Origin of the sequence: Clostridium sp. 'deep sea' (assembly GCF_014931565.1) — a bacterium.
Taxonomy (GTDB): Bacteria; Bacillota; UBA994; order PWPR01; family PWPR01.
The window spans coordinates 288,356-346,026 of the sequence record NZ_CP063353.1 but is presented as its reverse complement, the minus strand read 5'-3'; the positions used below and the strand labels follow the sequence as shown (position 1 = coordinate 346,026).

60 protein-coding genes and 1 other annotated feature (2 of these 61 running past the window's edge) are annotated in these 57,671 nt (G+C 30.9%); of the genes, 11 read left to right on the top strand and 49 right to left on the bottom strand.

The genetic code is table 11. The annotated features are described in order from the left end of the window. Window positions 1–897, top strand: partial view of an MATE family efflux transporter gene (locus tag IMX26_RS01640; RefSeq protein ID WP_195159984.1) — the 3' portion only. It extends 489 nt beyond the left edge of the window; the window shows 897 of its 1,386 coding nt (coding positions 490–1,386); the start codon falls outside the window, past its left edge; its stop codon occupies window positions 895–897. A 421-nt stretch (window positions 898–1,318) separates the two neighbouring features. Here the strand turns inward: IMX26_RS01640 and IMX26_RS01635 are convergent, their stop codons facing one another. The 4 genes from IMX26_RS01635 to IMX26_RS01620 all read right to left on the bottom strand — a co-directional run bounded on the left by IMX26_RS01635 (window position 1,319) and on the right by IMX26_RS01620 (window position 5,724). Beyond that, window positions 1,319–3,220: a DUF2207 domain-containing protein gene (locus tag IMX26_RS01635; protein ID WP_195159983.1), complete on the bottom strand. Its 1,902-nt coding sequence runs from the start codon at window positions 3,218–3,220 to the stop codon at window positions 1,319–1,321. Between the two features lie 12 nt (window positions 3,221–3,232). Further along, window positions 3,233–3,781 (bottom strand): LemA family protein, encoded by a 549-nt coding sequence (locus IMX26_RS01630; protein WP_243259287.1) that lies wholly within the window; start codon window positions 3,779–3,781, stop codon window positions 3,233–3,235. Between the two features lie 18 nt (window positions 3,782–3,799). After that, window positions 3,800–4,525, bottom strand: a complete 726-nt coding sequence (locus tag IMX26_RS01625) for a hypothetical protein (protein ID WP_195159982.1) — start codon at window positions 4,523–4,525, stop codon at window positions 3,800–3,802. 242 nt (window positions 4,526–4,767) lie between these two features. Then, on the bottom strand, window positions 4,768–5,724 hold the full coding sequence (locus IMX26_RS01620; RefSeq protein ID WP_195159981.1) for an L-threonine 3-dehydrogenase: 957 nt from the start codon (window positions 5,722–5,724) through the stop codon (window positions 4,768–4,770). 258 nt (window positions 5,725–5,982) lie between these two features. On the opposite strand from IMX26_RS01620, the gene IMX26_RS01615 reads away from it, so the two are divergent. After that, the gene (locus IMX26_RS01615; protein ID WP_195159980.1) at window positions 5,983–7,719 is read left to right on the top strand and encodes an FAD-dependent oxidoreductase; all 1,737 of its coding nucleotides are present in this window, start codon (window positions 5,983–5,985) and stop codon (window positions 7,717–7,719) included. A gap of 65 nt (window positions 7,720–7,784) precedes the next feature. After that, window positions 7,785–7,988, top strand: a binding site (T-box leader). A 38-nt stretch (window positions 7,989–8,026) separates the two neighbouring features. After that, window positions 8,027–9,265, top strand: coding sequence for a tyrosine--tRNA ligase (gene tyrS / locus IMX26_RS01610; protein WP_195159979.1), 1,239 nt, complete (start codon window positions 8,027–8,029; stop codon window positions 9,263–9,265). Between the two features lie 50 nt (window positions 9,266–9,315). On the opposite strand, the gene IMX26_RS01605 is transcribed toward tyrS, so the two are convergent. Together IMX26_RS01605 and aroC are read right to left on the bottom strand one after the other, a co-directional pair. Then, window positions 9,316–9,624: a hypothetical protein gene (locus IMX26_RS01605; RefSeq protein ID WP_195159978.1), complete on the bottom strand. Its 309-nt coding sequence runs from the start codon at window positions 9,622–9,624 to the stop codon at window positions 9,316–9,318. 276 nt (window positions 9,625–9,900) lie between these two features. Beyond that, entirely contained in the window at window positions 9,901–10,974 is a 1,074-nt protein-coding gene (gene aroC, locus IMX26_RS01600) for a chorismate synthase (RefSeq protein WP_195159977.1), read from the bottom strand. A 144-nt stretch (window positions 10,975–11,118) separates the two neighbouring features. On the opposite strand from aroC, the gene IMX26_RS01595 reads away from it, so the two are divergent. The 3 genes from IMX26_RS01595 to lgt all read left to right on the top strand — a co-directional run bounded on the left by IMX26_RS01595 (window position 11,119) and on the right by lgt (window position 14,748). After that, entirely contained in the window at window positions 11,119–11,823 is a 705-nt protein-coding gene (locus IMX26_RS01595) for an epoxyqueuosine reductase (RefSeq protein WP_195159976.1), read from the top strand. A 15-nt stretch (window positions 11,824–11,838) separates the two neighbouring features. Further along, window positions 11,839–13,623 carry a M3 family oligoendopeptidase gene (locus IMX26_RS01590; protein ID WP_195159975.1) on the top strand — a complete coding sequence of 595 codons (1,785 nt, stop codon included), beginning with the start codon at window positions 11,839–11,841 and terminating at the stop codon, window positions 13,621–13,623. Between the two features lie 387 nt (window positions 13,624–14,010). Further along, entirely contained in the window at window positions 14,011–14,748 is a 738-nt protein-coding gene (gene lgt, locus IMX26_RS01585; protein ID WP_195161307.1) for a prolipoprotein diacylglyceryl transferase, read from the top strand. Between the two features lie 105 nt (window positions 14,749–14,853). Here lgt and IMX26_RS01580 read toward each other — a convergent pair whose 3' ends face one another. The 14 genes from IMX26_RS01580 to IMX26_RS01515 all read right to left on the bottom strand — a co-directional run bounded on the left by IMX26_RS01580 (window position 14,854) and on the right by IMX26_RS01515 (window position 25,339). Next, window positions 14,854–16,350: a hypothetical protein gene (locus IMX26_RS01580; RefSeq protein WP_195159974.1), complete on the bottom strand. Its 1,497-nt coding sequence runs from the start codon at window positions 16,348–16,350 to the stop codon at window positions 14,854–14,856. An 84-nt stretch (window positions 16,351–16,434) separates the two neighbouring features. Continuing rightward, window positions 16,435–17,619 carry a PLP-dependent aminotransferase family protein gene (locus IMX26_RS01575; protein ID WP_195159973.1) on the bottom strand — a complete coding sequence of 395 codons (1,185 nt, stop codon included), beginning with the start codon at window positions 17,617–17,619 and terminating at the stop codon, window positions 16,435–16,437. 126 nt (window positions 17,620–17,745) lie between these two features. Further along, complete coding sequence (locus IMX26_RS01570) at window positions 17,746–19,242, bottom strand: hypothetical protein (RefSeq protein ID WP_195159972.1); 1,497 nt, start codon at window positions 19,240–19,242, stop codon at window positions 17,746–17,748. A 207-nt stretch (window positions 19,243–19,449) separates the two neighbouring features. Next, window positions 19,450–20,940 carry a hypothetical protein gene (locus IMX26_RS01565; RefSeq protein WP_195159971.1) on the bottom strand — a complete coding sequence of 497 codons (1,491 nt, stop codon included), beginning with the start codon at window positions 20,938–20,940 and terminating at the stop codon, window positions 19,450–19,452. Between the two features lie 187 nt (window positions 20,941–21,127). Next, entirely contained in the window at window positions 21,128–21,997 is an 870-nt protein-coding gene (locus IMX26_RS01560; protein ID WP_195159970.1) for a cation diffusion facilitator family transporter, read from the bottom strand. A gap of 117 nt (window positions 21,998–22,114) precedes the next feature. Beyond that, the gene (locus IMX26_RS01555; protein ID WP_195159969.1) at window positions 22,115–22,426 is read right to left on the bottom strand and encodes a hypothetical protein; all 312 of its coding nucleotides are present in this window, start codon (window positions 22,424–22,426) and stop codon (window positions 22,115–22,117) included. A gap of 6 nt (window positions 22,427–22,432) precedes the next feature. Continuing rightward, window positions 22,433–22,960 carry a hypothetical protein gene (locus tag IMX26_RS01550; protein WP_195159968.1) on the bottom strand — a complete coding sequence of 176 codons (528 nt, stop codon included), beginning with the start codon at window positions 22,958–22,960 and terminating at the stop codon, window positions 22,433–22,435. A gap of 92 nt (window positions 22,961–23,052) precedes the next feature. Further along, window positions 23,053–23,337: a hypothetical protein gene (locus tag IMX26_RS01545; protein WP_195159967.1), complete on the bottom strand. Its 285-nt coding sequence runs from the start codon at window positions 23,335–23,337 to the stop codon at window positions 23,053–23,055. Between the two features lie 68 nt (window positions 23,338–23,405). Continuing rightward, the gene (locus IMX26_RS01540; protein ID WP_195159966.1) at window positions 23,406–23,618 is read right to left on the bottom strand and encodes a hypothetical protein; all 213 of its coding nucleotides are present in this window, start codon (window positions 23,616–23,618) and stop codon (window positions 23,406–23,408) included. Between the two features lie 156 nt (window positions 23,619–23,774). Next, on the bottom strand, window positions 23,775–23,978 hold the full coding sequence (locus tag IMX26_RS01535) for a hypothetical protein (protein ID WP_195161451.1): 204 nt from the start codon (window positions 23,976–23,978) through the stop codon (window positions 23,775–23,777). Window positions 23,979–24,146: 168 nt separating this feature from the next. After that, a complete protein-coding gene (locus IMX26_RS01530) occupies window positions 24,147–24,461 on the bottom strand; it encodes a hypothetical protein (protein ID WP_195159965.1) in 315 nt (104 codons plus the stop codon). A gap of 26 nt (window positions 24,462–24,487) precedes the next feature. Next, window positions 24,488–24,787 carry a hypothetical protein gene (locus IMX26_RS01525; protein WP_195159964.1) on the bottom strand — a complete coding sequence of 100 codons (300 nt, stop codon included), beginning with the start codon at window positions 24,785–24,787 and terminating at the stop codon, window positions 24,488–24,490. 16 nt (window positions 24,788–24,803) lie between these two features. Further along, on the bottom strand, window positions 24,804–24,998 hold the full coding sequence (locus IMX26_RS01520; protein ID WP_195159963.1) for a hypothetical protein: 195 nt from the start codon (window positions 24,996–24,998) through the stop codon (window positions 24,804–24,806). 92 nt (window positions 24,999–25,090) lie between these two features. Beyond that, window positions 25,091–25,339, bottom strand: a complete 249-nt coding sequence (locus IMX26_RS01515; RefSeq protein WP_195159962.1) for a hypothetical protein — start codon at window positions 25,337–25,339, stop codon at window positions 25,091–25,093. A 116-nt stretch (window positions 25,340–25,455) separates the two neighbouring features. On the opposite strand from IMX26_RS01515, the gene IMX26_RS01510 reads away from it, so the two are divergent. Next, the gene (locus IMX26_RS01510) at window positions 25,456–26,295 is read left to right on the top strand and encodes a deoxyribonuclease IV (protein WP_195159961.1); all 840 of its coding nucleotides are present in this window, start codon (window positions 25,456–25,458) and stop codon (window positions 26,293–26,295) included. Between the two features lie 50 nt (window positions 26,296–26,345). Here the strand turns inward: IMX26_RS01510 and IMX26_RS01505 are convergent, their stop codons facing one another. The 13 genes from IMX26_RS01505 to IMX26_RS01450 all read right to left on the bottom strand — a co-directional run bounded on the left by IMX26_RS01505 (window position 26,346) and on the right by IMX26_RS01450 (window position 39,613). Further along, window positions 26,346–26,975: an Abortive infection protein AbiEi gene (locus IMX26_RS01505; RefSeq protein ID WP_195159960.1), complete on the bottom strand. Its 630-nt coding sequence runs from the start codon at window positions 26,973–26,975 to the stop codon at window positions 26,346–26,348. Window positions 26,976–27,396: 421 nt separating this feature from the next. Further along, window positions 27,397–27,588, bottom strand: coding sequence for a DUF6440 family protein (locus tag IMX26_RS01500; RefSeq protein ID WP_195159959.1), 192 nt, complete (start codon window positions 27,586–27,588; stop codon window positions 27,397–27,399). Between the two features lie 869 nt (window positions 27,589–28,457). After that, window positions 28,458–29,753, bottom strand: coding sequence for a metallopeptidase TldD-related protein (locus tag IMX26_RS01495; RefSeq protein WP_195159958.1), 1,296 nt, complete (start codon window positions 29,751–29,753; stop codon window positions 28,458–28,460). 1 nt (window position 29,754) lies between these two features. Next, the gene (locus IMX26_RS17745) at window positions 29,755–30,645 is read right to left on the bottom strand and encodes a TldD/PmbA family protein (RefSeq protein ID WP_243259285.1); all 891 of its coding nucleotides are present in this window, start codon (window positions 30,643–30,645) and stop codon (window positions 29,755–29,757) included. 123 nt (window positions 30,646–30,768) lie between these two features. Then, a complete protein-coding gene (locus IMX26_RS17740; RefSeq protein WP_243259283.1) occupies window positions 30,769–31,131 on the bottom strand; it encodes a DNA gyrase modulator in 363 nt (120 codons plus the stop codon). Between the two features lie 121 nt (window positions 31,132–31,252). Beyond that, window positions 31,253–32,548 (bottom strand): TldD/PmbA family protein, encoded by a 1,296-nt coding sequence (locus tag IMX26_RS01485; RefSeq protein WP_195159957.1) that lies wholly within the window; start codon window positions 32,546–32,548, stop codon window positions 31,253–31,255. A gap of 1 nt (window position 32,549) precedes the next feature. Continuing rightward, window positions 32,550–33,926, bottom strand: coding sequence for a TldD/PmbA family protein (locus IMX26_RS01480; RefSeq protein WP_195159956.1), 1,377 nt, complete (start codon window positions 33,924–33,926; stop codon window positions 32,550–32,552). Between the two features lie 102 nt (window positions 33,927–34,028). Next, window positions 34,029–34,883, bottom strand: a complete 855-nt coding sequence (speB, locus tag IMX26_RS01475; RefSeq protein WP_195159955.1) for an agmatinase — start codon at window positions 34,881–34,883, stop codon at window positions 34,029–34,031. Beyond that, entirely contained in the window at window positions 34,876–35,724 is an 849-nt protein-coding gene (gene speE, locus IMX26_RS01470) for a polyamine aminopropyltransferase (protein ID WP_195159954.1), read from the bottom strand. The genes speB and speE overlap by 8 nt, the downstream gene beginning before the upstream one ends. After that, complete coding sequence (locus IMX26_RS01465) at window positions 35,699–37,189, bottom strand: aminotransferase class I/II-fold pyridoxal phosphate-dependent enzyme (RefSeq protein WP_195159953.1); 1,491 nt, start codon at window positions 37,187–37,189, stop codon at window positions 35,699–35,701. The genes speE and IMX26_RS01465 overlap by 26 nt, the downstream gene beginning before the upstream one ends. A 2-nt stretch (window positions 37,190–37,191) precedes the next feature. Beyond that, window positions 37,192–37,965 (bottom strand): adenosylmethionine decarboxylase, encoded by a 774-nt coding sequence (speD, locus tag IMX26_RS01460; protein ID WP_195159952.1) that lies wholly within the window; start codon window positions 37,963–37,965, stop codon window positions 37,192–37,194. A gap of 26 nt (window positions 37,966–37,991) precedes the next feature. Continuing rightward, entirely contained in the window at window positions 37,992–38,300 is a 309-nt protein-coding gene (locus tag IMX26_RS01455) for an MGMT family protein (RefSeq protein WP_195159951.1), read from the bottom strand. Window positions 38,301–38,305: 5 nt separating this feature from the next. Continuing rightward, entirely contained in the window at window positions 38,306–39,613 is a 1,308-nt protein-coding gene (locus tag IMX26_RS01450; RefSeq protein ID WP_195159950.1) for an ectonucleotide pyrophosphatase/phosphodiesterase, read from the bottom strand. Window positions 39,614–39,748: 135 nt separating this feature from the next. Here IMX26_RS01450 and IMX26_RS01445 point away from each other — a divergent pair, with 135 nt between their 5' ends. Next, window positions 39,749–39,898: a hypothetical protein gene (locus IMX26_RS01445; protein ID WP_195159949.1), complete on the top strand. Its 150-nt coding sequence runs from the start codon at window positions 39,749–39,751 to the stop codon at window positions 39,896–39,898. A 44-nt stretch (window positions 39,899–39,942) separates the two neighbouring features. On the opposite strand, the gene IMX26_RS01440 is transcribed toward IMX26_RS01445, so the two are convergent. The 10 genes from IMX26_RS01440 to IMX26_RS01395 form a co-directional block, all read right to left on the bottom strand. After that, a complete protein-coding gene (locus IMX26_RS01440) occupies window positions 39,943–40,389 on the bottom strand; it encodes a hypothetical protein (RefSeq protein WP_195159948.1) in 447 nt (148 codons plus the stop codon). Further along, entirely contained in the window at window positions 40,386–41,153 is a 768-nt protein-coding gene (locus IMX26_RS01435) for an exodeoxyribonuclease III (RefSeq protein WP_195159947.1), read from the bottom strand. The genes IMX26_RS01440 and IMX26_RS01435 overlap by 4 nt, the downstream gene beginning before the upstream one ends. Before the next feature lie 182 nt (window positions 41,154–41,335). Then, the gene (locus tag IMX26_RS01430) at window positions 41,336–42,127 is read right to left on the bottom strand and encodes an MBL fold metallo-hydrolase (protein ID WP_195159946.1); all 792 of its coding nucleotides are present in this window, start codon (window positions 42,125–42,127) and stop codon (window positions 41,336–41,338) included. A gap of 14 nt (window positions 42,128–42,141) precedes the next feature. Further along, window positions 42,142–42,975, bottom strand: coding sequence for an endonuclease VIII (locus tag IMX26_RS01425; protein WP_243259282.1), 834 nt, complete (start codon window positions 42,973–42,975; stop codon window positions 42,142–42,144). 8 nt (window positions 42,976–42,983) lie between these two features. Then, window positions 42,984–44,186: an MFS transporter gene (locus tag IMX26_RS01420; protein ID WP_195159944.1), complete on the bottom strand. Its 1,203-nt coding sequence runs from the start codon at window positions 44,184–44,186 to the stop codon at window positions 42,984–42,986. A gap of 144 nt (window positions 44,187–44,330) precedes the next feature. Further along, window positions 44,331–45,218 carry an AraC family transcriptional regulator gene (locus tag IMX26_RS01415; protein ID WP_195159943.1) on the bottom strand — a complete coding sequence of 296 codons (888 nt, stop codon included), beginning with the start codon at window positions 45,216–45,218 and terminating at the stop codon, window positions 44,331–44,333. A 68-nt stretch (window positions 45,219–45,286) separates the two neighbouring features. Then, a complete protein-coding gene (gltA, locus tag IMX26_RS01410; protein WP_195159942.1) occupies window positions 45,287–46,666 on the bottom strand; it encodes an NADPH-dependent glutamate synthase in 1,380 nt (459 codons plus the stop codon). Then, window positions 46,653–47,492: a sulfide/dihydroorotate dehydrogenase-like FAD/NAD-binding protein gene (locus tag IMX26_RS01405; protein ID WP_195159941.1), complete on the bottom strand. Its 840-nt coding sequence runs from the start codon at window positions 47,490–47,492 to the stop codon at window positions 46,653–46,655. The genes gltA and IMX26_RS01405 overlap by 14 nt, the downstream gene beginning before the upstream one ends. A 145-nt stretch (window positions 47,493–47,637) precedes the next feature. Beyond that, entirely contained in the window at window positions 47,638–48,843 is a 1,206-nt protein-coding gene (locus IMX26_RS01400; protein WP_195159940.1) for an aspartate kinase, read from the bottom strand. A 136-nt stretch (window positions 48,844–48,979) separates the two neighbouring features. Next, entirely contained in the window at window positions 48,980–50,167 is a 1,188-nt protein-coding gene (locus IMX26_RS01395) for a crosslink repair DNA glycosylase YcaQ family protein (RefSeq protein WP_195159939.1), read from the bottom strand. Between the two features lie 91 nt (window positions 50,168–50,258). On the opposite strand from IMX26_RS01395, the gene IMX26_RS01390 reads away from it, so the two are divergent. From IMX26_RS01390 to IMX26_RS01380, 3 genes are all read left to right on the top strand, one after another. Then, window positions 50,259–50,960 (top strand): DinB family protein, encoded by a 702-nt coding sequence (locus IMX26_RS01390; protein ID WP_195159938.1) that lies wholly within the window; start codon window positions 50,259–50,261, stop codon window positions 50,958–50,960. A 69-nt stretch (window positions 50,961–51,029) separates the two neighbouring features. Beyond that, complete coding sequence (locus tag IMX26_RS01385; RefSeq protein ID WP_195159937.1) at window positions 51,030–51,200, top strand: (2Fe-2S)-binding protein; 171 nt, start codon at window positions 51,030–51,032, stop codon at window positions 51,198–51,200. Window positions 51,201–51,452: 252 nt separating this feature from the next. Then, entirely contained in the window at window positions 51,453–52,829 is a 1,377-nt protein-coding gene (locus tag IMX26_RS01380) for a sodium:alanine symporter family protein (RefSeq protein WP_195159936.1), read from the top strand. A 107-nt stretch (window positions 52,830–52,936) separates the two neighbouring features. Here IMX26_RS01380 and IMX26_RS01375 read toward each other — a convergent pair whose 3' ends face one another. The 6 genes from IMX26_RS01375 to cls form a co-directional block, all read right to left on the bottom strand. Then, on the bottom strand, window positions 52,937–53,758 hold the full coding sequence (locus IMX26_RS01375; protein ID WP_195159935.1) for an aminoglycoside phosphotransferase family protein: 822 nt from the start codon (window positions 53,756–53,758) through the stop codon (window positions 52,937–52,939). A gap of 176 nt (window positions 53,759–53,934) precedes the next feature. Next, a complete protein-coding gene (locus tag IMX26_RS01370; protein ID WP_347707885.1) occupies window positions 53,935–54,276 on the bottom strand; it encodes a metal-sensing transcriptional repressor in 342 nt (113 codons plus the stop codon). A 143-nt stretch (window positions 54,277–54,419) separates the two neighbouring features. Continuing rightward, window positions 54,420–55,853, bottom strand: coding sequence for a sensor domain-containing diguanylate cyclase (locus IMX26_RS01365; RefSeq protein ID WP_195159934.1), 1,434 nt, complete (start codon window positions 55,851–55,853; stop codon window positions 54,420–54,422). 107 nt (window positions 55,854–55,960) lie between these two features. After that, window positions 55,961–56,602 carry a helix-turn-helix transcriptional regulator gene (locus IMX26_RS01360; protein ID WP_195159933.1) on the bottom strand — a complete coding sequence of 214 codons (642 nt, stop codon included), beginning with the start codon at window positions 56,600–56,602 and terminating at the stop codon, window positions 55,961–55,963. Window positions 56,603–57,067: 465 nt separating this feature from the next. Beyond that, window positions 57,068–57,466, bottom strand: coding sequence for a CoA-binding protein (locus IMX26_RS01355; RefSeq protein WP_195159932.1), 399 nt, complete (start codon window positions 57,464–57,466; stop codon window positions 57,068–57,070). Window positions 57,467–57,477: 11 nt separating this feature from the next. Continuing rightward, window positions 57,478–57,671, bottom strand: partial view of a cardiolipin synthase gene (gene cls / locus IMX26_RS01350; protein WP_195159931.1) — the end only. The gene runs 1,360 nt beyond the window's last position; 194 of the gene's 1,554 nt are visible here — the last part of the coding sequence; the start codon falls outside the window, past its right edge; its stop codon occupies window positions 57,478–57,480.

Below are 57,671 nucleotides of genomic sequence, written 5' to 3'. Positions count from 1 at the left end.
ACTGGTATATTAAGAGGCTGTGGAGACACCCTTACTGCAATGAAAGTAAATGTTTGCGTTAATTTAATTAATATAGGATTTAATTATCTTTTAATTTTTGGCAAATTTGGTTTTCCTAACTTAGGCACAGCAGGAGCAGGTGCAGCAACTATGATAGCCAGATTTATAGGCGCCTTTGTCATGCTTTGGGTTCTTTTTAAAGGAAAAGCTGGAGTTAAGCTACATATAAATGATAGCTTTAAATTAGACTTAAGCATTTTAAAACGCTTAATGAGAATTGGCATACCAGCTGGTGTTGAACAAATTTTTATGCGTGGTGCACAAATTTTGTTTACAATAATTGTAACAAATCTTGGCACAGCATTATACGCTGCCCACCAGGTTGCTTTGCGAGCAGATTCCATAGCCTTCATGCCAGGTTTTGGCTTTTCGGTAGCAGCAACAACCTTAGTAGGACAAAATTTAGGTGCACAACAAATAGACGAGGCTAATAAAGCAGGAAAAATAACTATGTATATGGCAATTGGATTTATGTCGGCGTTAGGTTTACTTCTCTTTATTTTTGCAAAGCCCATAACCATGATTTTTAGTGATGATAACACGGTAGTTACAGCTGCTGCCCAGGCATTACGAATAATATCTGTTGGCATGCCTTTTATAGCAATATCAAGAGTAACTGCTGGAGCTTTAAGGGGTGCAGGCGACACAAAATTTGTAATGTGGGGTACTGGTGCAAGCATATGGGCAATAAGATTAGGTTTAGCTTATATATTTGTTAATAAACTAAATATGGGACTAAATGGTGCTTGGCTAGCGATGTGTTTAGATAATGCCTGTAGAGCAGTAATATTTTTGGCCAGATTTTTGAATGGAAAGTGGCGAGATATTAGGGTATAGAGTTAGGAAAATGGTCGCGTACAGGCGACCATTTTGGTTTGGGCTTGACCTTTGGTCTTCGCGGAGTGGGTAGTTGACAAGTCAACTAGGGGTGGTTAACCCTATGGGTTAAGGATTTGGCTATCACGGGATTAAACAAAATAAACTATACTAGTTACTTTAACTATGTCAAATTTAACTTCACTACAATTATACAGTTTGATAATTATTACTATTAATAACACAAAAGAGGCTGACAATCAGCCTCTTCATTATTTCAATTAGCGATGCAAAGCGAGCATAAACTCCGTGAATCAAAGGTGAACCCCACCGCGACACGAAGTAAGCCCAATCCGTAATTCAGTTATGAATTACCCACCCCATATTTAGAGTGAAACGAAAAATATCCATACCGTGATTTTGCCTTAGGCAAAATCACCTGCTACCAGCTACTTCCGCCTCCACCGCCGCTACCGCCACCTACTGAACCGCCGCCAAAACTACTTTTACCTCCGCCAGACTTTGGCGCTGGCATAGAAGTCATGGTATTTTGCATACCAGTAAAGCTACGGGTAAGTCTACGGTGGAACAAGTAAGGTGTAAATGCTCTGCCATAGTATCCTTGATACCATGATGGTGGCTCTAAAGCTATTTTTTCAAACTTTTTAGCCCATTTATCACTAACACCTAATACCATAGCGTAGGCTAAAGTATTATAAAAATACTCTGGATTTTCATCTACAAGTACTTCTAGTCTATCCTTTTCTGCATGTTCTAAGAAGTCTTTAAACCCTAGAATTTGCTCCGAACACATTATTCCATACTCAGTTCTTTGGGTCATGATAAAAGCAAATAGATTTACAGTAGCACAGGCTAAAATCATAAAGGCTATGTTCACAAAACTAAACTTACCTACTAATGACAATATATATCCTATTGCTAAGGCAGGTACAACTGAAAATACAACACCAAGTATTGATTTTATTGTGAATCCTAATCCCGGCTTAGCCTGTTCTCTAAAGCTTATTACTCTCATAAAAAAGGCAATAGAAAAGCTTATTAAAACCGACACACCAAATATGGCCAGTATATAAACAAATTTGCTGTAGCTAAATTGAATAGCTGGGTACAATATGGCATAGAGCATTAAAATACAGGGTACTATTGATAATAAGTGATACAAACCCTTTAAAGTACTGCTTTTACTAGTATATAATCTGTTATTACCTTTAAAATGTTTAGCAACACTATTTTTTGTTGAATTAATCACTTCATAAAAACTGTTTTTTAAATCTTCACTACTAACTTTATTACCATCACCATATGAATCAAATAAACGTTTAAACATGATTTGTTCATACATACGCATACTGTCATCCGCTTCTTTAAGTTTAACTAATGTAAAGTCCTTGCTTTTCTCAACTTTATCATTGTCTGGATTACCTTCAATAATCTTTAAATAGCCTTTTGAAGCCCATAATATTATAAGCGATGTAATGTCTTTATTATCTACTACGCCATCAATTATATAGCCGATTTCAGCAGATGTCATTCCGTTTGGAGGATAGAATTGCACAGGAGCAAAAAGCTCTCTATCTCTTCCGTGTTTTCTCCATGAGAAATAAGCTAAAGCTATTAAGATAGCAGAGGCTATATACGCAAAAACTTTAATAATACCAGCCACTTTATTTAAGTCTTTAACATTTTCATAGTAACCTTCTGGTAAATTTAAGGCTATGGTAACACCCTCGTTTGCCCTTAATGAACCCTTAACTTTTCCAGTAATAATATTACCATTCACTTGATAATCTATCTTAGAGGTACTCTCACTACCTCTATAACCACTGGTTATATTAACCTTACTCTCATCAAAATCCTTTGGCATGGTTATTGTAAACGTAACATTATTAATAGTAGTATCCCACTCTGTTCCAATTATGTTGTAATAAAACTCATCATAATCGTTAAATAAGTCTTTGCCTACTATATAATGGTATTTAATATTGTAGTTCTGTTTTCCTCTAACAAACTCATCTGGGTCACCGATTTTAATAGAAACATAATTAGATTTTGCATTAACATCATAGGGTGCACCCTCTACTTTTATATCCTTAATTAAGTTTCTGCGTTGTTTGTTACTGGTTGGGATATCTCTTTTAATCCCATGTTTAGGATATTTAAAGTTTGCTTCTATTTTTTCTACAATATCATAACTATTATCATCATTAACGGTAATCTCTACATGATAAGTATCAATTTCATAATCATCTGTTGCAAATGCAAGCTGAAATGTTAACAATATTACAATTGCTAACATTAATACTTTTATGCTTTTTCTATTCATAAGCTAGCCTACTTAAAACTTAACTTGAACGTTTTGTCTCTCAGTTTCGGCTGCTCTAAAGTATGCCTCTGTTTCAAAACCAAATATCTTGGCTACAAACACATGAGGAATTACTAAACACTTACCGTTATATGATTTAACAACAGCATTGTAGTATTTTCTTGATTGAGCTATTTCATCTTCTATATGACCCAATTCATCTTGTAATTTATTAAAACCTTCATTGGCTTTTAATTCTGGATATGCTTCTTTTAAAGCAAAAAGTTGTTTTAAACCTTGTGTAATCATATTGTTACTAGCCTGAATTTCTTCCATAGTACTTGCAGACATACCAGCATTACGTGCTTGAATAACTTTCTCTAGGGTCTCACTTTCATGTTTAGCATAACCCTTAACAGTTTCTACAATGTTAGGTATTAAATCATACCTCTTTTTTAAATACACATCCATAGTTGAAAAGGCTTCTTTAACTTTTTGACGAAGTCTTACAAATCCGTTATAGCTTCCCATTACAAATAATACTATAACTGCTACAACACCTATAACAATATATTTTATCAATTTATGCTCCTCCAGTATCTATTCATTCAGTTTTTCAATTATATTTAACAATAATTTTGACGATTTTTCAATGTTTATATGAGTGATTTCATTGTTTTGGTCATTATAGCCCTCTATAGCTTTTGGAATCAGTACATAACCACTAGGTATTTTAGCTGGCAAATAGTTAATATACTTTACTGTATAGGACTCTAGTAGATGATAGTTGTAATTAAGCTTAGATAAAACCTGTTCCAAAATTTTAGTGACACTTTTATTAAGAGTATGAACTGTACCCTCTTCATCTCTTAACTCTTTAACAATAGCTATGCTATTAAACTCACTTAGCTCTTCGTGTTCAACAATTTTAGTTTCAAAAAAATAAGAAAGATTATTGCTATCAATTTTATCTTGTGGTTTGGCCACACTGTTAGGGTTTATTATAAGTCTCACACCATAATTAAATGTTATACCACTATTTTTAATGATATTTAAACACTCTACACTACTAAAAATGCTCGAAATATCATTAATGAGGTTGTTTTCACTACTATTTCTAACACTATTGTAAATACAAATATACTTACTATGATTTTTGGGATATTGAACAATTATATTTTTATCTTCACCCTCATAATAATACAAGTTCATCTCAGCAATTTTTGAAACATACCACTCTAAAATACTATAGTTAACTGATTTTTCACTATTTTTATTCCTAATGCTAACATTTTTTTCACTTGGACCTTTACAATTATTGTACAATATAACCATCTCTCTTTCATAAAATGTACTAGCCTAACTATCCTCCTTTTTAAATTACTATTTATAGGTACATTTTTTTATGATAGTTTAAACAAATCTATTAAATGGCTACTTTTTTATACCCTATTTGCAATAGAACTAAACAGTTACTACTATGTAACTACTAAGAATTAAGCCTTAAACAATTAAGGGGAGTGCAATTAATGTGCGCCCCCCAACCTTAATTTTTAAGTTAAATAATCTTAATTAATATTCAATTTAATTGCTAATTTCTCTAACATATCTTTAGTCATTGATGTTAAATCATACTTAGGATTCCAGCCCCACTCAGCACGTGCCGCACTATCATCTAATGAGTTAGGCCATGAATCAGCAATGGATTGACGAACAGGATCAACATCATAAGTCATTTCAAAACTAGGAATATGCTTTTTAATTTCATCGGCAATGTCATCTGGTTCAAAACTCATTGCTGTAATATTAAAGGCATTATGGTGAATTAACTTGCTTGCATCAGCCTCAGATAATTGAATAATCGCATCCAAAGCATCTGGCATATACATCATATCCATTTTTGTACCTTCAGCTATAAAGCTAGCATATTTACCCTGTTTTAATGCATCGTAGTAAATATGTACAGCATAGTCTGTTGTTCCTCCACCAGGTAGTGTTTTATATGATATTAGGCCCGGGTATCTCACACCACGTGAATCCACACCAAACCTCTTGAAATAATAATCACACAACAACTCTCCAGCTACTTTAGTTACGCCATACATTGTGGTAGGTCTTTGTATTGTATCTTGTGGTGTTTGGTCTGGAGGTGTTGATGGTCCAAAAGCTGCTATTGAGCTTGGCGTAAACAGTGTTGCACCTGTTTCACGACAAACCTCTAAACAATTATATAAACCACCCATATTTACATCCCATGTTAAGTTAGGCTTACTTTCACCAACTGCGGATAGTAGTGCAGCCAAATGTACAATATGATCTATATCATACTTCTTTACTACTTCATGAATTCTCTTACCATCTGTTACATTAATAATCTCAAAAGGACCACCATCTATTACTTCAGCAGGTCCTTCTTTTTTAATGTCACTAATAACAACATTATTTGTACCGTAAATACTACGCATACGAAGTGCTAGTTCAGAACCAATCTGTCCTAAAGCACCAGTTATTAAAATATTTTTCATGTTTTATCCCTCCACAATTATTTTGTGTCTGTGCTTATTTTAACCTAAACCAAGTTCTGTACCAACCACTATAGCGATATTTTTTTATTTTTTTTACAACTATTTACCTTAACTGTACTAGCTTAACCTCTATCAGAATTGTATATAGAAGTATTGTATAAGCGTATAATGGTTTTATTATTATAAAAATGTAAGAATTATCATCTGCTAATCTGTTATAATAATCAAAAATAGGGATAACTTATGGGGGAAATATTTATGAAGTATTTTTTATCGATTGTCTTAATTTTGAGTCTCTTGTTAACAGGTTGTACAACTAAACAAGAGACCTTACAATATGATGTTATTGTAGTCGGTACTGATCCAGAGGGTATTGCGGCAGCTGTTACAAGTGCCCGAGCAGGAGCTAAAACATTACTTATTGACTCTCGTGAAAAAGTTGGGGGTTTGTTTACCTTAGGTTGGCTTAATTTTTTGGATATGAACTATAACAAAGATAGTGATGTTCTTTTAACACAAGGTATTTTTAAAGAGTTTTATGATCGAATTGAGGGGATTTCTTTTAATGTTAAAACAGCCACAGATGTATTTAACAACATGATTAAGAATGAACCTAATCTGGATTTAAAACTTAAAGCATCTAGCATAACTCCTACCCTAAGCAATAATAAAATTACAGGCATTAGTGCAGAAATTGGTAGTGGGCAGTTTATATATAATTGTAAGCAGGTTATTGATTGCACTCAAAATGGAGATATAGCTGCTATGGCAGAAATTGAACACACTTTAGGTCAAGAAGATATAGGTGGACCAAGTTATGGTATGGCTGTAACCCAAGTTTTTAAAATAGGCGGAGTAAAAATTGAAGATTGGACTAGACTAAAAGACTTTTTAAATACAGACGATGACCCCAATAGTGCTGCTAGCAAGAATTGCGCTTGGGGGTTTGCCAGATTTTACAATGATTATCAGCCTAGCCAAAAAAATATGCAGTTGCGTGGTCTTAACATAGCCAGACAAACAGATGGTTGTATTATGATTAATGCATTGCAGATATTTCAGATTAATCCTTTAGACCCTAAAAGCATTGAATCTGCTAAACAAAAAGCTAATATAGAGCTAAAAAATATTATTCCATTTTTGCAAAAAGAAGTACCCGGCATGGAAAATATTAAACTTTTAGGTGTAGCACCAGAATTATACATTAGAGAATCTCGTCATTTTAGTACAGAATACATGCTAACTTTAGATGATGTGCTTGAAAATAAAGACTTTGAGGATAGAATTGCGCTAGGAAGTTATCCAGTTGATTTGCAAGGAACAGCTCCCGGTGAGGATGTAATAATAATAGGAAATCCTTTACAATACTCCATACCTTATCGTTGCATAGTACCACTAAAGGTGGACAATCTCTTAATAGCAAGCCGAGCAGCTGGTTATAGCTCACTTGCTCATGGCAGTACACGTATGGTACCGGTTGGAATGTGTGTTGCCCAAGCGGCTGGTAATGCTGCTGTTATGGCAATTAACAATGACATTACGGTAAGGGATATCGCGAACAATGCTAACTTAATTAAGAGCTTACAGTCTACATTAATTTCACAAGGTGCTTATCTACCAGAGTTTAATATAGATACTAGTATTATGAGTGATCCATACTACAATGGTTTGAAATTATTACGAAAATACGGTTTAATTCAGGGGCGTTATAATAACAATTATAGGCTTAATGATAAAGTAACTGTTGGCGAATATCAAAATACCCTTAAGAGTTTAATTAAAAACGATAAATGGAATATTACAGCTATCGTTAATGATGAATTAAGCACTGAGTATTTACTTAAAAAAAATATTCTTAATAGCTTTAATCATGAAGCTAAAATAACTGAGTTTTTAAACAATCAAAGTGTTTGGACAAACCATAAAGATACTCAAGCGATTACTAGAGGTTTAATGGCTGAAATCCTTTATTTATGTAGTACAATCATAAAATAAGCCAAAAATATAGTAAAACTGTTGACAATAATAGCATGATATATTAAACTTCTGGTAATATTATAGTAACAGCTATGAAGGATACAGTAGTTAGTAGTGTAACATTTAGAGAGCTTAGTGGTGGGTGAAAACTAAGCTGTGTGCTAATAACGAAATACAATCTGGAGCATTAGTGTTAAAAGCACTACGGAGGCATATCGTTAACATGCTTAAGGCACAAAATTTTTGTGTAAAATAAGGTGGTACCACGGGCCAAACTCGTCCTTATGCGAGTTTGGTCCTGTTTATTTTTAAGGGGGAATTTTTAATGAACAACGTATACGATGTTTTAATTGAACGGGGTTATATTGAACAAGCTAGTCACCCAGAAGAGATTAAAGAAATACTAGCCAAAGAAAAGGTAACATTTTATATTGGTTTTGACCCCACAGCTGAAAGTCTACACATTGGCCATTTTTTACAAATAATGGTAATTAAACATATGCAGGCAGCTGGCCATCAACCCATTATTTTACTTGGTGGTGGAACTACTATGGTAGGTGATCCAACAGGCAAAACCGATATGCGTAAAATGCTTACTAAAAAAGATATTTTTGCAAATGCTAATAAGTTTGGTGATTACTTTAAAAAGTATGTAGATTTTAGTGACAATAAGGCTTTAATATTAAATAATGCGGATTGGTTATTGGAGCTTAATTATGTTGATTTTTTAAGAGAAGTTGGTGTTCATTTTTCAGTTAACAGAATGTTAACTGCAGAATGTTATAAATCACGCTTAGAAAAAGGCTTGTCATTCTTGGAGTTTAACTATATGTTAATGCAGTCTTACGACTTTTTGCATCTCTACAGAAACTATAATTGTACTATGCAGTTTGGCGGCAACGATCAGTGGTCTAATATTTTAGGCGGAGTTGATTTAGTTCGCAGAAAAGAACGTGGTCTGTCATTTGCCTTAACGTTTGCACTTCTCACCAATAGTGATGGTAAAAAAATGGGTAAAACCGAAAAGGGCGCGATTTGGCTCGATGCTGAAAAAACATCTCCCTATGAGTTTTACCAGTATTGGCGTAATATCGAAGATGGTAGCATAAAAAAATGTCTTGCTTTAATGACATTTTTACCTATGACTGAGGTAAACAGATTAGGTAATCTTGAGGGTGCAGAGATTAATAAAGCTAAAGAAGTATTAGCTTATGAAACAACTAAAATTGTTCATGGAGAAGATGAAGCTAATAAAGCTCGTGAGGCTTCAAAGGCCTTATTCTCTAAGGGGACAAATATGACAGATGTACCAAACACTGAAATTTCCACTTTAGAAATTAATGAAGGTATCTCATTACTAGATCTTTTATTAAAAACAGGTTTGGTAGCTACCAAGAGTGAAGCCCGCAGGTTAATAAAACAAAATGGTATTAGCGTAAATGATAAAAAGGTAAGTGACCCCTTTAGAGTAGTAAATACAGCTGATTTTAATGACAATACGTTAATGTTACGTAAAGGAAAAAAAGTTTATCATCAGGTAAGACTAACAAATAATGATAACTAATCTACAGATTAAAAGGGATTGCTCTAGTGAGCGATCCCTTTTATAATTTATTATTTTAGACTAATAGATAATGGCTTACTACTTATTTCAATTATACCCTTTTCTACACTAGACACATCATTTAAAGGCACATAACTTATAGTATCATCAATTAATAGACCACTAATTTTAATCACACATCCATAAATACCTTTGTATCTACCTGTAGCAATTGAAGCAACACCATTTTCAATAAAAGTTAAGCCAATTATATCATCTATTACAAAATTCTCACGAATTAGCTTGCATAATGAGTAAGTGCAATAGTTTAAATCTAAAACCTTCTTCGTAGAATAGCAACACCTTTTAAAACATGACATATTATCACCACTTTTCCTTTTATATAATAATATATGTACATGGATAAGATATGTTTAATAGTTTTTATAAGATTTTTAGTATTAAAACCTAAAATTTTAGTTAATTATCTTATCTTTTTGATGTAACGATAATAAATAATTATTGGAGAGCTATTTACATTTATAAAATAGCTCTCCAATAATTTATTATGATATGTTACAGATAATAAATTTAAACATAACTATAGCAATACTATAGAATAATGTGTTTATGTAATAATTTTTTGCTGTTATAAACTAAATTATTAAATCAAGTAAAGCAATTGCTAGAACTGACTCCATCACTGGAACAGCTCTAAGGACTATACAGGGGTCATGTCTACCCTCTACTTGTAGCTCTGTATTCTCCTTGTTTTCTAAGTTAATGGTGTTTTGTTTAATTGCAATTGAGGAGGTGGCTTTGAATACTGTTCTATAAATAATTGGCATTCCTGTAGATATTCCACCTAAAACTCCCCCATTAAAGTTGCTTGTAGTTATAACTTTGCCATTTTCATATTTATAACAATCATTTGAGTTACTTCCCTGCATTTTGGCCAATTCAAATCCCTTACCAAATTCAATTCCCTTAACACCAGGTATAGAAAAGGCTAAATGGGCAACAGTACTTTCAATACTATTAAAAAAAGGATCCCCTACTCCTGCATTTAACCCTATCGCCATACACTCAACTATACCGCCAATGGAATCTCCACTTTCTTTTAACTTAGCAACTTTATTTTGCATTGTTTCACCAATATCTTTATCACATACGGGAAAAGCTTGTGTACCCAGTATATTAAGTTTTTGCGCAGGCTCTCCTAACGGATTAAAAGTCGTATCTTTAATATTCCCTACCTGCATTATATGGCCACCAATAGTTATGCCTTTTTGCCTTAGTATTTGTTTAGCAATAACTCCAGCAAAAACTATTGGTGCCGTTAAACGCCCCGAAAACATGCCTCCACCTCGTATATCATTAAAGCCATTATACTTTACCCATGCTGAATAATCCGCATGCCCTGGGCGTGGATTTTTAGCAAATATACTATAGTCTTTTGGCCTTATATTTGTTGATTCTATAAATGCTGTTAAGGGTGCTCCAGTACAATGCTCATTATAATAACCACTCAATATTTTAGCTTCATCACGTTCTACTCTAGTGGTTGTATTTTTGTGTAAACCAGGCCGTCTTCTAGCCATTTGCAATCTTATTTCTTCAAAATCTATCTTAAAACCTGCCGGAATTCCATCTATAACAATACCTACACCACTACCATGTGATTCTCCAAAAAGAGTTAATTTATACTTCATTCCATACGAAGAAGCCATGCTAAATCCCCCAATCCTTCTCATCTGTTATTGTAACTTGTTTATATTATTATACAAAGTTTTTGCCTTAAAAGCACTTCTATTCAATTTTGATTTTTTAAGTTATAATATAAATAAGGACAAGATTACATTAGGAGACAAGAAATGAAACAACTTGAAACTACATTATCTGCTCAAGCTAAAATGCTTGGTGCAGAGTTTTATGGTGTTACTATGCTTGAAAATATAGAAGACCATCATCATAAAATTCCACACCAATTACTTAATAATTATGATAAAGCAATTAGTATAGGCATGGTTATGCCTAACTCGTTAGTTGAAAATATGATTAATGAAGATTATGACTTTGCAATTGAATTATACAATCATTTTTTTAATGAGGTTATTGTACCTAACCTTGAGCGCACTGCTTTAATAATTACTAATTTTCTAGAAAAATCTGGATTTAAAGCATTTTCACTTCCAGTTAATCTAGCCAATTTTAACCAACAACATCCAGAGTACTTTCATCACCTAATTGCCAGCTATGCTGGTTTAGGCTGGTTAGGTAAAAATAACAGACTAGTTAATGCAACATACGGTACTCGGATAAATTGTATAACAATTTTAACAAATGCTGATTTAGAGCCCTCTGAAACTGTGGAAAATGGCTGTAAACAGTGTACACTCTGTATTGATAAATGTAGTTTTGGAGCCTTAAGTGGCGTACCGTTTCACCCCCACCATGATATTAACGATCGTTGTAATAGTGAAAAATGTGTAAATAAACCAATTAAAATTGAACCTAACAAAAGAAGCCTTAACTTAAAATGTGGTATATGTTACACAATATGTCCTTATAACAAATAAAAAGGAGAGGTAAAGATGCTTAACAACATAAAATCTACTTGGGATTTAGATGTTTATTTTCCAGGTGGTAGTGAATCAGTTGAATTTTCAAACTACTTAAATGAAATGCAAAATGATATGAAAGAGTTTTGTGAAGAGTTACAAACACTAAAAACTAATGATGGTAACATTGAGAATATTAAGTATGTAGTAAATTTTATTCAGGAAATTAGCCGAAAAATGCATCATGCTGGTTCATTTGCTTCTTGCCTAACTGCTCAAAATACCCAAGATAAAAAAGCTATGCAACTTGTAGGCAGATTAAATGGATTAAGAGGTATTATTTCTTCGCTGACCACAGAGATGGAAAAAAGGTTATTAGAACTAAGTGATGATGCTTTTAATAACTTATTCACAGACGATTACTTTACTAATATTAAATTTAACTTAACTGAAATTAGAGAAAATGCTAGCAAAAAATTACCAGCAGACAAAGAAAATATCATTAATAGTTTAGCTATAGATGGCTATAATAGCTGGAATACTCTCTACAATCTTACCTCTGGAAATTTAAAAATTCCGGTAGAGATTGATGGTGTTATTAAGCAATTATCACCAGGTCAAGCCTCTAATCTCATGACAAGTGCTGATAGAGAACTAAGAGAAAAGGTATTTAAAAGCTGGGAAGAATCTTGGCAATCTATTGCAGATACCTGTGCATTAGCTTTAAATAGCATCTCAGGATTTAGACTGAATGTGTATAAAGAGCGTGGTTGGCATGACTTTTTAAGTGAGCCATTAACCATAAATAGAATGACTCGTAAAACATTAGATACTATGTGGTCAACTATTCAAAAAAACACTGGTCGTTTAGTTAAATTTTTAGAGCGTAAAAAAGAATTATTAGGCCTAGAAAAACTAACATGGCATGATTACACTGCACCACTAGGAAAAAGCAATAAAACTTATAGCCTAGAAGAGGGCGCTAATTTTGTTGCTAAACACATGAAAAACTTTAATAAATCTATGGGTGACCTTGTAGAAAGAGCTTTTAATGAAAACTGGGTTGAAACAGAAAATAGAGACAATAAACGAGCTGGAGCTTTTTGTTCTGGATCTCCAATCTTAAAACAATCAAGAGTGTTTATGACTTATTCTGGAGCAGCTAGAAACCTTACAACATTAGCACATGAATTAGGTCATGCCTATCACTCTTCTGTAATGACAGACTTACCACCTCTTTCGCAACGTTATGCTATGAATGTTGCCGAAACAGCCTCAACATTTAATGAGTTTGTTGTATCAAATGCCTCATTACAAGAAGCTGAAACTAAAGAAGAAAAAATAGCTCTATTACATGCAGATTTAGCACGTGCGGTTAGTCTTTGTATGAATATACAGGCACGCTTCTTATTTGAAACACGTTTTTATGAACGAAGAAAAACAGGTTTTGTTAGTACAAAAGAACTTAATGAACTAATGTTACAGGCTCAAAAAGATGCCTTTAATAATTCATTAGATAGTTATCACCCCTTATTTTGGGCTTCCAAACTTCATTTTTACATTACAGGCGTACCATTTTATAACTTTCCATATGCATTTGGATATTTATTTAGCGCTGGTGTATATGCTCAGTCTAAAACACAAGGTGAAGCATTTGAGCAAAACTATATTAACTTACTAAGAGATACAGCCAGAATGAAGGTTGAAGACTTAGCCAAGAAACATTTAGCAGTTGACCTAGAAGATGAGAAATTCTGGCAAGAGGCTTTAGATGTTGTTTTGGCTGGTTATGATGAGTTTATGGAATTAACTAAATAAAAAAAACTTGCTCGAATGAGCAAGTTTTTTTTGTGGTGGACTCGCCTTTTGCATCGTGGGGTGGGTAGTTGACAAGTCAACTACGGGGTGGATTTGGCTTCGCCTGCATGGTGAGGGTTCGCTTTGCTCACGGAATATATGCTTGCTTACGCATCGCATATCACATAAGTGAAGCGAAATGTATTGTACCGTTTGCATAGCAAACCCAAACCGCGAACTAAATGTTTTATGGAGCGTAGCGTAATAAAACATTACCTTAATAAAACATAATAATAAAGTGAGCCCACCCCATTTTGACATGTCAAAATCCACCCCACGATGCCAAATGCGTCCACTCCGTAATTGATATATCAATTACAGGGTGGTATAATGCTTATGGTGATAAATATGGATAAAGTAGCTATTGAAATAGGACCATTAGCAATAAGATGGTACGCTATTTTAATAAACACAGGAATTGTTTTAGCCTTAGTTTTTATATGGAGAGAGGCTAAACGACAAAAATTGAACCCTGACACTATTTATGATATTTTGTTTGTGGCTTTGCCTTCGGGCATAATTGGGGCTCGTCTTTACTATGTAGCTTTTAACTTAAGTTACTATACCGCCAACCCAAGCGAAATTTATAAAACATGGCATGGTGGTTTAGCTATTCATGGTGGATTAATATTTGGTGGTTTAGCGGCGTATTTTTATTGTAGACATAAAAAAATTAATTTTGCTCGCTGGGCGGATATTATTGCCCCTGGCATTGCTTTAGCTCAAGGTATTGGTCGTTGGGGTAATTTTGTTAATCAAGAGGCTTATGGATACATAACTGATGTTCCTTGGGCATTTTACATCAATGGAGCATACAGACATCCTACCTTTCTATATGAGTCTATTTGGGATATTGCTCTTGCAATATTACTGGTTTATATATTACACAAACGAAAGAGTTTTGATAGTGAGGTATTTGCAACCTACTTTTTAGGATATTCATTAGGTCGTATCTGGATAGAGGGTTTAAGAACAGATAGCTTAATGTTAGGATCTATTAGAGTTGCTCAACTTATTAGTTTAGCTGGTATTATTTTAAGTGCAATATATATTTTTTATAAAAAGAAAAAGCAAAGATCAATATAATAAATACAAACAGGAAACTATCACATTAATAAAAATAATGTTAATGGATAGCTTCCTGTTTATTATAATTATGTATAAGTTAAATTAAACATATTAAAATTAAACCTATTCCGTTAAGCTTATTTCAAAAATATCAATATCGCTTTTAGAATCAGCATATAAATATGCAACATTCTCCCCTTTTTCAAACAAATATTTATCATAACCATAACTTACAAGTTTCATTTCCTTCATTGGAACTTTGTCAGTCAAAATAAACGTAAAGTAATTCTTTCTATACTCTGAGTCAAAGCCATTTATTAACATTATATCTCCATCTTCTAACGTAATTGGAGTTTTGTGTGAATAACATCCCTCTTTTAAAGTATTATTAATTTTATGTATTGGGGTACCTTGTAAGGTATAAGATTGAAAAAATACACCATTCTTCTGTTGTATAATTACATGAACTTTATCTGATGTCTTTAAAATATAACCTTGTTCAAAACTAGGGTTATTATTAAATGTTTCAGAATCAATTTTCAGTTCATTCATCCAAATTACTTTATTATCTTTTATATTTACAACTGATCCATTACTCATTAACACAACTTTACTTCCATCATTCAGTGCTTTTATTGCTATTATTTTCTTGTTACTAAATAAGGTTTTAAACTCCTTAATGTTATAGCTTTTTACTTCTCCACTATTATCTATTTCTAAACAAATAGTCTTTACTTCTTTAACTTTCTTTAAATCATTAAAGTCTATTACTTCATTGAGATCACCTTTGTTGAAAACTGCATATCTACCGTTTGGCGAAAAAATAATTGGATTTCCATTTTTCTGAATCACTTGTTTATTATTTAATTTTAAATCAGTTCTAATTATTTTATCCGAGTCTATAAAAATTAAATAGTTAGAATCAATGTTTCCGCCAATAACCTGCCAATTAAGGTCTACATTTATTTCTTTTAATTTAATGCCCTTACTATAAATTCTTACTTTACGTGTTGACTTATAATCAATACTGCTCATAATATCTAAACATACACCAGTGTTACCTAGCTTAACAAGATTGCTACTACAATTTGAAACAAAAAACGGTGCTTTACTTTTATAATAGGTATCTTGTATTAATAGCTTTGGTGTACTTATAGCTTTATATAATGTATCCCCATCCTTAGGCTTTGATATGTGCATTGTATAATAAACTGTAAAGGTACATAATAAACTAATTACCATAAGACCTGCTACTATTTTTAGTGTATTATTAACAAATCCCTTTCTTTTCATATTTTTTGATAAATCTACCATAACAGCTCGTAAAACTTGAGCGGGAACAGTTTTTTGCTCTCCATTATTTTTATTAACATTTTTTACATGATAATGTCTATATGATTTCATCAATGATTTATGGATAAATTTATCAGGTTTTTGCCAAAAGTACTTACTATTTATGTCGTTAAATAGATTTATTATTATTTGTTTACTTATGTTTATACTTTCCTCTTCCTCATAGCTATTACTTACTGCAGTATATATATCATTACTATAGTGTGATACTAAATTAAAAAACTCTTCTGTATTACCATTTTTTATAGATTTAAGTATATTACTCATTTCCTATACTCCTAATATTAATAATTCGGATTTAGCATACACTAAACCCGAATTTTTTAGTTCTATGCAGTTTTACTTATAATGTTATTTACCAAGAAATTTTTTCATTGCATTTCCTAATCGCTTTATACCAATTACAATATTCTCATGTGAAGCGTTAGAGAAATTAAGTCTTAAACAATTCTTTCTTCCATCTACAAAGAATGTTTCACCCGGTACGAATGCAACTTTTTCTTTTATTCCCATATGGAATAACTCTTCAGTGTTTACTGATTCAGGCAATGTTACCCAAATAAACAATCCGCCATCAGGAACATTATACTTAGCTTCTTTTGGAAAATGTTTTGCCATTTCTGCTAAACATAAATCTCTTTTTGCTTTATATTGCTCTTTAATTTTCTCAATATGAGGAACAATAATTCCTCTTTTGAAAAACTCGGCAACAATTGCCTGTGACAACATACTTGTATGAACATCTGTTCCTTGTTTGGCAATTCGCATTTTAGTAATTACATCAGCAGGACCAACAACATAACCAACTCGCAAACCTGGTGAAATTATTTTTGAAAAACTACCTAAGTATATACTTTGACCTGTAGTATCCATACTTGTCATAAATGGCACTACCTCACCACTATATCTTAAGTATCCATATGGATCATCTTCAATTAACAAGGTTTCATGTTTTTTAAGTAATTCAACTACTCTTTTACGTCTTTCAAGTGTTAAAGTTGAGCTACTTGGATTTTGGAATGTTGGTACTATATAAACAACTTTAGGCTTTTCAGTTTCTAATTTTTGCTCTAGTACATCAATATCCATACCATCTTTATCTGATGGAATTACAACGAACTCTACCTGATAGGTTTTGAAAATTTGTAATGCAGCTAAATAAGATGGGCTCTCTACTGCAACTTTATCACCTGGGTTTAACATAACTTTACCAGCTAAGTTTATTCCTTGTTGGGAACCCGATAATATTAAAAGATTTTCACCTTTTATATTAAAGCCTCTTAAGTTTAAAAATTTAATTAATTCTTCTCTCAAAGGCTGGTATCCCTCTGTAGAACCATACTGTAAAATATTTTTTCCATTATCTTTAAGTACATCTGTTACAATTTCAGAAATTGTATCAATATCAAATGTATCCGGTGATGGTAATCCTCCTGCTAAAGAAATCATTCCGGGTTGCTGTGATACCTTTAGTAGTTCCCTAATAGCATTACCTTTAATTCCCTGCATTCGATTAGCAAATCTTGATTCTTGCATAGCTATATCCTCCTCAACATCTTACTGCAGTATTCAATATTAGCCGTATGATATCCTGCTTAATTATTTTTCAAAACATAAAATTATACAAAATTATACAGCTATATCTACCTACATTATATTGTATTAATGATTAAAAACAAGCTTTTTAATATTAAACGAATGAAAATTTGAATAATATAAGTAATATTCATTATCTGTACTACTTACTACCCATTTTTCTACCTCACTAGCTTTCATGGGGCCTATTCTAAGCATAGGACTGCTGTCAACACGTATAAAACTGTCATAGTTACGTTCATCACGATTATACCTACTAAAAACCCTATGCCTAGAGCGAAGAGCTACTACAGAATTATCATTACTAATAGATAAAAGTTCAATATCTCCATTTTGCTTTGAGTCGTAGGTACTATTTAGCACCTCTCCTGTTTTTGTATTAAATGATTGAAAAACCGCATAATCATTGATGTTAGCAAAAACAGTTACTCTATCTTTATCTACTGTTAAATATGCATCATTTGAAGCATATGCTACATAATTATTTTTTAAAGCCGAATTAAATGTCATTTTATTTTGCCATATAAGCTTTTTATTTTTATATAATTCAACACTTTTATTATTGTATAATACTACATACGTATCTTTATCGAAAGCCACTAACTTCACAACTCTGTTGTCATAGTTATTTAATTGCAATTGCTTCATAAATTCTTTTGTTATAAAAAAACCCTTATCACTTATACTGATAACTTTGGATTCAGTTGTAGCTACATTTTTAAAGGACAACACATCAATAATTGTTGTGCTTTCATCCTTGTTTTCATAGGCCAAATATTGATTATTGTTAGATAACATATAGGCCAAACCATCTAGAGATTTTGAGTCTAACAAATCACCATTTGAATTATATCTATACAGTTTACTAGCAGATATAAATGTATAGACATTTTTATTATAACTACCAGCAATAAACTCTAAATTTTCAGATATTTGGAATTGATATTTTTTATTTTCTCCTAACCAAATTTCGCAGCTATTATTACCTTCAGCATCTCTTGCTTTTACGGCTACTCCTTCATCAACTAAGCTTGCTATTTTTGTAATAATTTTAGTGAGAGCATTATTGGTATCATAAAAACTTAAACAATGAACGTCAACTGACTGGTTAGATATATTTTCTATTGTTCCACTATTTAAACTTGTTTCATAAAATTTATAGTAAACTGCCATAACTAAAAGGATAATAGCTAGAATAAAAACATACTTATAAACAGAGTTTGGTTTTTTAATTTTATTCTTTTTTGACAAGTACAAGTATAACTTTCTCAGTATCGTACTTGGTGCTTGACAACTAGGCTTAGTGGTTATATCACATTTAATTTTGTGCTTTTTACAAATACTTTTTAGTGAAGATAACACAAAATTGTCATCACTCTGCCAAAACTTCATATTAACAATACTTTTATATAATTCTATTAAAATAGAATAAGTACAGTTCTCAGCCTCATTTTCATCATACATTGTTAACGCAGAAGAATAAATATTGTCTATATATAGCTCTACAATATCAATAAAGTATTTTAACTCACCTTTACGTATTTTATTTATCTGATGCTGCATGCTTGTCTCCCTAATCTTTAATTTATATTTAGTAGTTAACCTTATTTATTATAATCAAAATTTAATTCTAAAACATTATATGAATTATAATCAGTGTAATACAAAAAATATCTTTTTTAATTACCATAGTAAGTCAATTTTTTAGTTCATTATCCTTTTTATATGTCCTATCCTTGTTGTCATATTAGCTCAATTTTAAAAATAAATTTAACTTATCTTTACTTTCATAACTTTCAGGTAGTTATTGTTGCATATATATACGTATCTTTCATCTTCATTTTTTTCTGTAGCCCAATGTAAAACATGTGTATCTTTAAGACCTACTAGTTTCGCTGGAATTGATGATAAATCTAGTAGCTCTACACCATTACTACTTGGCTTAAGTGCTCCCTTACTATAATTATAGTATAATATATATTCTAAACAGATTAGATTATTATCATTTGATACTGAAGGTTGACTTACAAATGTACCATGTTTTAAAGTGCTAATTCTTTCAGTACCATCTAAACAATTATATGACTGCACCATATACATACTGCCAAAATCTATAACTATATTCACAGTATGCTCGTCTCCAAAAATATAGGCAATGTTTACTACATAATACCTTCCTGAACTGTTTTCTATTTCTTTGTCTTTTAGTATGTTTTTTTTCCACTTTAGTACATCATTTTCATATAGAGCTACTTCTCCAAAAGAGTTAACAACTACAGCTTTACAATCTGATATAGCTTTAATCCCAATAACTTGACATTTAGCGTTTTGTTTAGCTTCACTGTGTACTTTTGCTTTACTAGTTATTACAAAACCAGTATTACTAATAGCTAAAACTCTATCCTGATATGTTTCAATGAACTCAAATTCTTTCATATCAAATATGAGTGATTGGCTATCCTTTTTATAACTAACATATCTTTTATTACTAGATTTAACCTGAGCCATTCCTGAAACATCAATTGTATTTTTTAATACTCCAGTTAAACTATATTTGAAAAGCTTATTTTTCTTTCTAAAAACTAAAGAATCTTGTTCAAAATTACCCCATTGAAACTCCCCATTATCTTCTAAACTGAACTCATTATATTTTTTACCTTTATACCATATTTCACAGTCATGTTTATTATCACTACGAATGTCTACTATAACACCTTTATCCTCTAAATTCATGATATTAGAAACTGTAGTACTGGGGCTAATATCACTATAAAACAATTGATAAATAATTTCTTGGTTACCATCAACATTTTCAATAGATCTAGTATAATTTGTCATATTTCTATTATTATAGTCACCTGAAAACCCTAACAATAATACTATAATAATAACTACAGCTGGTATAGCGAAATTTTTTTTATGCTGGCTTCTATTAGAGTGCTTTGATAGTTTTACAAATAGCTCTCTCTTAATTTGAGGAGGGACAACTATATTTTGGTTATGCATGATATTATAAGGTATCTTATTAACTCTGCATGAATGTTTAAGAGATTTTTGTATTAGATTTTCAGCATTTTGCCAACTTAAACTATTTAATATATCCATATACAGCTGCTCAAAAACACTTATTGTAATTTCTTTAGCTTTATCCTGACCAATGGTATCTAAAGAATTTTTATATATGGAGCCAATATAGTTATCTATTAAAGATATGTAATATCTTAAGTTACCCTTTTTTATTTGTCTAATAATTTTTTTCATAATACCCACCTTTTATTAATAGCCTCTTTATAATATCTCTCACTTAAACCTTAAGGTACAATAAAATAAAGCATTTCCTTTATCTTTCCGTTTACATGCTTTTAAAATATTATCATAAGACCATTATACAACATTTAGCTTTAAATTTTAATATATATCGCAAGATATTTTCTAAATTAATAGAAACTTATTCTGCAGGATTAACATGAACCATAATTTCTTTTGCATTTACAATCTTTTCAACTATATTATGCTCTAATAATTCAGCAATATCGTGGCCTTGTTTAACTGTGATATTAGGATTTACAGCTATTTCAATGTCTAAATGTAAATATGGTCCAACTATTCTTGCTTTTAACTTGTTTAAATCTACAACTCCATTTGTATTTATACATATCTCCTTAATAACATTTAAAATATCTTTGGTTGGAGCAGTATCAACTAGTTGAACAATAGCATTTTTGTATATATCTATTCCAACCTTAAATATTAGTAACGAAACAATCATACCTGCAAGTGCATCTGCTTGTTTAAATCCGCCATACTTAGCTAATAAAACTCCACATAAAGCTCCTACAGAAGATAGAGCATCACTTCTATTATGCCAAGCATCTGATACAAGTGCTAAGCTATTAATTTTTTTGCCTACTCGATAAACATATTGAAACATTATTTCTTTTACTATTATGGATACTATAGCTGCTATTAAGGCTAAATAACCTGGTGGGTTTAGTATTGGATTTTTAAATGTATGATATGAGTCAATAACCAAACCACAAGCTGTTATTAATAAAATTATAGCCACAAACTTTGAAGCCACAGCTTCAACTCGTGAATGTCCATAGTGATGATTTTCATCAGCTGGCTTGCTGCTCCACTTAATTCCAACTAGCGCAATAATGGTTGTTAATACATCTGATATACTATGTATAGCATCAGCAATAACTGCATGACTATTAGCAAGAAAGCCTGCTACAAGCTTAAAAATACTAAGAACTATATTACTTACTAAACTTATAATTAAAACATGTTTTGCTGTTTTTTCTCTGTTTTCCATTGCAAACTCCACCTTACTTTAATTAACATACTGTACTTAACTAATTTTAACATATCTACTGTTATGTATATCAACTAAAATAGTAATAAAAAAAAGATACCTCTAATGGTATCTGCTTTAAGCCATAAACACCCAAAAGAGTGTTGATAAAAAAGTTTTATCCATAAATCCTTCATTCAATAAAAAAGTCATAACACCTAAAATAAGCATGTCGTCTGTTTCAAAGCTCTTTTTTTCTTTAATTGCTTCAATAACTTCTTCTTTATTTTGCTCAAATTTACTTGGATTAACTTGCTCTAAAATCTCTTTATCTCTGTCAGATATAACCCGAAAAGCCCTTTCTACTCTGTTAACTATATGTGACTGCTGACCTATTGTAGTCATTGTAGTTTTTGAATTAGAGTCAATATTTACGGATGCTTGCTGCATATATCATTACTCCTTTTTTTTATATTTCTCTAAGTATCTTGATATACCCATCATTTGAACAGCTCTATCTATTCTACCCTGCCTTTTGTCATTACAAAATGGTTTGAGGGCATGTAAAAGTTGAACCCTAGCATCATCTTCGGGCTTAACATTAAACAATGATTTTTTAAGTAAATTTAGTAATAAATCTTTATTATTAAGCAATAAATCAATAGGATCAAAGCCAGATGAACTTGTTTCTTTTTTTTGCTCTCTTTTTTGGGGTTGTGGCTCAGGCTCAGGATTGGTATAAGGTATTGTACTATCCTGTTCTTCAGGCTGTTTATATAACTCAACTACTTGAGCATCATCTTTTGTTTTTACATCCTCTTCATCATCAATTATATCTAGCACTTTATCAATTAATTCATCTTGACTATCTATTCCCATTTGATCAAGAATCATCTCTTTTAAACCATTTATATCTTGGCCAGCAATGGCTTCAGCTAGTTTTGCTGAAGCATCTTTCTTATTTTCGTTTTTATTGTAATCCATAAATATCCCCCCTTGAAAAATTATATTCGTAATCTAAAACAAAAAGACCACGTAAGTGGCCTTTATAGATACATATTCAGTTTTAGTATTATTTAAAACAATCCGTAACCGCCAAAACATCCACCATATAAGAATAGTAAAATGATGTATAGAATTAAGCGATTACTGCGATTGTTGCCATAACTTCCGCAACTACTTTGGCTATAACAACTCCTCTTACTTACACCACTATATTTTCTATAGCCTCTGTTACAGCTACTAACACAATTACCTGTTCTGTTATAACCACCGCCATAGCCATAACGTCCACAGCCAACTACTCCAATAAATAATAGTATTAAAAGTAATGGACTACTACATCCGTAACCATAGAACACAGCCTTACCTCCTTAACTTGTTCTATTTATCATATGAACAAGCCAAGAACTCTGATACAAACCCTAGACTAATACCTGCATCTACAGCGTCTTTTTTTTATTCTACAATGTGTATATCTACGTCTACAGCAGTTAGATCTATTATAACAGCAACTATTACCACCGTAGCTGTAGTTATACGAATATCTTCTACGTCCACTGAATCCTAATCCGATAAATAGCAGTACAAGCCATAGTGCTCCAAATCCAAAGCCACCATACCCGTATCCTCCATAGAACATGGAATTACCTCCTTCTCTTGCTCAATTTATAATATGAACAAGCTAAAGAAAGTGATACAAGCCCAAAAATATTAAAGTGAAAACTACTTTTATTTTATGTTAAAAGCTACTAGGGTCGCTGTTAAGCGACCCTTTAGTACAAATACTTAATATGTATTAATCGCAACCATTGTAGCAGTCTTGCTGATTACCAGCACCGAAGCCACCCCAGAAGAAAAATACAAAAATTAATATAATCCACCACCATGAACCACCAAAAATACCATTGTTATCTTCACATGGATTACATGGATCGTTATAAGCTCCTCCTCCAAAGCCACTACCAAATCCTTCACCAAAGCCACCCCAGAAGAAGAACACAAAGATTAATATAATCCACCACCAGCCGCCGAAGCCGCCGCCAAATAAACCGCCGCCACCACCACCGTATGTATTATCATTACAATAGTTTCCCAATTACCCAACCCTCCTTATGGTATAACGGTGTCGTACTTAAAGGTACGACTACCGTTTAAAGTAATTTTTTTGCTATCTATTAGGCTTACCTTTCATTAATAAACCTTTAAGCTGCTTTCGCTGCTGAGGAGATAAACCTTCTAACAGCTCTTGCGCCATTTCTGCTGTACCTATGCCTTTAGCTTTTGCTTTGCTTTTAACCATCTTCTTAATTGGATCGTTGGCTGGCAAACTATTTAACTTATTCAATAATATTTTTTTGATTTCTTTTTTGTCTGAGGTGCCAAGTAACTTTTTCATAAGTTCTTTTTCGGATCCTACATTATATTTTTTAAATATTTGATTTTTCATTTTACTTACGTCACCTGAAGGAAATTTTTTATTCAATGTATACCACTCCTCAGTGTTATATATTAGCGTTTGTCCAGAATCTCACCAATTATATCAACTATATCGCGCCCAGCTTGTCGCATATCACTACGAAATATGGATACTATAAACCTGCCAGTAGCCTCCGTATTCGGATCAAACCACTTAGGAAGCCTAGACTTACGAGAACGAGAACGAGAACTTCTGCTACCTTTATTAGAAGAGTTAGGCACCTCTCCATTAATTCTATCAGAAATTAATTTTGTAGGTTTAGGTCTTGTTCTGCGTTGCTGTCTAGTGATTCTCTTGGTGGGTGCCTGTGGTCTACGGCGCATGCGACGCATGAAATGTTACTCCCTTCTAGTAGCAGTCTTCTACTACATCTTCATCGCCTAACCAAAAATAAATGGCTATTACAATAATAAAGAAGATTAAAGACTGTTGTTTACCAATTTTGTTTTTTTCTGTAGTTGTAAAACCATTGGTGATAATAGCAATAAACAACAGTATAAGTAACAATTCATCAGACTGTAGCAGGTCTTTATTAAATAACATGTTCTTTCACCTGCCCATATTTATTATTATATTTTGAGCTATACTAATATAAAATAAGGCAGGGTCTTAATGCCCTGCCCCTATGTAGTGTATTATTCTTCTGGAGGGCAACATCTTGCGTTGTTTCCACCAAAACCAAAGCAATAGGTGAATAAGAATAAGAGAATGATATAGAAGATAAGGCTATCATCATTATTGTGCTCTTCACCGTCACAGTAGCAGTCTCCACCGCCTCTTCCACCACCAAAACCAGTACTAAATACAGCGATGAATAATAAAATTAAAAGTAATTCGTTATTTTCTGTAAAGCCTTTAAAGCCTCGGAATAATCCAGCTCCCAAACTAATACCTCCTTAGATTGTAGTGATTAGCAACTTTTAATTGGTCGCTATCTGGATTATACTATGGATAAATGCTAAGATTGGTTACATTAATTTTTTAAAAATTGGAGGAAAAAATGAATTTAGGTTGTCATTTATCAATATCAAAGGGATTTAAACATATCTATGAAACAGCTAAAAGTGTTAATGCTACAACATTCCAGTTTTTTTCTAGAAATCCACGTGGCAGTAGTGCAAAAAAAATAACAGAAAAAGATATCTTGCTTAACAACCAATTAAGGAGTACTTACAAAATTGCCCCAGTTGTAGCTCACTTGCCGTATACGGTGAATGCAGCTAGCCCTACTACTAAAGTATGGCAATTTGCTTGTGATGTTATCTTAAAAGATTTAGAGAGGATGAATAGCTTAGGGGTAAATTATTTAGTTATGCATCCAGGAAGTTTTGCAAAAAGCACACTAATAGAGGGATTAAAAAGAATTATTAAAGCTCTTGAGTATGTTTTTACAAATTATAATGGTAATACTATCCTCTGTTTAGAAACCATGTCGGGCAAAGGTACAGAAATCGGAAAGAACTTTGAAGAACTTCAATGCATTATTGATTCATTAGGTAATGTGAGTCAGCTTGGAGTATGTTTGGATTGTTGCCATTTATTTGCTGCTGGTTACGACTTTCTTAATCCTAATCAAGTTATCAAGCTTGTTGATGATATTGAAAAGCGTATAGGAATGAATAAAGTTTATATATCACATATAAATGATTCTCAAAATCCCTGTGGCAGTAATAAAGATAGACATGCAAAAATAGGAGAAGGTTTAATAGGTGATGCAGGAATATCAAACTATGTGAATATGAAGGAACTTAATGACTTACCCCTTATTTTAGAAACTCCAGTCTCCAACGTCAGCGAATATAAAGCAGAAATTGCTAAAATTCTTTCATATGTAAAATAACTAATAAAGAAGATGTTACCCGTTTAGTAACATCTCCTCTTATTAAGTTACTATAATAAAAACTTTGGTATATAACGATTTAGTATAAGCTTCATACGCATTGAAGTGCCATACTGCCAAATCTTTTTTTCATTTACTTCAAAATTATTTTTATATGTAACAAAAGCAGACTTAACAACATCAAGACCAATTTTACTTCTATACCTTAAACAATCACACAGTGTTTTTTCAATATCATATATTCTAATTTTTTGATTATTAATATTAATTGTAGTAATACCATATTGAAAATGATTCTCTTTCATACTTATTAATTGTATTTTAGGATAAACAGGTAAACTAACTCCATTTAACCCATTTGGTATAGCTATGTAACATATAGATGGTATCTTATCTACTAAACCATGAAAATATAATGCAGAAACCAAACAAAAAACTCCATTTGGCACAGCATTGACTACGTCACTTATAAAGCTATATTTATTTACACCTATCCACTTATAAAGTCCTTGTTCAACTCTCATGATTACACCCTGTTCTTGCAAAAACCTTATATCTGTTAATTTTAAACCTTTTGCACGTAAATCTTTAATTTGTAAGTAACCATGATTACCGTAAAACATTTCTTTTATATCACCCAAACTTCTTTTTCTTGAATCTATATAAAATCGGTCCGTCATTATAACACCCCTGATGAATGTAAAACATATATCATACTTTGTACATATTATCACTATCCATAGTTTTAATACAATTAAGATAAGTTTAATGTTGTAAAAGTAGACTATTTTATATAAAAATTTTGCGTTACTACTTTTATTTTATGTAATCTTTAAAAACTAATATTAATTTAAATGCATACAAAATAAAGCATTATATATTTAATTAGCATTATATTTATATTATATATAATATATTTTAAAACTAACAGTATCATTAATATAATTTTAAAATACTACAAGCAACTCAATATTTAACATATCTATTTAAGTACTCATTACTACAATAGTTTAGCGCTTTAATTTTATTTAATTATAATATACAAAATATTCAAATAAAAAACAAAAGGAATCGCCTTATAAGCGACTCCTTACCTTAAATTTAATACTCTTTAGTTATAGGTGTTATAACAATATTGCCATTCCTGTCTAATAATGGTGTTAAACCTCCTGCATAACCTGATATACCTTGAAAGTAATTAACCCCGGTTTCTTTATCAACAATTATTAAAAATTGACTTAGTGAACCTTGCTGATGTACAATCTCAAATCTTTTGTGTTTTGTTTTACCCATAATAAACCTCCTCGTTTAATTGTATTAATTCCCCTTTTACAATAAATTAATCATTAACATCTTTAAATAAGCTCCAAAATATAGTATAAATAGTTTAGTAATGTTTAAATAAAACAAAATACTAATAATCAAGGTGATGTTATGTTTTATCCTAAAGAAAATTCAATAAAAAAAACTGCTGATATAATCTGTTATATATATACTGTTATAATTTTCATATCCTCAATATCTGTTTTTTTCAGTGAGTTAAATAGTAAAGAAAAAATATTGACTTTTGCCTTTTCGCAAGTCACCACTATTTTTTTATTATTAACACTTTATATAGCTAATAAAAACTCAAAAATATCCGGCTGTATGCTAATAATAATAAGCATATGTTTAGCTATTTATTTACATACTTATATAAGTATATTTTGCTTTATAACTATTACAATTCCAATAGTAGTAGCTGGTATCATATACATTATAAATGGAGTTAATAATATATACTGATCCCTAGATATTAATAAGTTATTTTACTGTAGTTAATAAAATGCATAACATCCTTTTTATAATATTATTTTTGTTTCATAATAGGTATTTGATTAATTTATTACTACCATTATAGAACAAATTTAGATTCTAAATAAGTATTAGTTCAAAAAACATCACTACTAAACTGTTATTATTTAAAAATTAAATATTTGTTATTACATGAAAATAAATAAATAGTAAATTATTTTGTTGTGGCTAATAAAGTACCATAAAAACATTTTTTCTCAAGTCATATGAAACAGTATTTTTTTTAATAAATTTTTACATAAAATAGAAACTAAAAAAGAGAGCAACTAGTTTTTACTATTGCCCTCTTTACACCATTTACAGATTTATTATTTTCCTGAGATTGTAATACCCTTAAATGAAATCCAAGGATAAATACTGCCTCCTAAGTTAACTCTTTCACATGATATTGTTTTAATATTTTTGAACATATCATATACATTACCAAAAATCATTGTTTCGTTAACAGCATTTTTTAGTACACCATTTTCAATATAAAAACTATTTTTTACAATACCTGAGAAATCCCCATTTGTTGCTGGATTGCCTGAGGATAATCTAGCCACAAATAGACCCTTTTTAACGTTTTTAATTATGTCTTGTAAGTTACTATCTCCTGGATCTACAACAAAGACTCTTCCATTGTTTTTGGAGCGATTCATATTTGCTTTTTTAGCGCTATAATCATCTAATAAAAAGCTCTTTAAAACACCGTTTTCTATAATAGTTAAATTTTCAGCACAATAACCATCCTTAGTAATAAAATAACCTTCACTAATTTCATCTGCTACTGGATTACTATGTAAAGTAAATATATCACTAGCTACTGCTTCATTCATTTTATCTAGTAACATACTATTTTTGGTATAAATTGCTTGACCTTGTAAACCTAATCTTGTAAACATATTAATAATATTACCCAGACATTGAGGTGTTACTATAATATCTCCTTCAAATTTTTCACTAACAGGAACAGGCTCTAGTTGTTTACATGTTTGCTCTAAAATATTTTTTAAATTTCCAAATGCAAGTAAATCTGCTGGTAATTTTACAAAAGATGCACCAGTATAGTTAAATGAAGAAATTTTATCTTCCTCTTTAGCCATAAAGGTTAACGAAAGAGTATAGTATGCCTCATACGAATCAAAATAAGTTCCGTTTGAGTTTAAATATTTTTTATCATATTGATTAAACATTAAAACAACATTTCTTAAGGAAATTTTGGGGTATGTAACACATATGTTGTTTATTAAATTTTGAAGCGCCCTAAACATCTTATCTAAGTCAGGATTTTTATCTCCCTTAACAAATTTTTTTTCAGCTTGTTTTGGAGATATTCCATAGTCTTTATCGGTTTTAGAAGACCCTGTTAAATCAATAACCTCATCAAGAGTATTACACAATTCTTGTTCAAGTAAATTGCTTGTTGTTATACTACCCTTTTTATTGTCGTTAATAGCTGTAATCTCTAGCTTTTGTTTATAATTGCTTCTTAATAATGAGATATCAGACATTTCACTACCCATTTCATAAAGCTTATGAGAAGTTAAAAGACATTCTGATGCATCTACATTCTTTTTGGATAGGTAGTTTATACAGTAATTTAGAATTTGTTTATTTTCCATACTATCTTCCTCCCAAATTTATCTTGCACTTTATTGCCGGACCACCCATTCCAACAGATGCTACTTGTTTTTTACCACAGTTACCCATTGCCCAAACCATATCATCAGATACCATGGTAACACTCTGTAAAACATCTGTTGCTACACCAGAAATTGTTGTATCTTTAATTCCATTAGTAATTTTACCGTTTTTAATTTCATATCCAAGTGTTACACCAAACATAAACTCACTAGTTGAATCTGCTTGGCCATTACTGCTTTTAATCAAGTAATAACCATCTTCAATAGAAGAAATCATTTTCGCTAATTTGCTATTGCCTGATAGAATAGCCGTATTTCTCATTCTTATAAGTGGCTCATCATTAAAATCAAAAGCTCTAGCATTGCCTAAAGGTTTAACTCCATACATTTGAGCAGACTCTTTGTTATGCATAAAGTTTTTAAGAATACCTTTTTCTATTATATTGACATCTTTTGCTTCTGTACCCTCGTCATCTACATAAATTGGTACAGGACAATACTTCTCATTAATAGAATGAGCAAAGTCAACTATACTAATTAAAGGACTGGCTATTTGTTTATTCAGATATTGTCCTGCTATTGAACCACTCATAACCAAGTCTGCCTCAGTGGTATGACCAATTGCTTCATGAGCCAATATGCCGGCTAACTTAGAATCCAAAATACACTCCTTATAACCAGCTTTAGGGTAAACACCTTCACTCTTTCTTACTAAATGAATATAGTTTTCATCAAGGGTTTTATACATATCGGCTACATTAGTAAAAACATCTTCAAACTCCCCTAAACTAGAAAATGGTATAGACAGACTATAAGGTTGCCCATCTTTTTCAATAACCATATCCACATGAATTGCAGACTTAGGAATCATAGTATTTAATAAAGCCCCATCAGAAGTAACAAGTTTTTTTTCGGTATTTAACGTATAATATAAAACTACTCTTGATTTAAGACTTGGGTATGTTTTAATAAGATATGAATCTATGCTCTTTACTTAAAAATCTTTTTGCTTTGCTGTCAATCTGCTTTTTTTGGTAGCAAAACTGTTGCTTACTTGAGGATTTGTTGCAGCAAATCTTTTTACACTTCTGTTTAATTTTGAGTTTAAAAAGTTAGAATTAAAATCAGCATCATTTATAACAGCTAGAATTGAATTGGAATTTATATTTGATGATGATGCGAAACCCCATGAACCATTATTAAATACCCTTGCACTAACACCTCTTCTTGACTCTTGCGAATTGAGTGCAATATTACCATTCACTAACTGAACTACTTGTATGCTATTATCTTGAACCCTCAGTTCCATATAATTCTTACAATTTTTTAAGTATGCTCCTAAATTATACTGAAACATTTTATACCTCCTTTTATAGACACTTAAATTATATCATTTACTATATTTTTAGTAAATTATACCTATATATATTTTATATGTTGTTTTTTTACTTATTTCGAAATTTAATAATTATGTCATATTACTTACCAGATATAATAATATGTTTAAACGTAATCCATGGATATATGTGTTTCCCAAAATTAACATTTTCAATTGATATCTCTGATATATTGTTAAGCATTTCATAAATATTAGCAAATATCATTGTTTCATTTACAGCATTTTTTAATGTACCATTCTCGATATAAAAGCTATTTTTAGCTACACCAGAAAAATCTCCATTTAAAGCAGGCCTACCATGAGATAAACTAGTTATATATAAACCCTTTTTAACATTTTTTATCATGTCTGTTAAATGAGTATTACCTGATTCCACTATATAACATGATCCATTATTACCAGAACGAAGCATATTTGCCTTTTTTGCACTATAATCATCCAGTAAAAAACTTTTTAGAACACCATTTTTAATTATTGTTAAGTCTTTGGCACAATAGCCATCATCAGTAATAAAAAAACCTTCACTAATTTCAGAAGCTAAAGGATTACTATAAAGACTAAACTTTTCATTTGCAACAGGTTTGTTTAATTTTTCCAACATCATACTAGCCTTTGAGTAGATAACAGAACCCTTTAATCCAATATCAACCAGCATGTAAACAAAATCTTCTATACAATCCGGAGTAATAATAACATCCCCCTCAAACTTACCTTCTACTGTTTGTGGGTTAAGCTGCTTTATGGTATTTTCAATTTGGAACTTAATATTTCCAAAGTTTAAAATATCCTCTGGTAACTCTAAGAATGAAGCTGATGTGTAGCTAAAATTAGAGATTTTATCTTCATCTTTAGCTATAAAGTCAATTATAAAACTATAGTAAGCCTTATATGACTCAAAATATGTATCATTAGAGTTAAGGTATTTTGAGTTGTATTGATTAAAAGTTACAGTAGCATTCTTCAAAGATATTTTAGGGTAATAATTCCTAATATCTACAATAAACTTTTGCAAAACTGCAAGCATATTTTCGAAGTCAGGTTCTTTAACACCTTTTGAAAAGGCTTTGTTTTTTTGCTTTGGAGAGACCCTATAATCTAAGTCTTGTTGAGATGACTCAGCCATTAAAATAACTTTATCTAGATCTTTATTAATAAGCTCGTTAGTTAATTTGTTGGTGATAATGCTGGCCTTTTTATGGTCTTTAATTACTGTAATGTCAAGTATATTTGAATAATTACTTTTTAATAGGCAAATTTCACTCATTTCGCTGATGAGTTCATATCTAGTATGCGTTTTTAAAAAAACTTGAGACTCAGCAACCTGTTTTTGAGATAGATAGTTTATACAGTATTCAAGGAGTTGTTTATCATCCATATTATACCCCTCCTATATTTAATTTGCATTTTATGGCAGGTCCTCCATCACCAACTGAGGCTCTTTGCTTTTTACCACAGGTACCCATAGTCCACTTCATATCATCAGATATCATAGTAACACTTTGTAAAACATCAGTGGCAACACCCGAAATAGTAGTATCTTTAATTGCCTTTGATATTTTACCATTTTTTATTTCATAACCAAGGTTTATACCAAACATAAACTCACTTGTAGAATCAGCTTGGCCATTACCGGTTTGCATTAAGTAATATCCATCTTCTATCGTTGATATCATATCTTTTAACTTACTTGTGCCTGGTATAATAACTGTATTTCTCATTCTGATTAAAGGCTCATCACTAAAATCATAAGCCCTAGCGTTTCCCATTGGCTCAACTCCATAATATTGAGCACTCTCTTTATTATGCATAAAATTCTTTAAAATGCCTTGCTCAATTATTGTTACATCTTTAGCTTCTGTTCCTTCGTCATCAATATAGATAGGTACTGGACAAGTTTTACCATTCATTGTGTGAGCAAAATCCACAATACTAATAAGCGGACTTGCAATTTGTTTATTAATGTATTGACTAGCTATTGATCCACTTTTAACTATGTCTGCCTCAGTAGTATGACCTATAGCTTCATGAGCCAACATACCAGCTAACTTTGAGTCAAGAATACACTCCTTGTAACCAGCTTTAGCATAAACCCCCTCACTTTTACAAACTAAGTGTTTATAACTCTCACTTAAGTCATAATGCAAATCTTCGGGATTATCAAAAACATCTTCAAATTCACCTAAACCATAAAACGGAACCATTGTTTCATAAGGCTGTCCATTTTTTTCTATTACCATCCGAATATAACAAGAAGTTTTAGGTAGCATTGCATATAATAACGCACCATCTGAGGTAGCTAGTTGTTTTTCAGTAGCTAATGAGTATAAATTAACTGATCTGGTTTTTAGTTTGGGATATGTAGTTATTAGGTATGAATCTATACTCTTAAGAAAGTCTAGCTTTTGTTTATTATTTAGCTTAGCTTTAGTTGTTGCAAAGCTTTTACTAATTTGCGGACAAGTAGCATTAAATCTCTTAAGGTTTTTGATCAGTTTTGACTGTAGAAACATCGAATTAAAGTTTGCACTTTTTATTACATTCTTTATTGAATTAACTGTAATATCTGTAGCTGATGTAAAACCCCAACACCCACTATTAAGAACTCTAGCACTAACGCCCATTTTAGATCCCTGTAAATTCTGTGATACGTTACCATTAATGAGCTCTATTCTTTGAGTTCTATTATCTTGTATTCTCAATTCAACATAATTTTTAGCCTTATTAATAAAAGAACTTAAATTATAGTTACGCATATCAAACCTCCTTTTTACATGTTATATTTTCATTATAACATACAAAAACCCCCAAACTAGTTAAATAATTTAAGGGTTTTATAATAAAGTTAATAATATAAGTTAACTAAGTAATATTAACATTAATTCTCTAATAATTTTATTTACTACAGCTGTTGAAGCTCCACTAGTGTCTAACATAGGTGATAGTTCAACTACATCTGCCCCAATAATATTTAAAGGCTTCAATTTTAAAATTGCTTGTAATAGTTCATTAAACTGTAAACCCCCTGCTTCGGGTGTACCTGTTCCACTCACAACAGATGGATCTAAAACATCTACATCTATTGTAATATATGTTGGTTTATTGATTAGTTTTGGTAATATCGAATCAAGAGTTTTAGTCGTAAATTTTTCCATCACAGTATGTCCATTTTGAGCCCATTTAAATTCCTCTTTAGTTCCAGAACGTATTGCAAACTGAAAAATTCGATTATCTCCAACCATATCCCAAACTCTTCTTAAAGTTGTTGCATGAGATAGTTTTTCACCTAAATAATTGTCTCTTAAATCAGCATGGGCGTCAAAATGGATAAAACAAAGGTCTGGATACTTGTTTAACAAAGCTTTAACTATAGGATAGGTTATTAAATGCTCTCCACCAACACTAATAATTTTTTTATTGTTTTGGCAAAGTTTAGTTATTGCTTGCTCTATTACAAACATTGTTTTTTCAGTATTACCAAAAGGTAAATCTAAATCTCCAGCATCATAAATGTTAAAATCCTCTAAGTCAAGATTTTGATATGGGCTGTAGGTTTCTAAACCTATAGACTCATTTCTTAAAACACTAGGAGCCATTCTTGCACCTGATCTAAACGAAACTGTACCATCAAAGGGTACTCCAAGTAAGACTAAGTTGCTATCTAAAAAACTACCATTACAAGATATATAATTTCTTTCAATAGTATCAATCATTATTCTTTAATAGCTCCTTAACATATGTTGGTAACATAAAGGAAGCCCTGTGTAAGTCTACATTATAGTACTTAGTATATAGATTAAAGTTAAGCCATTCTTGTGCTTTAAGGGGCTTTACAGGATTTAAGCCCTTAGAAGCAAATCCAAATAACCAATGTCCAGACGGATAGGTCGGCATATGAAACTGATATATTTGGGATACTTCAAACGTTTGCTTGAGTTTTTTTTGCGCACGCAACATCTCATGACAGTCTTTACTATAATAGGGGCTTTCATGCTGATTTATTAATATACCATTTTTATTTAAACATCTATAACAATTTTGATAAAAATCATATGAAAACAGACCCTCTCCTGGCCCAATTGGATCAGTTGAATCAACTAAAATTAAGTCATAACTATTATTAGCAGCTTGCTTCACAAATTTAATACCATCTTTATAGTGTAATGTTAATCTTTTATCTTTTAATTTATAGGCCGTTTGAGGTAGATACTTCTCACATAATAATACTACTCTTTCATCTATTTCTACCATATCTACTTGTTCTACAGGATAGCGTAAAACCTCCCTTGCAGTACCTCCATCTCCACCACCAATGATTAAAACTTTTTTTATTTTTGGATTTATGGCAAACGAGGGATGGCAAATCATATCATGGTAAATAAACTCATCTTTTTCAGTCACCATAATTAAATCATCTAAAGTGAATACTACTCCAAAGGTTTCTGTATCGTAAAAATCTATTTTTTGAAATTCACTTCTTTCACTATGTAAGTGACACTTAGCTGAAATTGTAAAGCTAACATCATGTTCATAGTTTTCTTTTATAATTGCCATTTACTTCCTCCTTCTCTATTACAACTTTTATTAAACCAGAGTTTTCTTCGTCGTTTACAAGTACACAATTATTATTTTTGTAAAATTGATAATGTGCTACTATTTCTTTTGTTATTATCTCTCCAGGTATAACCAATGGAATACCAGGTGGATATATCATGATTGATTCTCCACTAATTCTATTAACACTTTCTTCTATTTTAACTATTTGTTTCTCAAGATAATGAGCCTTTCTAGGGGTAATTCTACTAACTGGCTCTTTAAGAAAATTACTAATATTAATCTTGTAAGCTGGCAATTTATTATAATATCTTTTTGAGATATCTTTTAACGCTTTCAATAAATTCTCAAAGGATTTTTCGTTATCCCCTACGCCTACAATAGCTAACACCACATAAGATTCTGCGAGCTCTACTTGAATGTTATATTCTTTAAACAGAATATCATATAACTCAAATCCACTTAATCCCAGCTCATTAACCTTTATTACAATTTTGGTATCATCGTAATTAAAAACTCCTGGGCACTCAACTATAAGTTGATCTATAGTACTTAAACCATCAATGTCATTTATGCTCTTTTTAAGTAAATTTATTTCCTTAAGCAATTTATTATATAGCTGATAACCATTTATAACTAGGTTTTTTCTAGCAATATCTAGACTGGCCATTAATAAATAAGATGCACTTGATGTTTGCATTAGGTTAACAACATTTCGTACTGTATTCTTTTTTAAAATTCCCTGATTTAATAATAACACGGAGCTCTGAGTTAAAGAGCCAGCTGTTTTATGCATGCTAACTGTAGCCATATCTGCACCAACACTCATTGCATTACATGGCAACTTATCATGAAAAGGGAAATGTGCTCCATGAGCTTCATCAACTAATACTGCAATATTTTTTTTATGAGCAAATTCTACTATAGATTTTAAGTCACTGACTACTCCAAAATATGTTGGATTCATTAAAAATATAGCTTTGCTATCTGGGTGTAATTTTACTGCTTCTTGTACTGCCTTTAGTGTAACGCCATGACTTATGCCACAACTTAAACTCACCTCTGGTTTTAAAAATATAGGAACACATCCACTAATTATTAAGGCATTAATCGCACTTTTATGAACATTACGAGGGATAAGTATCTTTTCTTTTGGCTTACAAGCAGACATTATCATATATTGAACACCTGATGTAGAACCATTTACTAATAAAAAAGCTTTATCTGCTCCGTAAGCATCTGCCAATAGTGATTCACACTCTTTTATTACTCCAGTTGGATTACTAACCATATCTAGTTCTTTGGTGGAGTTAGCATCTAGTTTTACTATTGATGCACCTAAAGCCTGGGCAATGAAGGACTGGCTATTTTTTTTATGTCCAGGCACATCAAAATGGGTAATATTTTTTTTGCTATATTGCTCTAAAGCACTGAATAATGGAGTTTTGCTATGATTTTTATTCATTCTTAATAATCCCGTAATAGATTTCTACCATAAAAAATCTCATTCATTTCACGAGACAGTTTATTGATAATTTCATACTTAGTTTCATATTCTAAATCTTGCTCTGATATGCCAAATAAATAGTTATCTATATCAAACTCTTTTAATCGGCAACGGGTATGAAATATATTTTGTTTATATTCATTTACATCTATTAAATCATATTTCTGTAAAATATCTTTATTTAAATAATCCTGAATAGAATTTATGTCATGATCAATAAATAACTTATTACCTGCAATGTCTCTAGTAAATCCTCTTACTCGATAATCTAAAGTCATAATATCGGGTGCAAAACTCTTAACTAAAAAATCTAGTGCTCTTAATGGGGATATTTTACCACATGTTGAAACATCAATATCTGCTCTAAAGGTACACACTCCCTCATCGGGATGATACTCTGGATAAGTATGAACTGTAATATGACTTTTATCTAAATGAGCTGCGATTGATTTTGTTAAGGAAGCACTTTCTACTTTTCCTTCGCAAACCAAAATAGTTACACTGGCTCCCTGAGGGGTATAATTCTGTTTAGCAATATTAAGGATATTAGCTCCAATAATATTAGATACCTCAGTTAAAATATCTGTTAATCTTTCAGCATTGTACTGCTGATCTATATATTTAATGTAGGCTTTTCTATCTTCTACTGTTTGAGCATAACAAATATCATACATATTAAAGCTTAGTGTTTTTGTTAAATTGTTAAATCCGTGTAACTTAAGTTTGTTTGCCATTTTATTATATTGACACCTCTGTTTTATTATTTTATGTTATGTCCATATACATCTAAGTCTATCTCTGCCATAGTATTAAATACTATTCCCTCATTTTCCAACATCATTCTCTGAGTCTTTCTTAGCTGATCATTTTTTATTGAAATTTTACCTAGAGAATTTACAACTCTATGCCAAGGCAAATCATATTTTTTACTCATTGAATGAAGAATACGGGCGACCTGCCTAGCTGCTCGAATATTACCACAAACTGCTGCTATTTGTCCATAGGTCATGACCCTTCCATAGGGGATTAACTTTATTGTATTAATAACATTTTTTGTAAATATAGTCATAATAGCTAAACCAAAATCTCAGTTAAGATTCTACCATCAGCCTCGGGTAATTTAGAATTTAAAATACTAGCTAAGGTAGGTGCTACATCAATTAAATTAATCTTATTTATTATTTCATTGCTAATAAACTTATAGCCACTAAATATTGTCATTGTGTAGTAATCATTTTTAAGTGGATCATAACCATGAGTAGCAAACTCTTTGGCTGTAAGTTTTACCTCTTCAATCAAGGGTTTAAGTGCTGAAGCTACAAAATGATAACCCTTTTTTGCTTCAACTATAAAGCTAAAATCCCCCACAACTCCCTTTTCTTTGGCCTGCTGTTTGTTAAAAATTGCTTCAATTCCGTATATCTCTTGTTCTTTAAGCTTGTTTAAGATATTAAATACCTTATCTTCTAAACTTTTATTATTATCATACAAATAAATTTGAGCTGAGCCACCTGCTGAATGTGCATATGCTTTACACTCAGTAACTTGTGCTTCATTGTTTAACTTTAATAAATCGTTACTTTTAAACACATTATTCAAAGATATATTTTTAGTAAAATCTAAGAAACCATGATCTCCTAAAATCACAAAGGTAGTTTTATCGAATATACCAGCATCTTTAGCAGCTTGCATTACCAATCCAACTCTTTCATTGGTACTATACAAACTCTTTAAGGCTTGTTTAGAATAAAAACCATATTTATGCCGCTCATGATCTAATTCTGAAAATGCTACCATTAATAAGTTTGGCTTATATTTTTTTAAGGTATATGCTGCTGATACTGCTGTAAAATTATCTAAATTTGGATATTTTAAACCGTCTCTTAACCATCCAAACTTTTTGTTTATCTCAATTAAAAATAATGGGGTGCCATACTTTAAGGAAAGTAATGTTTGACTTTCTTTTTTATAAGTTGGCCAGATAGGTGGACAATTATAATTAATTTTTGCACCAGCTGTTACTGGCCAAAAAAATGAACTAGTTATTAGCCCCTTTTCTCTGGCTAACTGATAAAGTGTTTTAACTTTTATATCTTTATTATAAAAAAACCATGGTACATTAGGCTGTTGTGGATTACAGGGCTTATTATCATAAATACCATGTTTATAAGGGTAAGTACCTGTAATAATAGATACATGTGAGGGATAGGTCAAAGAGGGATATACTCCAACAGCTTTTGTGGCAGTAGTGCCATTTTGCATTAATTCCGAAAAATAAGACATTTTCTTGATGCTCTCATAGTCTTTAGCGTTTAATGCATCAATAGAAATTAAAACTAAATAACTATCTTTTAAATTCTTGTTATGTAAAGTATTGTTCATAATAATCCTTCTCACTTTTAAGATATTTATAGTTTATCTTTTTTAAACAACAAACTCAAATTGCAGTGTTAAGCATGTTAACTATATAAACTATTTTTATTTATAATTTTAGTATAAATTAAATAGGAGGAAATTATGAAAAACGAAGTTAGTATTAAAAAAATAAAAGAAGACGCTGAGTCCTTATTTAGAAAAGGTAATTTTTACTGCTCAGAGGCAGTAGTTAGCTCTATTAAAAGTAATTTTAATTTAGATATGCCTGATGAAATGAAAACTGTAAGTTAAAATAAGGAGCAATAATTCAAACACGAACTATTGCTCCTTAATATTTATTTATTAATTTCAGCTTTTACTTCTTTTTTGACCTTACCCATTGATATCTTTTTATTTTCAGCACCTATAGCAACAAATCCTTTTGCTAAGTCTTCAGTTGTTTTTTCTAGAACTCTAAAAAACTCTTCCATAGCAAATTGATACTTAGGATCATCATCATCATTACCAAAAACTTTAATAATCATTCTCTCTAACATTTGATCCATATCCCAGAGTTTAACATGTATTAATTCATGAATGATAACTTCTTCAAAGTTAAGTGATTTAGGGTTAAAATCATTAAGCATTAAAATCGCACATTTATTATCTTCGTCTATTTTAATATCGCCAGTTTTTCGCCACTCTTTTTCTACAAAATACAACTCCATATCCCAATCTTGTAACCTTAAAACTGACTGCCATTTTCTGAACGTCTTTTCAGCCCAAGTTCTATCTATTTTCATTTTTTCTCCTTTAAATCAATTTCAAGTGATACCGGGCAATGGTCACTGCCCATTATATCCGCATGTATTTTGGAATCTATTATTTTATCTGCTATTTGATTAGAAACTACAAAATAATCTATACGCCACCCTGCATTTCTGTCTCGTGCTTTTCTCATATACGACCACCAAGAATATGCACCATCTAAATCAGGGTATAATTTTCTAAAACTATCTGTATAACCACAATCTAATAATGTAGTGAATTTTTCACGCTCTTCGTCTGTAAAACCAGCATTTTTACGATTTGTTTTAGGGTTTTTTAAATCTATTTCTTTATGAGCCACGTTTAAATCTCCACACACAATAACTGGTTTAATTTTTTCTAAGGCACAAATATACTCTGCAAAAGCATCCTCCCAAGTCATTCTATACTTTAGGCGAGCTAATTCACGTTGCGAATTAGGAGTATATACAGTTATCATATAAAAATTCTCGAACTCTAGAGTTATGACTCTACCTTCTTGATCGTGCTCATGAATACCAATACCTTTTGTAATAGAAAGAGCAGTAAGTTTTGAGAATATAGCTGTACCAGAATAACCTTTTTTTACAGCATAGTTCCAATATTGCTCATAACCATCTAATTCGAGCTCTATTTGTCCCTCCTGTAGTTTTGATTCTTGTATGCAAAAAATATCGGCATCTATCTCTTTAAAAAAGTCTAAGAATCCCTTTTTAACACAGGCTCTTAAACCATTAACATTCCATGATACTAATTTCATTTTTTTATCTCCTTTCTATTATATTTAAATTTTCTTATGAAAATTTCTTTATTATTTAATAATAAAAACTACTAACAACTTAATATGTTTTATTATAACACAGCAGTTAGTAGTGAAGATATTTTATTAAGATACATAATTTTATATTAACTTAACAACTCTTTTTAATATCATAAGTTTTATTAATAATCGTTAATTACTATACTATCCCCACCAATTATTCTAATTACATGATCTAGCTCATTCTGCATATAAGCTATAACATCATCTTTAGTACAATGCATTGGGTAAAGCTCTTCAATCTCTTCATTTCTCAATCTATCAACAGTTTCCTTTGTTATTCCATCTACTGTTAAGAGGTGAAAACCACCAAGTATTGCTCTAAATTTATTAACTCCAGTTATTTTTTTGGCGTAGTCAATTATATTTAGTATTCCTGAATGTGAACAGCCAGTTATTAGTACATTAGACTTTTCACCTTTAATAACAATTGCTGAATCACTTAAAACAAAGTCTTCCTCACCCTCTGCAGTTAAAAAATGGGTTACCCTTCCTTCGAACTCGTTAAGTCTGGGTATTTGCCCTAGGTAAAACATATTTGTAGAAATTTCTAAAGGCTCTGTAGTTAACTTCACCTTATATTTATTTAGCAATTCTTTTTTAGTAAGAGGTATACCTATATAACCATTATCTCTTTTCCGGTAGGTTGGTTCTAAGCTGTTGGGATGAGTAATAATAGTTTTATTCTCTAAGTAACTTAAACCATTGCTATGATCATAATGAGCATGACTTAAAATTATTGTGTCTACTTCATCTACACTAAAACCTATCTTTTCAGCATTATGTAAAAACATATCTGAGGCACCTACATCAAATAAATATTTTTGTGAATTGTATTCAATTCCTATACATAAGCCATGTTCACACTCAAAAACATTATTAGCTTTATTCTCAGCAATTAAGTATATTTTCATCTAATCCCACCTAACTATAATGGTTGGCAACTATCACAGTAGTAAATTGATCCACCTAAATAACTTGCCTTCTTTATAATATTACCACAAGCAGGGCAAGCTTGATTGACATTCTTTCGACCCATTATAACGTTATATCTACCTTTTTCGCCAAATATATCTTTTTCACTATCTCTGCCGCCTAAGTTTGTCATTTTTGCTATAGTGGATTTTATTGACTTAAACAATAATTCTTTATCAACATTAGTTAAGGTATTAATTTTTCGTTTAGGGTGCAACTGTGCAGCAAACAAAATATCTTGTAAACAGCCATTTCCTAAACCAGGTATACGTTGTTCTGTTGCAATAAATGCTTTTGTAGAAATTGTTTGTTTTACATCATTAAACAAATTTAAGAAGTATTTTAAGGTAAAATGATTACTTATAGGAGAGGGTTTCTCTTGAGCCATTTTGTAATAGATGTTATCAAAAGATCCCTTTTCAAAGGCAAAAATACCACCATACATTTGAATAGTGCAGTATAAATATGTATCATCACAAAACTTGATTAATAATTGATGCTTCTTAGGAATATTACTTATTTTCTCTGTATACCTTATATTAACTCCTTCACATAAATCAAGAATTATATCCTCTGCATTAACGTCTATTCTACTGCCATGTACTTGAACACTCTTTATTGTTTTACCAACTAGCCTGGGTTTATACTCTATAGGGTCTCCATAAAACCAAGCAAACTTATGTGGGCTACTATTTGCTATAACATCACATATTCTTTTGTTTACTATTGTCTCTTTTAACTGCTTTGCAATAACTAAAGCTTCTGGTATCTCAATCAATGGTTTCACCTCTGGTATTAATTTTTTAGTTGAATAAAAATAAAAACAACTGGTAATAAAATTAAAGCAGAAAATGCTAAAGCAAAACTTACAGAAATTTTCAGGGCAATAAACCCAATGATAGGCCCACCTAAAATTTGCCCAAATGCATCGAATTGGCTAATAGTTGAAAGCACAGTTGCTCTCACACTAGATTCTATATGCTGATTAATAAAAGCACTAAGTATTGGTCTATTAACTTTTCTCAACACCTTAATACTCCATACAGCAAGAACTCCTAAATAAAAATTAGTAACGAAAGCAAATGTCAATATACTAATTACTAAAAGAGCATTTAAAACTATTATCATATTAATTTGCTGACTATTATTGCTATCTAGTAATTTATTTTTTATTTTACTCGTAATAAAAATCATTATCAACATAGAACATATATTTATAATACCAAACCATAACACTGGTTTTAGATTAAAAATTAGGGGTAGTTTTATATTATTTAAAAAATGCATATTCCACAAACGGTCAATACCTTCGCTATACAAACCATAAAATAGAGTTATAATTATTGATAACAATAAAACTCTTTTTTGTTTAATAAACTGTAAGCCTTTAATAAAGGTAACATATAAAGACCTGTAACTTTCTCTATTTTCATTTAATAAAGGTACAAAGTTAGCTTCTTGTAGAAAATATATATGATGTAGCACTAACACAATAAAAATTAATCCGCCACATACAATAGGTAACTGCAATGAAACATAGCCTAAAAGCATACTTGCTATAATGCCTAATAGAGCTGCTAATTGGCTAAACTGAGCACCAGTTAAAAACAAATGCTGAACATTATCAACGCCAACCTCGTCAGTAATCCATGCTTCTACTGCACCACTTAAAAATGTAGCTCCAATTCCCCAAAGTATTTGTGATATTATCACTGTAAAAAATAAAGGTATTGCTCCTTCTATAATAAAGCCTAAACCGGTTAAAATGAGGCCTATAATTATAGATAATTTTCTACTATAGATATCTGCCACAATACCTGTTGGTACCTCAAACAAAAAATAAGATATCTCTAGTACAGTCCCTACCATTACAAGCTGTAGTGGATTTAATCCTATTTTATCAATATAATAAATGCTAGTAACAGAAAAAATCATTGAAAAAGCAAAAGAGGTAAAAAATCTGTGTCTAAAATATATTTTTTTTGAATTGTTAGTCATTAGAACACCTCCTAAACAATCATAAATCATATTTCTGGAGATTCTGTTCCTAATTTGCTATTTTCAGTTGATATGTTTTAGGAGTAGTCTGATATTACTTCATTATATTCTAAGTAATAAGATAACAGTTTGTCTTATTAAAAATCATACTTTTAATGGTATATAAATATCCATTACAGTATCAGTTCTAAAATGACATCTTTCATCATACATCTCAAAATCATATTTTGTGGTATCTAACTCATAATTATTGTTTAGGAGCCAACTTTTAAAAATATATTGCCAAGTTTCTCTAATACAATCCGAAAAATCCTGTTTAGCAGTTAAAATATTTTTACTTGTGTCGATAGGAGGGGTAGTAAATACAGCATAGGTAGCTTCAGGGATTTCAAAGGTTACCATTGTAGGGGTTACATTAATAAAATCTTTAACTATTACAGCTAAAACATACCTCAACGTACCGTCATTTTTATCACTTGGTATACATATCCCTACCTCGCCATGTTTGAGTGGATTTAGAGTTTTATATAACTCACATTCCCAGCCTTCTGTCGAGAATTTACTCCAAAAAGCCTGTATGTCTTTGTTATATCTTTCACTTGCAATGTTTGTTTCTATACCAAACCCTGCAATTTTAAATGCAGGTCTCTCGATAATATTAGTTTCAATAAGAGGATTTACGATATATGAACTCGTTGATTGTTTAAAGCTATTGATATTATCAATCAATTTTTTTGGGCTTAAGCCATATTCCTTATTAAAACTTTTAGTAAATCCACTATGAGTTTTAAATCCATAATCTAATGCTATGTCAATAACTCTCATACCTTTTCCCAACTTTGACCTAGCTAAGGATAATCTTCTTATTCTTATATAATTCATGACACTTACACCTAAACAACTTTTAAACAATCGACAAAAATGGTATAAGGAATAACCCGCATTGTTGGCAACTACACGGGCTGTTAATTCTTCATTAATATGCTTTTCAATAAACTCTATGCTATTTTTAATAACTAAACTATAATTCAAATTGTAGCTCCTTATGTGACAAATAATTCTAGCTTTAATTTAGTAAAAACCAACATCTGAAAACAAAATTACTCACTATAATTATTTTTAATTGATATAATAATTGCTTTTGCAGCTTTCTTTCCTGCACCCATTGCCGATATAACAGTGGCAGCACCCGTAACAGCATCCCCCCCAGCATAAACATTTTTTATTGAGGTTAACTGGTTATTATTTATAACTATTCCACCCCATTTATTTGTTTTTAATCCTTTATTATTTTTTATTATTAAGGGGTTAGGGGTTTGTCCTACAGCTATAACAACTGTATCAACTTTAAGCGTAAAATTACTATTATTAATAACGATTGGTCTTCTTCTACCTGAACTATCTGGTTCACCCAGTTCCATCTTTAAACACTCTAAAGACTGTACTTTGTTTTCACCATGAACAGCAATCGGTTGACTCAACACCATAAACTCAATATCTTCTTCTATAGCATGTTCAACCTCTTCCAACCTAGCAGGTAGCTCTTTCATACCACGTCTATAAACAATAGATACATGCTTTGCTCCGAGCCTTTTAGCCACTCTTGCTACATCTAAAGCTACATTACCTCCACCTATCACAGCAATTTGTGAGGGAATTTTAATTGGTGTTTTATAATGTGGAAAAAGCCTTGCATTCATTAAATTTACTCTAGTTAAAAACTCATTGGCAGAGAAAACCCCATTTAGATTTTCTCCAGGGATTCCCATAAAACGCGGTAATCCTGCTCCAGAGCCAATAAAAACTGCTTTATAGCCTTGCTGCATTAAGTCTTCAATAGTTAGTGATTTGCCTATTACAACATTCTTTTCAAAACAAACTCCTAGCTGTTTTAGTTGCTGAATCTCTTGATTAAGAATCTCTTTAGGTAGCCTAAACTCAGGAATTCCATATCTTAAAACACCACCAAAATCATGTAATGCCTCAAACACTACCGGTTTAATGTTGTTTTTTACTAGTTCAGCAGCACAGGCTAAGCCAGCAGGACCAGAACCTACTATTGCAACTTTATGGGCTGTATTAAGCTGGGTTACTTGGCTCTTATTTATTAAGCCCCAGTCACCTATAAACCTCTCTAGTCTGCCAATTGCCACAGGCTCACCATTTTTGCCTCTTACACAGTTTGCCTCACACTGTTTTTCTTGTGGGCAAACCCTACCACAAATAGCGGGTAAAGAGTTTTCACTAATAATTTGAGTATGGGCATCTCTGTATCTTTTTTCTTTAATACTAGTTATAAATAGGGGTATGGGTACATTTACTGGGCAGCCTTGTACACAAGGCATAGCTTTACATAATAAACATCTATTGGCCTCAATTAAAGCCTCTTCTTCATTAAAGCCTAACGCTACCTCACAAAATGTACTTATTCGTTCCTTTTTAGCCAATAGTCTCATCTTAACTTTTTTATTTTTGCTCATTTTCTCTTAGTCCTTTTGCCTGCAATTTACAGACATGCTCTTCTTCCTGATAAAAGCTATGTCGCGATATACATTCATCAAAATCCACTAAAAAACCATCAAAATCTGGTCCATCTACACAAGCAAATTTTGTTTCTCCATTAACTGTAACTCTACATCCACCGCACATGCCTGTACCATCAATCATAATGGGGTTTAATGAAACACTAGTTTTTATGTTTAACGGCTTGGTTATCTCCACTACTGCTTTCATCATTGCTAAGGGACCAATAGCTATAACTTCATCGTAGCTTTCACTTATAAGCAGTTGCTTTAAGATATCTGTTACAAAACCTTTTACACCACTTGTCCCATCATTGGTTGCTATATAATGGTTTTGGCTAAGTTCTTGTAGCTCACTATGCAATATAATTTGCTCTTTTGATCTGGCTCCAATAATGCTATCTACTTGCACACCCTGTTTAGCTAAGTGCTTTAATTGAGGGTAGAGAGGTGCAACACCAACACCTCCACCTATACCTAAAACCTTTTTAATCTTATTAAACTTTTTGGGCATACCTAGTGGACCAACAAAATCTTCTATATATTGACCAGCATCTTTTTGACTTAGCATTGTTGTTGTGTAACCTACTACTTGGTAAATAATTGTTACACTCTGTTTTTCACGATTAAAATCAGCAATTGTTAAGGGAATTCTTTCTCCCTCTTTATTTACTCTTAAAATAACAAACTGACCAGGCTCACACCTTTTTGCAACATAGGGGGCCTCAATTATCATTTTTTCGATATTATTATTTAATTTTTCTTTTTTTAGTATTTTATACATTTTTAACTCCTGAATAAACGCCCTTTATTTATAACACTATTTTTTTATTACCCTATATATAACTCTTAAATTAAACAAGAGGCTGTCATACTAAATGTAGTTGACAGCTCTGTTCTATAGTCTTTAATTAATATAGCATATTTTATTATAATTCAAATTCTTTTGCTACTGTTTTCACTGCCTTCTCTTTATCTACAGTATTGATAGTAAATGAAATTCTTATTTCAGATGTTGTAACCTGTTTAAACATAATATTGTTATCTGAAAAAACCTTAAACATTTTGGCAGCAACACCAGCCTGACTCCTCATGCCAATGCCAACTACAGATAACTTACTTATATCTTCTTCAATTTCAATCTCTACTTCGGGCAATGATTTTTTGAAATCATTTAAAATAGCCACTATAGTTTCTTTATCTGACTTAGGAGCTGTAAAAGATATATTAATATATCCTTTTAATGGAGCAGTTTGGCTTATCATATCAACATTTACTTCATTGTTAGCTAAAACCTCAAATAAATGAGAGACATTAGAAACATCAAATTTTACTTTGTTAATGGTAACCATCATATCATTGTCACTCACTGAAAGACCTGTAATCGCTTTACTCTCCATTGTTTTATCAAACTCCTTTATATACGTACCTAATTTATCATTACTACTATTTGCAACATAAATTGGTATTTTATATTTTTGACCAATCTCTACTGATCTAGTATGCATTACACCAGCACCTAAGCTTGCCATTTCTAACATCTCTTCGTAGCTAATATAATCAAGTTTTTTGGCATTAGCATGTAGTCGAGGGTCAACAGTATATATACCATCTACATCAGTATATATCTCACATACACAACCCAATTTGGCAGCTAAAGCTACTGCAGAGGTATCCGATCCACCTCTACCTAAGGTTGTAATACTTCCTGTTTCATTTATACCCTGAAATCCAGCCACTACTACAATTTTATCATTATCTAAATGTTTTTTTATATTTTCTATTTTTATATCTAGTATACGAGATTTCATATGAGAGCCCTCAGTCATTATTCCAGCTTGAAATCCAGTAAGTGAAACTGAATCATGACCCAGCTCTTTTAAAGCTATAGCTAAAAGTGCTATAGATATCTGTTCTCCAGCAGACATTAACATATCCATATCTCTTTTATCTGGATTTTTAGAAATTTCCTTTGCTAAGTTTATTAAAGAGTTGGTTGTTTTACCCATGGCTGAAACTACTACAACTACCTTTTTACCTAACTGTTTTTGAGCAACAATTTTATGGGCTATATTCTTTATTTTTTCTGTTGTGCCCACTGATGTGCCACCATATTTTTGAACAACTACATTCATTTATATCACCTACATTATAGATAGTTTATAATAATTCTATATTAGTTTGCCCTTATCCCTTTTCTTCACAATAAAATTATTTCTAAACATTCTACCACTCTTTAGTACAAAAATGAATACTATAGTCAATACTTTATTATAATTTAAAGATTAAACCTCTACCAATAAGTTCAACAGCTCCTAAATACTTGCAAAAGTCATCTAGAGCCTGCTCTATTGCCTCTTTTAAAGTCTTTGATAAGCGCACATTTTTTTGCCACCACCAGTTTAAAATCACAAGCTGTTTGCTTTTTTTATTAAATCTTGGTTCGAATCTGGCAACAAACTTATCTCCATATAATACAGGTAACACATAATATCCGTACTTCCTTTTAGCTGCTGGTGTATAAACCTCCCATGTATATTCAAAATTAAACAGTTCATTAATTAGCTTTCTATCCCACATTAAGTTATCTAAGGGTGCAATAAAAGATACTTTTTTTTGCTTTGGAAAACTACTAATTATATTATTGAAAATATTGTAATATTCTGTGGGTAAATAAAAATTGTACTTAATAGACTCAACCTCAACTTCTGTGAGTATAATTTGCTGTTTAAGTGAGTTAAAGGCTTTATTTCTAATGCCACTTTTTAAGTTGTGAATACCAAGCCAAGCATCACTTGCTCTGTTCCATAATAAACCTATAGACTTAAGCCTCCTCAATACGTACCACTCAAAATACTGCTCATCACTCTCATAAACATGAGTTACTAGATGCTCTTTAGCTATTACATTTTCAGCCAAATCATAATACTTTCTGGTACCAACCTTATGATGAACAACAATCTCTCCTCTAACAAATAAGTACTCTAATACAGCTCTGGCAAGTTTAGCACTTCCCCAAAACCACTTTACTTTGTCGCTAATATCTAAGTCTATTGAGCAAATAGGGCCCTTGTCTTTTATAACTTGTTTAACTTGGTCTACAGCATTTTTAACTTGTGAATTATTGTACTTAGTTCTATTAACATACGACATTTCTCTTACTCTACTAAAGTAAGCCCACTCATCTCTACTGTAAATAGACATGCATTTATCCCAACCATCTACTAATAACTTATCTTCATAAAGTAAATTATAGAGCATTTGAGGGTGATAGTTTTTTACTCGTGATTGCAAGACTAAATTCGGATTATACCCTACTGTGTTTAAAGGATCATATTGAATACAACCTACCTTTTTTATAAAGCTCATAATATCTTGCTTATATTTTAGTGACCTCGGCTTAGCTAAATTTTGATACCATAACAAATACTTAAGAGCTTCTTTTTTACTTATTTTCATATGATTATTCTCCTAATAGCTTGAGATTAGCTTATTTAAGTAATATAATTATACCATAAAACCAAATGTATGTTTGCTAGGAGGTAATTTTTTGTATAAAGAGTTAAAACAAAATTTTAATGATAATCAGCGTAAGTTAAGACCCTTGTTAAAAAAGAAAAGTACATTTTTAGAGGCACAAGAACTCTGTTTAACACAGCACAGCCTTGTACACTCATCGTTACTTAAAAATAAAGAAACTACTACCTTATTTGATTTAGTTATTGAAAATATTAATCAAGATTGTTTTAGAAATCTACAAGACAAAGATAAAAGAACAATTGTTTTTCACATTTGGCATTGCACTAGAATTGAAGATATAACAGTAAATATACTGATTAATAATAGTAAACAAGTTATAAATAGTGATAACTGGAGCAAAAAGCTAGGTACTCAGTTTGCAGATACTGGCAATTCTATGACAAGTGAACAAATACTAAAATTGAGTCAAGAGTTAAATATTGAACAACTTTTAAACTATAGATTAGAGGTAGCAAAAGTTACCCAAAATACTATAAAAAAATTAAAACAAGAAGATTTAAAACAAACCTTTACCGAGGACCAAAAGAATAGAATTATATCTGAAGGAGCAGTATTAAGTCATGAAAAGGCCATTTGGCTAATTGATTTTTGGGGCAAAAAGAACGTTGCTGGTATTCTACTAATGCCAGTTACTCGACATCATGTACTACATATTAATGCCAGCATGCATCTATTAACAAAATGCAATAAATACATAGCCAAAAAACTTTAATATTTGTTTTAAGTATAAGTACCTAGCCATTGGTATATCATACTAATAATAAACTAAAGGAGATATATTATGGAAGTTATATGTGCATGTTTTGACGTTACAAAAAACCAAATTATTGAGGCTATAAACAATGGAGCTAGCACAGTTGATGAAGTTGGAGAAGTAACAAATGCGGGAACTGGTTGTGGAGCATGCAGAGATGAAATACAGAATATAATCAATAGTCTGAAATCAAAATAAATATTTTCTAGAAAAAAGAGCATTTATTGCAGTGAACCCAAAACTCTAACAAAAATATTTAACTATTATATAGATGATTCCTGTACCAACAGGAGTCATCTTGCTATTTAAATTAATACGTTTATTATTTTAATAACTATAGGTATCTTAGTTACTCTATTTCCATATTTTTAAAGTATACATTACTAAACACCTTACATCTAAAAAATATACAAAAGAAACCCAAACTAATGTTTAAAACGAGGGCTACAGATGGAGCAACTTAAATTAATAATAGAATCTATAAACGACTTCGCTTGGGGCGGATTTATGATTGTCCTGTTAGTAGGAACAGGCATTGTTTTATCTATTGGTACAAGACTAGTTCAGTTTAGAAAGTTACGATATGCTTTTAAATTATTATTTATGAAGAGTAATAATAATAATGGAGATATCACTGCATTTCAAGCTTTGATGACCTCTTTAGCAGCAACCATTGGTACAGGAAATATTGCTGGTGTTTCTACTGCAATTGCCTCAGGTGGTCCTGGAGCAGTTTTTTGGATGTGGGTAACTGCAGCTTTTGGTGGTGCAACTAAGTTTAGCGAAGCACTTTTAGCTATTAAGTATCGTATAACAAACGAAAAAGGTGAAAAATCTGGTGGACCTATGTATTATATAAAATACGGTTTTAAGGATGTTTATAGATTACATTTTGGTTGGTTAGGTTGGCTATTTGCCTTATTTGGGTTTTTAGCTTCATTTGGAATAGGTAGCATGGTTCAATCAAACTCTGTAGCTGAGTCATTAAATACCTCTTTCGGCATAAGCCCCTATATTACAGGTATAGTAGTAGCACTAATAACAGCTTTAGTAATTCTAGGTGGAATTAAGAGTATTGCTAATGTCACAGATAAAATTGTACCTACTATGGCTATTTTATATATTTCAGCATCATTATATGTGCTTTTTTTACGATTTAGTTTAATTCCTGAGGCTTTTAATATGATTTTCTGCAATGCCTTTTCTGCAAGAGCAGTTTCTGGTGGTTTTATTGGAACTGTAGTTCGTTATGGGGTAGCAAGAGGAGTATTCTCTAATGAAGCAGGTTTAGGTAGTGCTGCAATAGTTCATGCAGCTTCAAAAATCAATAACCCTGTAAAACAGGGGATTATTGGCACATTAGGCTCGTTTATAGATACCTTATTAATCTGTACAATGACTGCTTTAGTGATTTTAGTATCTGGATTAATAACTTTTGACGCTAGTGGTAAGATGTTTATTGCTGATAACCTAACAGGAGCAGCTTTAACTACCAGAGCCTTTAGTACTGCAATACCAGGTTATGGATCTATTATGGTGTCGGTTGGTTTAGTATTTTTTGCCTTTTCTACTATTTTAGGTTGGTATTATTATGGATCAAAGTGTTTAGAATTTATAGCTGGAGTAAAAATAATTTGGCTTTATAAGATAGTTTTCATAATATTATGCTGGTCAGGATCATGGTTGTCACTAGATTTAGTGTGGAACATTGCAGATACTTTTAATGGACTAATGGCAATACCTAATTTAATAGGGCTGCTGGCACTAAGTCCAATAATATTTAAAATGACCTATAAATTTGATAAAAAGAAAAGGTTCTTTAAGTAATATTATTATTATAATTATAATCAAAAACTTAATTTAGTTGCTTAGTGCTAATCAATACAATCATTTAGATAAGAAATGACCTTAAATACTGCTAAGGTCATTTTTTACTAACTTATAGTAGGTATTTTTTTATCTTTTATTATTTCTAATAACCAGTCTCTTTCAAAAGGTATATTATCATACAACCTTTCTACAGCTACTATTCTAAAAACATTCACAATTTCAGTCTCATTTATACTATAACTACCATTATTTATATAGTAATTATAATACGTTTCTGCTATTTCTTTTTGTATTTTATTAACAATGTTTACAGGTTTATTAAGATAGCTTGGTATAGATGGAGATAACAACATTAAATAAGAGCGTGCTACATCTAATAAAGGATATCCTTTATAAGCCCCTAACCAGTCGATTACTATTAACTCTTCATTGTTTCTCATAATATTGTCAAAGTGAAAATCGCTATGGCATAAGGTATCTTCATTAGGTAGTGTATTTGCAACCTCTATTAATTCATTTTTAACATAATCGCTCAATAATTGTTGTCTTAGAATCTTATTTTTAAACCTACTCAAACCATCAGGCAGGCTTGCAGCCTTACAGCTATGTATGCTTAAGTGTAGTTTTGCCATTAACTCACCGTAGTTGTGTATTGATTTACTATTATCAAATATTGTTGAAGTAAGTGTTGTGCCATCAACTTTGTCATAAACAATACCCATTCTTTGATTTACTGACTCTATTGAATAAGCTTTAGGTGCAGAAATATTTAAATCATTGATTATTTTGTTTATTGAAAATTCCTGTTCAATATATTTAATATCAAAATCGTTATTAAACAGTTTAATGACTCTACCTAATCCATAGTTATATACCTCTGCGCATCTACCTTTTCCAACTAATTCCCCTAAAAGTTTATGATTCATTGTTTAATACTCTCCTTTAAACCATTTAATACTTTTGATTCATTATAACAACATAATATTAAAATTAAGTTAAATTATTGTTAAAGTCATATATACATAAAAAAGTTGCTTAGCAAAATAAATATTGTGCTAAGCAACTTATTTATATAATTAATTCTTTTAGTATTAAAAAAATATTATTTCACAAACTTATCAATTGCATTATTTAAACTCTCTAGAGATTTTGTATCTTTATTATTAACAGCCTCTACAATACAATGATTAATATGATCTTTTAAAATTATTTTGCCAACATTATTCATAGCAGATTTTATTGCAGCAATCTGAATTAAAATGTCACTGCAACTAGCACCTTCAATGTACATTCTCTTTACCGCCTCTGTATGGCCAATTAAGCGTGAGAATCTGTTAATTACTTGCTTTCTACTAGGGTGATTATTGACTTGAGAATTCTCTATAATAAAATCACAATCTTTTTTGTTTTCCATAACATCTACCTCAAATACTTTATTCTTCATGTACCAAAATTTTAGTGATATTAAGACTATTAAGCTAAATAGTTACCAATTCTTCGTCTCATTAATTTTACAGCGAAAACTTACTGAATGCAAATACTTATATCCGCATTATAATTAAGCTACAAGTATACTCAGTTTAACTACTATAAATATTTTATTTGATTTTTACCATTTTTTTTAGATTGTAATAAAGCTTTATCTGCTCTACTTAACATAGTAATAGCTGTATCACCGCTTAAATATTCAGATATACCTACACTAATAGTTATATTGTAATTAGCTATACTCTCTATTTTTTTACAATTCTTTCTAAACTTATTCATTTTCACTATTACATCACTTAAAGTTCTTTCAAATATTATTGCAAACTCATCTCCACCCCATCGAGCAATAATTGCCTCTTCTTTAAATGTATCCATAGTATAATTTGCAATAGCTTTAAGTAACTCATCTCCCACTAAATGGCTGTAACTATCGTTTATTTCTTTAAAATTATCTATATCAAACAAAACTAAAGAACATGGTATATCATTTAACCTAGCATTCTTGATAGTCTGATGTAACTTATAATCAAAACTTCTTCTATTATACAGACTAGTTAACATATCTGTTGTTGCTAGATGGGTTAACTCTTTTTGAGATTTATTGACGAGTTTTATATTAATAGTTATAACTGCGATAAAAACTAAAACCGTTAAAAAAATTTGAATAAAAACTTGGGTATGTAAAGCACTAACCAGTTCAGACGTATCCTTAATATTTATTAAGTACCAATCTAATTCTTCTATATACCTTGTGATAACAAAGCTATTTAACTTAGTTTGCGTAGGTTTAAATGCTTGTAATGAAGTCTTCTTATTAATTATTCTAGTTTTTAAATTTTGCAAATTATAGTGTTTAAAAATATTCTCTTTTTCAATTTTGCTTAAGTTAGTATGCACCTGTATTAATCCATTTGCATCAACCAAAAAAGCCTCTACGTTAAGTGATTTTTTGTAATGCTTAAACATTGAGCTAAGCTGAGTCATTTTCAATCCGACACCAGTAACCCCTAATAATTCTCCATTGTCTCCAACAATTTTACAGTTTACAAATACAGTTAAATCATTTTTACTTGCTTGATCATTATCTACATCTAAAGCATACTGTATATCTTTTTTCACAAAATCATAATACCAAACATCATGTTTATCTTCTAAAGATATTATCTTATGTACACCTTTATGGTTATAATATTTGTTAGTAATATTGGAAACATAGAATACAGATGAGTAATTATATTTTTTTCTTATACCTTTTAAATAACTTGCTATTTTCTTCGTATTAACTTCGTTATCAATTTGAATCCAGTCTTTTAAAAACTCATCGTTTGCCATTGTTAAAGAAACAAACAAGGGTTTAATAAGCTCTGTTGATATTTGATCACTTATATTTGAGGATGTTAATTTAGTTATATTCTCTATATCTTGATTTATTACATTGCTATATATTTTATAATCAACCACACCTATAACAAATGATCCCATAAATATAATAATACAAAAAGATAATAATAACTTAGCATTATTTTTCTTCAATTTCTTCACCATTTCAATCTTTATTATAATATACCAAGACTATTATACTTTTTGTATTACATTAACACAACAATACTATTCAGTTGGATAAAAATTATAACTATTACCTAGTTTTTACTATATCTATATTTTATGATTTGTACTAATAAAGTGGCAAGCAAAAATACTAACCATGCTGTTCTATAGGTTTTAAACAAATATCCAATTACAAAAAATATTATAGTAGCACTACTATAAATTATAGAAGTTAAGGTTTGTAATTTTGGGTCATCTTCACAATTACTATGTTCAGCTGGAGATTTATAGATAATAATACCTGTTGCAATTCCGATAATTGTAAAGAATAATGAAAATTTAGCTATTGAACTATTGAATAAAAAAAAGCTTATAGGTGAAATAACAAATAATGCAATAGCTACTGCTATCCATAATTTATGGTTATTTTCTATTTCACTGCTTTTTTTAAAACTTTTAAAATTACTTATTGGTTCTTTATTGCTATCTTTGTTTTTTTCAAACACAGAGTTAGCCATTTCACTTCCTCTATTTCCTTTTAGCAATTCATCTACCGTTACATTAAAAATTTTAGCTAATTCCATTAAAATTGAAATATCAGGTAAATTTTCTCCACGCTCCCATTTAGAAACTGCCTGATTAGTTATGCCTAATTTCTCTGCTAAATCTCTTTGTGTTAAGTTTTTCTCTTTTCTTAATTTAGCAATAAATCGTCCAACACTGTATTGGTCCATTTTGCAACACCACCTTGGTTTAATGGTATATTAAAGTGCAATAAAATACAATGACGGCCATGTTTAAAAAATAAACCTAAGGTTTATTTTGTTGTAACTACAATCTCTATCAACACCAAATTTCTAGCTGTAAATCATTCTAAATACAATGCTTTTAAAACTTATCGAACTAATTTTTTTAGTAATAAATCATAGTTTTATGGTTTAAACCTACAAAAAAATATATATAACAGATTACGTTCCCACAATGCAGGTCTTATAAATTCTTAACAAACTACTTTTATGAATAATAAACAAACTATCAACCTTTAAATATAATCTTAAAGGTTAATAGTTTTGTTTTTAGTGTTTATGTTAGCAATGAGCACTTCTCATGATAGCTAAAATCACATACAAAACAAAGTTTACACACTTGCTTTCTTTTCCTACAGAAATCATACTGCTACATCTAAAACATTTTATTTTTTAATTATTTTCTTTTTTTCTTAACTCTACTAAAATACAATGCTCGTTTATTATATTAAGTTTTAGCTCATTAGCTTTATTAATAACATCTTTATTAAAGCTACCAGGTTGAAACCAAACATTTTTTATTTTTAACTCATTAATTGTATCTAACACTTTCATAGATATTTTAGGATTAACTACCATATTTACGCATTTAACTACCTTTGGTAATTCTTTTAATCCTTTATAACACTTTATTGATTCAATTTCTTCACAGCCAGGATTAATAGCATATACTTCATAATTATGCTGTTGAAGTTTTTTAAATATCTTATAACCATATCTATCCTTTTTGTCAGATGCCCCTATAACAGCCCATTCTTTATGTTGTAACATTACTTCGAGTAAATTTTCCATATACTTTCTCCTTATTGTAATGGTGATACTAATCTTGCAGTGGCTTCTAAAAATTTACGATACCATTTTCGTGTTCTAAATGTTTCCAATTCTATTTCTTGGCTATGATTAATGTCTTTGTTAAAGTCCTTCTCTAGTATTTTTATAACCTCTACATCATATAAAAATGCATTTACTTCAAAATTAATTTGAAATGATCTTACAT

Excerpts from the sequence above, each read along its gene's own strand:
- IMX26_RS01605 (WP_195159978.1), bottom strand. The coding sequence starts at position 9,624 with ATGTCATGTTTTAAAAGGTGTTGCTATTCTACGAAGAAGGTTTTAGAT.
- IMX26_RS01480 (WP_195159956.1), bottom strand. The coding sequence starts at position 33,926 with ATGCGTAACTATAATTTAAGTTCTTTTATTAATAAGGCTAAAAATTAT.
- IMX26_RS17745 (WP_243259285.1), bottom strand. The coding sequence starts at position 30,645 with ATGATTCCTAAGTCTGCAATTCATGTGGATATGGTTATTGAAAAAGAT.
- IMX26_RS01500 (WP_195159959.1), bottom strand. The coding sequence starts at position 27,588 with ATGGGTAAAACAAAACACAAAAGATTTGAGATTGTACATCAGCAAGGT.
- IMX26_RS01525 (WP_195159964.1), bottom strand. The coding sequence starts at position 24,787 with ATGCGTCGCATGCGCCGTAGACCACAGGCACCCACCAAGAGAATCACT.
- gltA (WP_195159942.1), bottom strand. The coding sequence starts at position 46,666 with ATGAGCAAAAATAAAAAAGTTAAGATGAGACTATTGGCTAAAAAGGAA.
- IMX26_RS01620 (WP_195159981.1), bottom strand. The coding sequence starts at position 5,724 with ATGAAAAATATTTTAATAACTGGTGCTTTAGGACAGATTGGTTCTGAA.
- IMX26_RS01570 (WP_195159972.1), bottom strand. The coding sequence starts at position 19,242 with ATGCAGCATCAGATAAATAAAATACGTAAAGGTGAGTTAAAATACTTT.
- speD (WP_195159952.1), bottom strand. The coding sequence starts at position 37,965 with ATGGCAAACAAACTTAAGTTACACGGATTTAACAATTTAACAAAAACA.
- IMX26_RS01380 (WP_195159936.1), top strand. The coding sequence starts at position 51,453 with ATGGAGCAACTTAAATTAATAATAGAATCTATAAACGACTTCGCTTGG.
- IMX26_RS01355 (WP_195159932.1), bottom strand. The coding sequence starts at position 57,466 with ATGGAAAATTTACTCGAAGTAATGTTACAACATAAAGAATGGGCTGTT.
- IMX26_RS01565 (WP_195159971.1), bottom strand. The coding sequence starts at position 20,940 with ATGAAAAAAATTATTAGACAAATAAAAAAGGGTAACTTAAGATATTAC.
- IMX26_RS01485 (WP_195159957.1), bottom strand. The coding sequence starts at position 32,548 with ATGGATGATAAACAACTCCTTGAATACTGTATAAACTATCTATCTCAA.
- IMX26_RS17740 (WP_243259283.1), bottom strand. The coding sequence starts at position 31,131 with ATGTTTCAGTATAATTTAGGAGCATACTTAAAAAATTGTAAGAATTAT.
- IMX26_RS01575 (WP_195159973.1), bottom strand. The coding sequence starts at position 17,619 with ATGCAAGAATCAAGATTTGCTAATCGAATGCAGGGAATTAAAGGTAAT.
- IMX26_RS01430 (WP_195159946.1), bottom strand. The coding sequence starts at position 42,127 with ATGAAAATATACTTAATTGCTGAGAATAAAGCTAATAATGTTTTTGAG.
- IMX26_RS01440 (WP_195159948.1), bottom strand. The coding sequence starts at position 40,389 with ATGAAAATAGATAGAACTTGGGCTGAAAAGACGTTCAGAAAATGGCAG.
- IMX26_RS01405 (WP_195159941.1), bottom strand. The coding sequence starts at position 47,492 with ATGTATAAAATACTAAAAAAAGAAAAATTAAATAATAATATCGAAAAA.
- IMX26_RS01420 (WP_195159944.1), bottom strand. The coding sequence starts at position 44,186 with ATGACTAACAATTCAAAAAAAATATATTTTAGACACAGATTTTTTACC.
- IMX26_RS01510 (WP_195159961.1), top strand. The coding sequence starts at position 25,456 with ATGAATTTAGGTTGTCATTTATCAATATCAAAGGGATTTAAACATATC.
- IMX26_RS01520 (WP_195159963.1), bottom strand. The coding sequence starts at position 24,998 with ATGTTATTTAATAAAGACCTGCTACAGTCTGATGAATTGTTACTTATA.
- IMX26_RS01615 (WP_195159980.1), top strand. The coding sequence starts at position 5,983 with ATGAAGTATTTTTTATCGATTGTCTTAATTTTGAGTCTCTTGTTAACA.
- IMX26_RS01400 (WP_195159940.1), bottom strand. The coding sequence starts at position 48,843 with ATGAATGTAGTTGTTCAAAAATATGGTGGCACATCAGTGGGCACAACA.
- aroC (WP_195159977.1), bottom strand. The coding sequence starts at position 10,974 with ATGGCTTCTTCGTATGGAATGAAGTATAAATTAACTCTTTTTGGAGAA.
- speB (WP_195159955.1), bottom strand. The coding sequence starts at position 34,883 with ATGATTGATACTATTGAAAGAAATTATATATCTTGTAATGGTAGTTTT.
- IMX26_RS01540 (WP_195159966.1), bottom strand. The coding sequence starts at position 23,618 with ATGTTCTATGGAGGATACGGGTATGGTGGCTTTGGATTTGGAGCACTA.
- IMX26_RS01465 (WP_195159953.1), bottom strand. The coding sequence starts at position 37,189 with ATGAATAAAAATCATAGCAAAACTCCATTATTCAGTGCTTTAGAGCAA.
- IMX26_RS01505 (WP_195159960.1), bottom strand. The coding sequence starts at position 26,975 with ATGACGGACCGATTTTATATAGATTCAAGAAAAAGAAGTTTGGGTGAT.
- IMX26_RS01590 (WP_195159975.1), top strand. The coding sequence starts at position 11,839 with ATGCTTAACAACATAAAATCTACTTGGGATTTAGATGTTTATTTTCCA.
- IMX26_RS01635 (WP_195159983.1), bottom strand. The coding sequence starts at position 3,220 with ATGAATAGAAAAAGCATAAAAGTATTAATGTTAGCAATTGTAATATTG.
- IMX26_RS01580 (WP_195159974.1), bottom strand. The coding sequence starts at position 16,350 with ATGAGTAATATACTTAAATCTATAAAAAATGGTAATACAGAAGAGTTT.
- IMX26_RS01360 (WP_195159933.1), bottom strand. The coding sequence starts at position 56,602 with ATGGACCAATACAGTGTTGGACGATTTATTGCTAAATTAAGAAAAGAG.
- IMX26_RS01445 (WP_195159949.1), top strand. The coding sequence starts at position 39,749 with ATGAAAAACGAAGTTAGTATTAAAAAAATAAAAGAAGACGCTGAGTCC.
- IMX26_RS01550 (WP_195159968.1), bottom strand. The coding sequence starts at position 22,960 with ATGGATTACAATAAAAACGAAAATAAGAAAGATGCTTCAGCAAAACTA.
- IMX26_RS01560 (WP_195159970.1), bottom strand. The coding sequence starts at position 21,997 with ATGGAAAACAGAGAAAAAACAGCAAAACATGTTTTAATTATAAGTTTA.
- IMX26_RS01370 (WP_347707885.1), bottom strand. The coding sequence starts at position 54,276 with ATGAAGAATAAAGTATTTGAGGTAGATGTTATGGAAAACAAAAAAGAT.
- IMX26_RS01435 (WP_195159947.1), bottom strand. The coding sequence starts at position 41,153 with ATGAAATTAGTATCATGGAATGTTAATGGTTTAAGAGCCTGTGTTAAA.
- IMX26_RS01450 (WP_195159950.1), bottom strand. The coding sequence starts at position 39,613 with ATGAACAATACTTTACATAACAAGAATTTAAAAGATAGTTATTTAGTT.
- speE (WP_195159954.1), bottom strand. The coding sequence starts at position 35,724 with ATGGCAATTATAAAAGAAAACTATGAACATGATGTTAGCTTTACAATT.
- IMX26_RS01555 (WP_195159969.1), bottom strand. The coding sequence starts at position 22,426 with ATGCAGCAAGCATCCGTAAATATTGACTCTAATTCAAAAACTACAATG.
- IMX26_RS01595 (WP_195159976.1), top strand. The coding sequence starts at position 11,119 with ATGAAACAACTTGAAACTACATTATCTGCTCAAGCTAAAATGCTTGGT.
- IMX26_RS01385 (WP_195159937.1), top strand. The coding sequence starts at position 51,030 with ATGGAAGTTATATGTGCATGTTTTGACGTTACAAAAAACCAAATTATT.
- IMX26_RS01375 (WP_195159935.1), bottom strand. The coding sequence starts at position 53,758 with ATGAATCATAAACTTTTAGGGGAATTAGTTGGAAAAGGTAGATGCGCA.
- IMX26_RS01495 (WP_195159958.1), bottom strand. The coding sequence starts at position 29,753 with ATGGAAAATAAACAAATTCTAAATTACTGTATAAACTACCTATCCAAA.
- tyrS (WP_195159979.1), top strand. The coding sequence starts at position 8,027 with ATGAACAACGTATACGATGTTTTAATTGAACGGGGTTATATTGAACAA.
- lgt (WP_195161307.1), top strand. The coding sequence starts at position 14,011 with ATGGATAAAGTAGCTATTGAAATAGGACCATTAGCAATAAGATGGTAC.
- IMX26_RS01455 (WP_195159951.1), bottom strand. The coding sequence starts at position 38,300 with ATGACTATATTTACAAAAAATGTTATTAATACAATAAAGTTAATCCCC.
- IMX26_RS01395 (WP_195159939.1), bottom strand. The coding sequence starts at position 50,167 with ATGAAAATAAGTAAAAAAGAAGCTCTTAAGTATTTGTTATGGTATCAA.